General features: G+C 67.9%; 38 protein-coding genes and 4 pseudogenes. 25 read left to right on the top strand and 17 right to left on the bottom strand.

All coding sequences use genetic code 11. The features are described 5' to 3' along the window. A pseudogene (locus tag NBW77_RS12575) lies at positions 1-642 on the bottom strand (ketoacyl-synthetase C-terminal extension domain-containing protein); the annotation flags it as partial. On the opposite strand from NBW77_RS12575, the gene NBW77_RS12570 reads away from it, so the two are divergent. The 4 genes and pseudogenes from NBW77_RS12570 to NBW77_RS22830 form a co-directional block, all read left to right on the top strand. Next, positions 559-1050, top strand: coding sequence for a tetratricopeptide repeat protein (locus NBW77_RS12570; protein ID WP_131745874.1), 492 nt, complete (start codon positions 559-561; stop codon positions 1048-1050). The pseudogene NBW77_RS12575 and the gene NBW77_RS12570 sit on opposite strands and share 84 nt — an antisense overlap. Positions 1051-1415: 365 nt before the next feature. Beyond that, positions 1416-1619: pseudogene (locus NBW77_RS22840) on the top strand (phosphotriesterase family protein); the annotation flags it as partial. 22 nt (positions 1620-1641) lie between these two features. Then, a pseudogene (locus NBW77_RS22835) lies at positions 1642-2043 on the top strand (phosphotriesterase family protein); the annotation flags it as partial. Positions 2044-2062: 19 nt separating this feature from the next. After that, positions 2063-2167 (top strand): annotated as a pseudogene (locus tag NBW77_RS22830) (hypothetical protein); the annotation flags it as partial. 60 nt (positions 2168-2227) lie between these two features. Here the strand turns inward: NBW77_RS22830 and NBW77_RS12565 are convergent. Next, positions 2228-3574 (bottom strand): helicase-associated domain-containing protein, encoded by a 1347-nt coding sequence (locus NBW77_RS12565; RefSeq protein WP_242605666.1) that lies wholly within the window; start codon positions 3572-3574, stop codon positions 2228-2230. A gap of 161 nt (positions 3575-3735) precedes the next feature. Between NBW77_RS12565 and NBW77_RS12560 the strand changes: the two genes are divergently transcribed. From NBW77_RS12560 to NBW77_RS12545, 4 genes are read left to right on the top strand one after another with little or no spacing between them, the layout of a single operon-like run. Then, positions 3736-5310, top strand: coding sequence for a TIR domain-containing protein (locus NBW77_RS12560; RefSeq protein ID WP_250279739.1), 1575 nt, complete (start codon positions 3736-3738; stop codon positions 5308-5310). 28 nt (positions 5311-5338) lie between these two features. Next, positions 5339-9403 (top strand): WD40 domain-containing protein, encoded by a 4065-nt coding sequence (locus NBW77_RS12555; RefSeq protein ID WP_250279738.1) that lies wholly within the window; start codon positions 5339-5341, stop codon positions 9401-9403. Between the two features lie 53 nt (positions 9404-9456). Continuing rightward, on the top strand, positions 9457-9966 hold the full coding sequence (locus NBW77_RS12550; RefSeq protein ID WP_131745871.1) for a helix-turn-helix domain-containing protein: 510 nt from the start codon (positions 9457-9459) through the stop codon (positions 9964-9966). Beyond that, complete coding sequence (locus tag NBW77_RS12545) at positions 9963-10514, top strand: DUF6036 family nucleotidyltransferase (protein ID WP_131745870.1); 552 nt, start codon at positions 9963-9965, stop codon at positions 10512-10514. Before NBW77_RS12550 ends, NBW77_RS12545 begins: the two co-directional genes overlap by 4 nt. Before the next feature lie 46 nt (positions 10515-10560). Here NBW77_RS12545 and NBW77_RS12540 read toward each other — a convergent pair whose 3' ends face one another. Both NBW77_RS12540 and NBW77_RS12535 read right to left on the bottom strand, forming a co-directional pair. Further along, positions 10561-10986, bottom strand: coding sequence for a TIGR03668 family PPOX class F420-dependent oxidoreductase (locus NBW77_RS12540; RefSeq protein ID WP_131745869.1), 426 nt, complete (start codon positions 10984-10986; stop codon positions 10561-10563). Further along, entirely contained in the window at positions 10983-11441 is a 459-nt protein-coding gene (locus tag NBW77_RS12535; RefSeq protein WP_250279737.1) for a cytochrome P450, read from the bottom strand. The genes NBW77_RS12540 and NBW77_RS12535 overlap by 4 nt, the downstream gene beginning before the upstream one ends. Positions 11442-12118: 677 nt before the next feature. Here NBW77_RS12535 and NBW77_RS12530 point away from each other — a divergent pair. Continuing rightward, positions 12119-12493: a DUF6247 family protein gene (locus tag NBW77_RS12530; RefSeq protein WP_131745868.1), complete on the top strand. Its 375-nt coding sequence runs from the start codon at positions 12119-12121 to the stop codon at positions 12491-12493. Then, on the top strand, positions 12468-12689 hold the full coding sequence (locus tag NBW77_RS12525; protein WP_242605664.1) for a hypothetical protein: 222 nt from the start codon (positions 12468-12470) through the stop codon (positions 12687-12689). Before NBW77_RS12530 ends, NBW77_RS12525 begins: the two co-directional genes overlap by 26 nt. Before the next feature lie 79 nt (positions 12690-12768). On the opposite strand, the gene NBW77_RS12520 is transcribed toward NBW77_RS12525, so the two are convergent. From NBW77_RS12520 to clpS, 9 genes are all read right to left on the bottom strand, one after another. Next, positions 12769-13464, bottom strand: a complete 696-nt coding sequence (locus tag NBW77_RS12520; protein WP_131745866.1) for a histidine phosphatase family protein — start codon at positions 13462-13464, stop codon at positions 12769-12771. A gap of 561 nt (positions 13465-14025) precedes the next feature. Further along, positions 14026-14661, bottom strand: a complete 636-nt coding sequence (rdgB, locus tag NBW77_RS12515; RefSeq protein ID WP_131745865.1) for an RdgB/HAM1 family non-canonical purine NTP pyrophosphatase — start codon at positions 14659-14661, stop codon at positions 14026-14028. Beyond that, positions 14658-15416 (bottom strand): ribonuclease PH, encoded by a 759-nt coding sequence (gene rph / locus NBW77_RS12510; RefSeq protein ID WP_131745864.1) that lies wholly within the window; start codon positions 15414-15416, stop codon positions 14658-14660. The genes rdgB and rph overlap by 4 nt, the downstream gene beginning before the upstream one ends. 215 nt (positions 15417-15631) lie before the next feature. Continuing rightward, on the bottom strand, positions 15632-16378 hold the full coding sequence (locus tag NBW77_RS12505) for an MBL fold metallo-hydrolase (protein WP_131745863.1): 747 nt from the start codon (positions 16376-16378) through the stop codon (positions 15632-15634). A 984-nt stretch (positions 16379-17362) separates the two neighbouring features. Continuing rightward, positions 17363-18310, bottom strand: a complete 948-nt coding sequence (locus NBW77_RS12500) for a PLP-dependent cysteine synthase family protein (protein ID WP_131745862.1) — start codon at positions 18308-18310, stop codon at positions 17363-17365. Between the two features lie 24 nt (positions 18311-18334). Further along, positions 18335-18745: a MoaD/ThiS family protein gene (locus tag NBW77_RS12495; protein WP_131745861.1), complete on the bottom strand. Its 411-nt coding sequence runs from the start codon at positions 18743-18745 to the stop codon at positions 18335-18337. Between the two features lie 244 nt (positions 18746-18989). After that, positions 18990-19394, bottom strand: coding sequence for a M67 family metallopeptidase (locus tag NBW77_RS12490; RefSeq protein WP_131745860.1), 405 nt, complete (start codon positions 19392-19394; stop codon positions 18990-18992). Between the two features lie 139 nt (positions 19395-19533). Further along, the gene (locus NBW77_RS12485) at positions 19534-20070 is read right to left on the bottom strand and encodes a DUF2017 domain-containing protein (RefSeq protein WP_131745859.1); all 537 of its coding nucleotides are present in this window, start codon (positions 20068-20070) and stop codon (positions 19534-19536) included. A 160-nt stretch (positions 20071-20230) separates the two neighbouring features. Further along, positions 20231-20521, bottom strand: a complete 291-nt coding sequence (gene clpS / locus NBW77_RS12480) for an ATP-dependent Clp protease adapter ClpS (protein ID WP_165485896.1) — start codon at positions 20519-20521, stop codon at positions 20231-20233. A gap of 974 nt (positions 20522-21495) precedes the next feature. Here clpS and NBW77_RS12475 point away from each other — a divergent pair. The 8 genes from NBW77_RS12475 to NBW77_RS12440 all read left to right on the top strand — a co-directional run bounded on the left by NBW77_RS12475 (position 21496) and on the right by NBW77_RS12440 (position 30928). Then, entirely contained in the window at positions 21496-23958 is a 2463-nt protein-coding gene (locus tag NBW77_RS12475; protein WP_250279736.1) for a putative bifunctional diguanylate cyclase/phosphodiesterase, read from the top strand. A gap of 118 nt (positions 23959-24076) precedes the next feature. After that, complete coding sequence (locus tag NBW77_RS12470) at positions 24077-25606, top strand: nicotinate phosphoribosyltransferase (RefSeq protein ID WP_131745855.1); 1530 nt, start codon at positions 24077-24079, stop codon at positions 25604-25606. 128 nt (positions 25607-25734) lie between these two features. Continuing rightward, positions 25735-26421: an NUDIX hydrolase gene (locus tag NBW77_RS12465; RefSeq protein WP_242605669.1), complete on the top strand. Its 687-nt coding sequence runs from the start codon at positions 25735-25737 to the stop codon at positions 26419-26421. Positions 26422-26632: 211 nt separating this feature from the next. Then, entirely contained in the window at positions 26633-26827 is a 195-nt protein-coding gene (locus NBW77_RS12460; RefSeq protein ID WP_131745854.1) for a hypothetical protein, read from the top strand. 243 nt (positions 26828-27070) lie between these two features. Continuing rightward, positions 27071-28540, top strand: a complete 1470-nt coding sequence (locus NBW77_RS12455; RefSeq protein ID WP_250279735.1) for a helix-turn-helix domain-containing protein — start codon at positions 27071-27073, stop codon at positions 28538-28540. Positions 28541-28543: 3 nt separating this feature from the next. Then, positions 28544-29509, top strand: coding sequence for an NAD-dependent epimerase/dehydratase family protein (locus NBW77_RS12450; protein WP_250279734.1), 966 nt, complete (start codon positions 28544-28546; stop codon positions 29507-29509). 268 nt (positions 29510-29777) lie between these two features. Further along, entirely contained in the window at positions 29778-30074 is a 297-nt protein-coding gene (locus NBW77_RS12445; RefSeq protein WP_131745853.1) for a hypothetical protein, read from the top strand. A 305-nt stretch (positions 30075-30379) separates the two neighbouring features. Beyond that, complete coding sequence (locus NBW77_RS12440) at positions 30380-30928, top strand: hypothetical protein (protein ID WP_131745852.1); 549 nt, start codon at positions 30380-30382, stop codon at positions 30926-30928. Positions 30929-30964: 36 nt separating this feature from the next. On the opposite strand, the gene NBW77_RS12435 is transcribed toward NBW77_RS12440, so the two are convergent. Further along, a complete protein-coding gene (locus tag NBW77_RS12435; RefSeq protein WP_131745851.1) occupies positions 30965-31552 on the bottom strand; it encodes a zinc ribbon domain-containing protein in 588 nt (195 codons plus the stop codon). A gap of 28 nt (positions 31553-31580) precedes the next feature. Between NBW77_RS12435 and NBW77_RS12430 the strand changes: the two genes are divergently transcribed. The 4 genes from NBW77_RS12430 (at position 31581) to NBW77_RS12415 (ending at position 35422) form a co-directional block, all read left to right on the top strand. After that, complete coding sequence (locus NBW77_RS12430) at positions 31581-31712, top strand: Arc family DNA-binding protein (protein ID WP_131745850.1); 132 nt, start codon at positions 31581-31583, stop codon at positions 31710-31712. A gap of 82 nt (positions 31713-31794) precedes the next feature. Next, positions 31795-33978: an ABC transporter permease gene (locus NBW77_RS12425; protein ID WP_131745849.1), complete on the top strand. Its 2184-nt coding sequence runs from the start codon at positions 31795-31797 to the stop codon at positions 33976-33978. Then, positions 33975-34739: an ABC transporter ATP-binding protein gene (locus NBW77_RS12420; RefSeq protein ID WP_131745848.1), complete on the top strand. Its 765-nt coding sequence runs from the start codon at positions 33975-33977 to the stop codon at positions 34737-34739. The genes NBW77_RS12425 and NBW77_RS12420 overlap by 4 nt, the downstream gene beginning before the upstream one ends. Then, on the top strand, positions 34736-35422 hold the full coding sequence (locus NBW77_RS12415) for an ABC transporter ATP-binding protein (protein ID WP_131745847.1): 687 nt from the start codon (positions 34736-34738) through the stop codon (positions 35420-35422). The genes NBW77_RS12420 and NBW77_RS12415 overlap by 4 nt, the downstream gene beginning before the upstream one ends. Positions 35423-35508: 86 nt before the next feature. Here the strand turns inward: NBW77_RS12415 and NBW77_RS12410 are convergent, their stop codons facing one another. Continuing rightward, positions 35509-36849: an ABC transporter substrate-binding protein gene (locus NBW77_RS12410; RefSeq protein WP_250279740.1), complete on the bottom strand. Its 1341-nt coding sequence runs from the start codon at positions 36847-36849 to the stop codon at positions 35509-35511. A gap of 95 nt (positions 36850-36944) precedes the next feature. After that, positions 36945-37511, bottom strand: a complete 567-nt coding sequence (locus NBW77_RS12405; protein ID WP_207386878.1) for a hypothetical protein — start codon at positions 37509-37511, stop codon at positions 36945-36947. An 852-nt stretch (positions 37512-38363) separates the two neighbouring features. Between NBW77_RS12405 and NBW77_RS12400 the strand changes: the two genes are divergently transcribed. From NBW77_RS12400 to NBW77_RS12390, 3 genes are all read left to right on the top strand, one after another. Further along, complete coding sequence (locus NBW77_RS12400; RefSeq protein WP_250279733.1) at positions 38364-38897, top strand: hypothetical protein; 534 nt, start codon at positions 38364-38366, stop codon at positions 38895-38897. 195 nt (positions 38898-39092) lie between these two features. Then, positions 39093-40067: an agmatinase gene (gene speB / locus NBW77_RS12395; protein ID WP_242605667.1), complete on the top strand. Its 975-nt coding sequence runs from the start codon at positions 39093-39095 to the stop codon at positions 40065-40067. A gap of 140 nt (positions 40068-40207) precedes the next feature. After that, a complete protein-coding gene (locus tag NBW77_RS12390) occupies positions 40208-41557 on the top strand; it encodes a polyamine ABC transporter substrate-binding protein (RefSeq protein WP_131745844.1) in 1350 nt (449 codons plus the stop codon). 336 nt (positions 41558-41893) lie between these two features. Here the strand turns inward: NBW77_RS12390 and tnpC are convergent, their stop codons facing one another. After that, the gene (tnpC, locus tag NBW77_RS12385; protein WP_131745843.1) at positions 41894-43306 is read right to left on the bottom strand and encodes an IS66 family transposase; all 1413 of its coding nucleotides are present in this window, start codon (positions 43304-43306) and stop codon (positions 41894-41896) included. Positions 43307-43388 lie beyond the last annotated feature (82 nt).

Here is a 43388-nt window from a genome sequence, read left to right as displayed (position 1 = left end):
GACACCCAGCTCGGAATTGGAATCGGGTTCGGGTTCGACGGCGGGTGCCTCCTCGACGATCACATGCGCGTTGGTGCCGGAGACACCGAACGACGACACCCCGCCCGCCGCGCGTGACCGGTCTCCGGCCACGCCACCGGCTCGGTCAACAACCGCACATCCCCCGCCGACCAGTCCACGTGGGGAGTGGGCTCGGCCACGTGCAGGGTCCGCGGTAACACCCCGTGCTGCATCGCGAGCACCATCTTGATGACACCGCCCACGCCCGCGGATGACTGCGCGTGTCCGATGTTCGATTTGAGCGACCCCAACCACAACGACCGGTCTTCCCGCCAGTCCTGCCCGTAGACGGCAATCAGCGCCTGCGCCTCGATCGGATCACCGAGGGTGGTACCCGTACCGTGTGCCTCCACCGCGTCGATGGTCTCGGCCACCAGCCGGCCGTTGGCCAGCGCGTCGCGGATCACACGCTCCTGGGACGGGCCGTTCGGCGCGGTCAGTCCGTTGCTCGCGCCGTCGGAGTTCACCGCCGTACCCCGGCACCAGGCCCAACACCCGATGGCCGTGGTGACGGGCGTCCGCGAGCCGTTCCAGCAGCAGGACTCCCACGCCTTCGGAAAGGCCGAAGCCGTCGCAGTCGGCCGGGAGCTGGCACGGCTACGACCGGACGCCTTCCGCCCCGACCTCGCCATGTCCCTGAACAACCTGTCGAACCGCCTGGCCGACCTCGGCCGCCGCGAAGACGCCCTGGTCGCCATCGAAGAAGCCGTCACCGTCCGACGCGACCTCTTCGGCCAGTACCCCGCACCTTTCGTGGGGCCGTTTGTTCAGTCCTTGGCATTCACCGGCTACCTACTGCAAGGGCTCGGCTCGACACGTGCGGTCCTGGACGTGACGCTCGAAGCCTTTTCCCTCGCCAGCGAACACCAGCTCCAGGACGTCGCTGCGCTCGTCGTATCGCTCATCCGCGAGGAACGTCGAGCCGTCGGGAAGCCGTTCGACGACGTGTGGCGTGAGATCACTGGGACAGGCGTACCGGACGAGCTCTAACCGCTCGCGGTCCGCCGCGCAGCTGCCGGTCACAGAGCGTCGCGATTCGTGGAATGCGTCATGGAATGTGCGGGAAGTCGTGCCGCGTGGTTTGGGTGCTTTGCGAAGTTCGATCGGGGCTGTAAGCGTTGGTAGCGCGGCTAGATCGCCGATGCGGCTCTCTTAGGATCTGCCGCCTTCGGGCGTGGGGGTTCAAGTCCCCCCTCCCGCACCGATCATGTTATGGAAGCGTAGGTGGTTTCCAAGGTGATGATGATGGTTTCTACCTACGGATGCCGGTGAACCCCGCCGACCGTAGGTAGAAACCATCACTATGACACCGGAAACCACCTACGCAATCGGATGATGGGGCAGGGCAGAGCGGGATGACGCAGGTCGAGACCGTTCTAGGAAAGGTCGACACCACACAACTCGGCAGTGTCCTCATGCACGAACACGTGTTCGTGCTGACCGAGGAGATCCGGCAGAACTATCCCGCCCTCTGGAACGAGGAGGAACGCATCGCCGACGCTTTCGTCAAACTGCGGGAACTAGCCGACCGGGGTATCGACACCATCGTGGATCCCACGGTGATCGGCCCAGGGCCGCAATATCCCCCGCATCCAGCGGATCAACGAACAGGTGGACATCAATATCATTGTTGCCACCGGTGTGTACACCTACAACAGCGTCCCGATGACTTTCCAGTTCCGCGGGCCCGACACGCTGTTCAACGGCCTCGATCCCATGATTGATCTATTCGTGCGGGACATCACCGAGGGCATCGCCGGCACCTCCATGAAGGCCGCCTTCCTCAAGCGCGCCATCGACGCGATGGGTATGACCCCCGGGGTCGAAAGAATCATGATTGCGGTTGCCGGGACCCACCGGCGTACCGGCGTCCCCATCACCGTGCATACGAATCCGCACAACCAGTCGGGCCTGCTTGCACTGGACCTCCTCAAACGCGAGGGTGTGGACCTCACCAAGGTGGTGATGGGCCACTGCGGGAACACCGACGACCTCGCCATACCTGACGCAGCTGGCCGACGCGGGCTGCACCCTCGGCAGGGACCGTTTCGGCCTAGACCTCCTGTTGCCGTTGCAACAGCGCATCACCACGATCGTCGAGCTGGCCCGCAGCGGCCACGGCTCTCCCGGCATGCCGACGCTGACGCCGACGCCGCCCCCGAGCTGGTCACACTCCCGGGTCGACGGGGAGGACGTAGCCGAGTACTCGAAGAGCTTTCCGGAAGTCGGGCTCATGTTCGATCGGGACGGCGACATGGCGGTCGCCAACCGGCCGGCAGAAGCGGCGGATCCTGCGATCGCCCGCGATGAGTGCGGCAAGCGCCGGATCGGAGCATTCGACCAGACGTACCAGCCCGAGATTGCGTAACCGTTCGGCACGAGCGGTCACATCCGCGAAGAACGTGGTGACGGTGGATGGCAGTTCGTTCTGGGCGCGGTTTTCCAGGAACTGCCTGAGCTGCTCCGGCCGGCGGCCCGCGTCGATCGCGGCCAGGAGTTTCTCGACGCCGAGTGACCAGACCCGGTCGGAGCTTCGCTCCACAAATGCGTCCAGCAGAAGCTGGTCGGCCGGCCGAACCTCCTCGGTAATCACAATATCAAGGTTCGGAAGCACCTTGAGTACCCTGCCCGTGGAACTGTCGTCCACGGTGGCTTCGTAGTTCTGATTCAGGCCGAAAACATATGCGCCGAGAGCGTTCAACCGGACGGCCCGAAGACCGTCGTAGCGGCTGAGCCATTCAAGGTCGTCCGTGCCCCAGTTGTCGAAGTAGTCATCGCGGGCACCGGCGGGATCATCGTACTCTACATCGAACAGACCGAGCGTCCCGGCATATTCGAACAGTATGCAGAGGGTGTATCTGCCCTCGAGGATCGGCCATTCGCTGTAACCTTCGTAACCCAGGCTTCCGTACTGCGGATCGGCGATGTACAGCTTCCAGGGATCCCGGGCCACCGAGGGATGCAGGCCCTGGCGCTGCATCCTGGCGAAGAGTGCGTCAACGGAAATCCACTCGTCCCGCTTGCACCCGGCCAGAGCCTGCGCGACGGTCTGTCGCCGCGGCTTGGCCGCGGTCAGGGCTCGGGCCGACCGCTGACCCTTGATCTCTTCGATCCTGCTCATCTCGTCAATGACCGCGTGGCTGACCCAGCGCTGCCAGAGCTGGCGGATCGTGTCAGCCGCCGGCCTGGTCAGCGCGGTGCGGCCACGCGCTGTCAGCTGCAGGCGGCCACCGGCAAGCTCCGCCAGTGCGCCTGCCTGCAGGAGAAGCGGCCACGCGAAAGCCGCGATGGGTTCTTCGCGGTAGAAGTCTCCCTGTAGGAGAGCGGATGCGACAACGCCGACGGTCGCGGCACCGGGACGCTGTGTCTTTTCGCTGCACCGCAACTTGCCCGCGGCGCACAGCTGCAGAACGGCGAGCAGGTTGGCCTGCGCCTCGTGCTCGGTCAACCGCATGGTGACGTTGTCCTGCGCGCCGCCTTGCCCGCCATCCGCCGCGAGGCCGTTGGTCACCACGGCGTCATCTTCGTCAGCCGCTGCCGGCCCGTTCCTCATGGCTGACTAATGTAGAGCCGGCTCTCATCGTCGACCGAGCCACCTGACGTATAACAGGACGTCGTGAACCGCGCCGCGGCCTACCGACACGCTGCACATAGGGTCTGGCAGGCTGTGTGGGTATGGGGGCTGGGCAACGCGAGAACGCGGCGGACGGGTCCGCAGCGGACGGCTGGGATTTCTTCGTCTCCTATACCCAGGCGGATCTGGCCTGGGCGGAGTGGATCGCCTGGCAGCTGGAAGCCGCCGGTGACCGGGTACTGCTGCAGGCGTGGGACATGGTCGCCGGATCGCACTGGTCAGCGGTGATGCAGGACGGCGTCCAACACGCGGATCGCACGATCGCGGTTCTCTCGAACGCCTACCTGAGGTCGGTCTACGGCGCGGCCGAGTGGGAAGCGGCATGGCTGGATGATCCGCGTGGCACCGACCGGAAACTGATCCCCATCCGCGTCGAGGACTGCCCCCGCCCGGGCCTGCTCGGCGCGGTCGTGTCCTTCGACCTGTTCAACCTGGCAGCGGACGCGGCCCGTGCAGTGCTGTTGAAAAAACTCGAGGAAACGTTGAAGGGAAGGGCGAAACCCGTCGACGAACCGCCTTTCCCGAACGCTCAGGCTCCGGTCGCTCCTCGTTCGTCGCTGCCGCCGGACTTCCCCGGGGCTGGTGGGAACCAGGCGTCGGTGGGTCCGGTCGGTGCACGCACCGCGGTGGTCGTGCTCCACCTGTCGGACCTGCGTTTCAACACCACCGACCCAGGCAACGGCGCCGGCCTGCTCGACCGCATAGCCGAGCAGACCCGCCGTGCGGGGCTCACCCCCGACCTACTGGTGGTCACCGGCGATCTCACCGAGCACGGCCGGCCCAGCGAGTTCGACCAGGCCGCGACGTTCCTTTCAGATCTTGCCGATGGGCTTGGGCTGCCCCGGCAGCGGGTGGCGATCGTCCCCGGCGACCGGGACGTGAACCATTCCGCCTGCCAGGCATATTTCCTCACCTGCGAGGCAGAGGAGAGAAACCCGGTCGCGCCGTACTTTCCGAAATGGCGTCCTTTCCTGCGGATGCTGGGCGAATTCTACGGTGACAGCGCGATCGAGCACTCCTTTGTCGTGGGCCGGGAATGGTCCCTGTTCACGATGGACGATCTGAAGGTCGTCGTCGCGGGACTGAACTCGACCATGGCGGTCAGCCACCGCCCGCAGGACCGGTACGGGCTGCTCGGCGAGAACCAATGCGGCTGGTTCGCCGAGCGGCTGCGGGAGTATGCCCAGCGTGGCTGGCTGCGTATCGGCGCCATCCATCACAACCCGGCCCGGCCATCCAGGTGCGACGACAGCGCCAACCAGGATGAACTCCTGCGGGACGCGGACGGGTTCACCACGATAGTCGGCCCAGATGTGAACCTGCTGCTGCACGGCGGCAACCCGGCCGGTAACTCGAATGACGGGGTCACGACGCTGGGCGAGGTGGACGTGCCCGTCCTGGCCACCCGTGGGGCCTCCCAGCTGCTGCGGATCGACGCAGCCGGCCTGTCCCGCCATACACAGGCGTCGGGCGCCCCGCGCGGGTCGGCAGATGACGGGAACGAACCGGACGCGGGGATCATGCGGATTACGCGGATCAGCCGGTCCTGGCCCAACACGGGCGCGGCCCTGCCGGTGGCGCGATCCCCCCTTCCGACCCCCAGCCGGTCTGCCTGAGGACGACGACCACGATGCCGCGGAGCGGATGCCGTTCCGGCGACACCCCGACGACACGGGCGAGATCTTCGCGCGTCCGGACACCTTCCTCACCCGGGTGATCGAGGTGGCCCGGCTGCGGAACAAGGACGCGACCGTCACCCCCACCAATGGCACCGCCGGCACACCGACCTATCTGCGGGTGGCGGTGGCCCGGCCCGGCACGCTGGTGGAACAGCGACCGGTCGGGGTGTACGAACATGGCGCCGACCTGGCCGCGGTGGAGGAGTTCGCCGGGCGGGTGCACGCTCACTACGCCGCGGGTGACCAGCATCTGGTCTCCGACCTCGTCTACGGCGGGCCGCGGGCGGACGACGATCTGGCGCGGGCCGCACTGCGCCGCGGGGTGCGGCTGGTCAGTTTCGTCGAATACCAGGGCCTGCTGGACCTTCGCGGCTACCTGGCCCGGCAGACGGCCCGCCTGGAGGCGGACCCGCTGTACCCGCCGGCCCTATATGTGCCGCAGCGCCTGACCCGGTTGGACCAGCCGGCCGCACCGCCGACCGAGGACGCGCTCGGCGAGGTCGCGAGCTGGCTGGCCGTGGACGGGCCACGGTATCGTCCTGCTGCTCGCCGATTTCGGCCGTGGGAAGACGTTCCTGCTGCACGAGCTGGCCCGCCAGCTGCCGTCCCGGCTGCCGCACCTGATCCCGATGCTCGTCGAGCTTCGCGCACTGGAAAGGCGCACAGTGTGGACGAGCTCGTCGCCGCGCATTTCATGGCCACCGGCGAGGAAACCTTCGACCGGGCGAAGTTCGGCTACCTGCTGCGGTCCGGCCGGGTGGTGCTGCTGTTCGACGGTTTCGACGAGTTGGCGTTGCGGGTCAGCTACGAACGGGCCGCCGATCATCTGCACACGCTGCTGTCCGCCGTGGACGGCAACGCCAAGATCGTGGTGAGTAGCCGCAGCCAGCATTTCCTGAACGACGACCAGGTCCGTACCGCCCTCGGCCGGAACGTGGAGCGGGTGGCCGCGAGCAGACTCGCCCAGCTGGAGGACTTCACCGACGGCCAGATCCACGCGTTTCTCGTCAACCTGTTCGACCGCCGGCCCACCACCGTCGGTGACGGCGACCAGCCGCGGGCAGCCTGCAAGCGGGCATGGGTAACCGCCGAACGGGCCGCCGCGGCCCGGCTGGCCCTCATCCGTGACATCCGTGATCTTCTCGGGCTGGCCCGGAACCCTCGCATGCTGGGTTTCATCGCCGAACTGGACGAGGAACGGCTCCGCGACGTCCAGGCCCGCGAGGGCAGCATCGGTTCCGCCGACCTGTACAAGGAACTGCTGTCCAAGTGGCTGGACTTCGAGGAGAACCGCACCCAGCCGGCCGGCGCCGCGCCCACCCTGACCGCCGCCCAGCGCTGGGCGGCAGTCACCGCCCTGGCGCTACGGCTGTGGGGCAGCACCGAACGACTGATCAGCCTCAGCGAACTGACCGCGACCACCAGCTCGACTCTGACCACTCTTGCCGACCACGGGCTTGACGAGGACCAGGCCGCGCACCTGGTCGGCTCCGGCAGCCTTCTCGTCCGCGCCGACGACGGCGGCTTCACGTTCATCCACTCCTCGGTCACCGAGTTCCTGGTCGCCCAGCACGCGGCCGGGCAGCTCACCGGACCCCCGTCCGTCGACACATCCGGCTACGTATCCGGCGAGACGGGCACGGACCCGGCCCGGCCGGGAGCGTTGGAAAACCGGGCGATGTCGCCGCTCATGGTCGACTTCTTCTGCACCCTCGCCGGCAACGATGTCGCTATCAGATGGGCGCGGATAGTTACCGCCGGCACGGACACGTCCCAGGCCGCCCAGACCAACGCCCTGGCGATCGCCCGTCATCTCGGCGCCGAGCTCATCGTCGCCGCCCGCCTCGCCGGGGCGAACCTGGCTGGTCAGGACCTGTCGGGACGCAGCCTGGTGCGCGCCGACCTCACCGGAGCCGATCTCACCGACACCCGCATCACAGACACGGACCTCACCGGCGCGGACCTCACCGGCGCCCGGCTCGACCGTGCCGTCCTGACCGACACCCGGCTCACCGGCGCGGACCTGACCGCCGCCCGGCTCATCGACACCAGGCTGATCGGCTGCGACCTGACGGGCGCGGCCCTCGACGGCGGCGACTGGCGCCGCGCCACATTGATCAACTGCCTTGTCGACCCGGACACCCGCGGCGGCCCGGAACTCGCCGAAGCGTCGGTCATCGGCCGTGACCGGGCGGTTCTCACCTTCGCGCTGGCCGCGGGACCGGTCAGGAGCGTCGCCTTCAGCCCGACCGACAGCGACCTTCTCGCCTACAGTTCCGGCAACGCGGTCATCCTCGCCGACCGGCCGAGCGGGCAGGCCCGCCGTGTCCTGACCGGCCACACCGGGCAGGTATGGTCGCTGGCGTTCTCCCCCGACGGCACCCGCATCGCCACCGGCAGCGACGACGGCACCGTCCGCATCTGGGACACCACCACCGGCACCGGACAGGCGTTTCTGGCCGGCCAGACCGGGAAAGTGCGGTCGGTGGCCTTCTCCCTGGACGGCACCCACCTCGCCACCAGCAGCGACAACGGTGCCGTCCGCATCTGGGACACCACCACCGGCACCGGACAGGCACTCCTCGCTCGCCACTCCGGGTGGGTCTGGCAGGTGGCCTACACCCCCGACGGCACCCACCTCGTCACCATCGGAACCGACGGCGCCCGCGTCTGGGACACCACCACCGGAACCGAACAGGCGCTCCGCACCGGCCATGACGGACCCGTGCAGTCGCTGGCCTACTCCCCCGACGGCACCCACCTCGCCACCGGCAGCGATGACGGCACCGTCCACATCTGGGACGCCGCCACCGGCACCAGGCAGGCGCTCCGCGCCGGCCATGACGGACCCGTGCAGTCGCTGGCCTACTCCCCCGACGGCACCCATCTCGCCACCGCCGGAACCGACGGCACCGTCCACATCTGGGACACCACCACCGGAACCGAACAGGCGCTCCGCACCGTGCACAACGACCGGGTCCGGTCGGTGGCGTTCTCTCCCGACGGCACCCGGATCATCGCCGCCGGGAGAGCGGTACGGATCTGGAACACCACCATCGGCACCGGACGGCACCAGCTCACCGGCCATACCAACCGGGTACGGTCCGCAGCCTTCTCCCCTGACGGTACCCGCCTCGCCACCGCAAGCGACGACGCCACGGTCATACTCTGGGACGCCGCAAGCGGAGAACAGCGGACTCGCCTGACCGAGCACAGCGGGCCGGCGCTGGCGGTGGCGTTCTCCCCCGACGGCACCCGCGTCGCCAGCGGGGACAACGGCGGCAGGGTACGACTCTGGGCGGTGGCGGGAATGGCCCAGGCCCGCCTCACCGACCACAACGGGCCGGTGTGGTCGCTGGCGTTCTCCCCCGACGGCGCCCGGCTCGCCAGTGCCAGCGGCGACTCGACAGTACGGATCTGGCCGCTGCGCGGGATGAGACGTCGTCCCCAGACACTCCGCGGCCACAAGGGACCGGTGCTGTCGGTGGCCTTCTCCCCGGACGGCACCCGCATCGCCACCGGCGGCAACGACGGCACGGTACGGCTCTGGAACGCCGACGGAACCGAAGATAATCTCCCCTTCCGTCGCGGCACCCGCCACGGCGGGCCGGTGTGGTCGGTGGCCTTCTCCCCGGACGGCACCCGCATCGCCAGCGGCGGTGACGACGGCACACTTCAGGTCTGGGCGGTGGGCGGCGACGGACACACCCGGCGCACCGGTCACAGCGGGCCGGTGCGGTCGGTGGCCTTCTCCCCCGACAGCACCCGCGTCGCCACCGTCGGTGACGACGGCACGATCCGGCTCTGGAACGCGGCGGGCGGCGGGTGGCTCGCCGTGCTCGTGGCCCTGCCGGAGGACGGCTGGGCGGCGTTTCTGCCCGACGGCCGTTACAAGCTGCACGGCAACCCGGCCGGCCGCTTCTGGTGGGCCGTCAAACTGTGCCGGTTCGAACCGGGCGAGCTCGACCCCCACGTCCCGGGCATCCACCGCATCCCGGACGACGAGCCGCTCCCACTGACCCCAGGCTAGGTAACCGAGCAGAGCTCTTGTGTTTTTTGGGTTTATTACGGATCATGTGATTCATGACCGTTGACGCCACCGGTCCGGACCGGCTCACGACCGGCCAGGCAGCCGCGCTGCTGGGAACCTCCCGCCAGCACGTGGTCGACCTGTGCCGGCAAGGGCTGCTGCCCTTCGAGACGGTCGGCACCCACCGCAGACTCCACCGCAAGGATGTCGACGCGTTCGCCGGCCGGGCACTCACCCGTGAGGCCGCTCGGGCGCTGTGGCTGCATCACGCGGTGGCAGGTCGGCTGGTGCTGGACCCCGGAGGGACGATGACCAGGGCGCGGTCCAATCTCGACCGGCTACGGCAGGTTCATCCGACCGGGATGACCGCCCGGTGGCTCACGCAGTGGCAGGATGTGCTCGACGCGGGGGTCGATACGGTCCTGGACGTGTTGACATCCCGGTCTCAACAGGCCGTCGAACTCAGGCAGAACTCGCCGTTCGCGGGTGTACTTCCCGAGCGGGACCGGCTGGCCGCACTAGCGGCTTTCCGCGCATGGTGGCGGAAGGACCACGTCGCGTGAAACGCGAGCAGCTCGAACACGTCCTGCGGGCGGCGTCGACGATCGCGCAGGATCCGGAGATCCTCGTCATAGGAAGCCAGTCGGTCCTGGCCGCGATTTCCGAGGACCGGCTACCAGTAGAGGCGACAGCCTCGATGGAAGTCGACATCGCGTTCTTCGACGATGTCGACGACGCCAAAGCCGACCTGGTTGACGGCGCGATCGGCGAGCTTTCACCGTTCCACGAGACATTCGGCTACTACGCACAGGGGGTCAGCGTCTCGACGGCCGTCTTACCCAAGGGATGGCGGGATCGGGTCATCGTCATCGAGACGGCAAGCACCGCGCCTGGACGAGGTTACTGTCTCGATCCACATGACTGTGTAGTGTCCAAGCTGATCGCCGGACGACCGAAGGACTTCGCATTCGCCGACGCGCTCGTACAGGAACGACTCGTCGACCCGGCAATTCTGTTCGACCGGGTCGAAACAACCGATGCCCACCCGGCCGTTGTTCAACGGATCCGGGCGTGGGCAGCCGGGCACATGAACCAGAAACCCACCGAATGACACCAAGAAATCACGATCTCGCCATCCGGCAAACAACTGTCGGCATTTACTGTCCGTCGCTGTAGGACCAGCCGGACCAGCGATGGACGTCCACCAGGATGACCGGACCGCCGGGGGGACTTTCCCGGTACCGGGCATATTTTGCCACCAGCCGGTCAATCGCCTCCCGCCAGGTCGGACCACCCTCGACAATATGGGCGATGCCGTCGGCACGGGCCCACCACAGCGTATTCCAGTCCTCGGCATAATGGTCGACAATCAGGCTCACCCGTGGATCAGCGGTAATGTTCGTCAGCCGTTTCAGGGCCGTCGACCGTTTGGGTTTATGATCGACGGCGGTAACAATCACGTCGTCATGCGACGCAAACGTCACGGGCACCAGGTGCGGCCGGCCGTCCGCGTCCACCGTGGCCAGCCGGGCGACCCTCGCCGCGGCAAACCGACCGCGCGCCTCACCCGCGTCCAGGTTCATCCCGGCACCGTACTGGAGCGGGACCGGTACTGGAGCGGGACCGGTACTGGAGCGGGACCGGTACTGGAGCGGGACCGGTACTGGAGCGGGACCGCTTCCGTCCCTGGATGCCCGAGGTGAGCCCGGTCAGGAAAGGTTGAACGGAAGGACGTCATCCCTCGGTGGATGAGGCTGGGGAGGTAGGTGAGGGTGTCGGTGGCCGAGGTCAGTGCGGGGGCCCGCTGGAGAAGCGTACGGATCGCCGTTTCCGCCTCCATCCGGGCCAGGGGCGCTCCCAGGCAGTAGTGCGGACCGAGACTGAAACCAACACCTTGCTCACCAGCCCTCGCAGCCGAGTGTGGTCCGGCGGCTCCATCCAGAGGAATGATCCCGGCAGTTCCACCTCGCTGTTCGGATGGAGCAGCTCGGACTCCTCGGTATGGCTCCAGGCCGGATTCGGCAGTATGGCGTCGCATTCGGTGTAGCGGGGTACCGAGCGGGTACCAGGCGGTCCCGGAACGAACGGACCGGCGTCACGCAGCACTTCGTAGCTTCGGTACGGGTCGTGCCGCCACCCGGGAGCAAAGGCGTCGATGACGGCTTGTTGTACCCCGGTGATGTCCTGCACGGCGGCGTTCTGCACGGCGGTGGAGGTGGTGTGCCGAGTGCCGGCGAGGCCCACTTGCAACTCCGTTCGGTGAGAAGAGCTGGTGGTGCCTGGTACTGGCCGCGAGGATCGTCCCGTCGTTTGCACGCCGGGACCCGCGAAGGACACGTGTCATATTTGTTCGCGGGAACACCCGATGTCAAGATTTTTCGATCGCATTCAATCGCTTTATTGGAAACGTTGATTGAGCGTCCGGCCTGATTGCCAACAAGATCGCGCCCGCAATCCCTTGGCTGATGCATAATCACCGGTTAGCACTGCCGTAACCTGTAGACCTGGATATCTTCACCCTGAAATGATGTATTCATGATATGGCGTGACCTCCGCGAAGGAGCATGGAGTAGCAATGCCCGGCTTCGCGCCGTCTCCAACTGGTCACGACTGAGCGTCACCGTCCATCCGTATCGTCAGTACGGACAGCCGTCGGGCCACGGCGTCGGCATGCCCCGACTGCGATGTCGGCGAGCAGGCCGCGACAATGGAGCCATGGCTGACGCGGACGTGACGACCCCGCTGTACGGGGTGCGGATCCGGGTGGACAAGACGGGGCCGGCTGTCCACGCCGCCCTGGATGCGGAACGCCGGGCCGAGTTCGAGGCGGAGTTTCGAGCGGCCCTGGCCCACGCCGACGACCGTTTCGATCTGGACGCGGTCCAGGACGTGGTCGAACGGTGGTGGCCGATGGCGGTACTGTGCGCGAATCCGGAGATCCAGGAAGGGATCGACGCGGACCGGCGTCGGGCAGCGGCTGGCGACCACACGGTGTTCGGTCGCACGACCAGCTACCCGCACACGCACCCGGAGGACACCGATGGCCCGGTACACGGTGCGATGGGTGACCTACGCCGAAGAACAGCGTGACGTCCTGCCGGGCGTAGCCCGCCGAGAGCTGCATCTCCTGCTCGACGTCCTGACCGCCGACCCACAGCGGCACGGAACATACAGCAAACGCGAAGACCAGTGGTCGGCGTCGATGAGCCCGTTCGGCGTGATGCTCTACACGGTCGAGGAACGGTGGCTCACCATCACCGTCCTGCGGGTCCTCTGGCTCGAATGACCTCCTCCGTCCGGATGACGGCGCTCCGGTCGCGGGGGCCGAGCCTGGCGTGACGGTGCGACCGGGCGGGCGTTCGGCCCTACCGGTAGGTCACCAGGTCGCTCTCGCCGCCTTCGAGGTGAGCATGTTCGTTGATCGATACCAGACTGATGCCACCCCGACCGGCGACGACCTTCGTCACGCTGGCGTTGACCATCACCCGGTTCAGCGCCTGGAACCCGGTTGGCGGCAGCCCGAGCAGGGACGCGCACACGGCCGTGATCGGGCCGGCCGACGTGAACACCAGCGCGGTACGACCGCTGCCCATACCGGCCAGCACATGCTCCAGACCCGCGCGGACGCGGGCTGCGAACACCGGCCAGGTCTCCGCGCATCCGCTGGCGTCCCCCGCCTCGATCCAGCTCGTCAGAGCAGCGTCCAGCAGTGCCTGGAACACACGCGGAGTCGGCTGGAGCAGGGTGCCTTCCGGTGCGGGTGGGGCATGGCAGGCGATGACGTCCTCGGTGTTGTACTCGTTCCAGCGCTCGTCGCATTCGGGTGCCCGCCCGGTTCCCGTCGCACGCGTGGCACCGGCCGCCCATCCGGCCAGGGCATCGGTGGCGGTCTCCCGATGGCGCCGCATCGCCCCGGTGCACACTTTGTCGAAGACCACGCCACGCTGGCGCAGCATCACCCCGATGAGCCGGGACTGTCGGTGCCCACGGTCGGACAACCGGTCGTAGTCCGGCTTACCGAAGGATGCCTGGCCGTGGCGGACCAGGTACACAGCAGCCATCGACGCCGTCCCTACGCCCCGGCGCCAGGGGCGTCGCCGCGGCCGCGCTCGGGATGACGCACCGCGACTTCTTCCCCGGCAGACACAATCTCTGAGCCTAGTCAGCGATCCTCGCTCCGTGCCGTGTGGCGAGTCGTGGGTCACACGGGAACGGCCACCGCGTTCTGGCGCGGACAGTGCGCGCCCCGGTCGGTTCGGCCACCACCCAGAGTGATCGAGGACGCGACTGGGGTGTCACGAGTCGGGGACGGATGGGAACGACCCGGACACCTCAGTCGCGTCCTTAACCTACCTTGCCGATAGCAAATAGTCACTGATCGACTACAGGTCGTTCTAGCTTACACGGCGATTGGCATCCATGTACCCGGTTTGATGTGGTCCATAGCCAGGCCTTTTGCCGGATTTCGGCACTGCCCGCCGAGCGTCGGTGGCCCACTCACGGAAAGTATCCAGATACTCGGCCCGCAGGCCTCCCACCGAACACTTCGGGCACATCCGAACACATCCTGAAACATCAGGATGTAAGAGCCCCCGATAAGCGGATACGGCCAGAAGACGCGGTCAGGCTGCTCCCGGCCCGCGCAGGACGCCCGCGAGCTCCCCGAAAGCCCGCCCCCGATGGCTGATCGCGTCCTTCTCCGCGGCCGTGAGCTCGGCGCTGGTCCGGTCGTATCCGTCCGGCAGGAACAGCGGGTCGTAGCCGAAGCCACCATCCCCGCGAGGTGCCCGCACCAGCCGCCCGCGCATCTCCCCGTGCACGACCCATTCAGTGCCGTCCGGCGTCACCACGGCGGCGGCGCAGACAAAGGCCGCACCACGGCGCTCGTCGGGCACGTCGGCCAGCTGGGCGAGCATGAGGGTGTTGTTGGCGACGTCCCGCTCCACCCGAGAGGCCTGCGGACGCGCTCCGGACCATCGCGCCGAAAGTACCCCGGGCATGCCGTTCAGCGCGTCGACAGTCAGACCCGAATCGTCCGCCACCGCGGGCAGACCGGTCACCGCCACCGCATCCCGCGCCTTGATCAGGGCGTTCTCGGCGAAGGTGGCCCCGGTCTCGGGTACATCCGGGCCCGGTGGCAACGACACGAGATCAACGGCGAGTCCCGCGGCCGCGAGGATCCGACGCAACTCGACAAGCTTGGCCTCGTTACGGCTCGCCAGCACCAGCCAGAGCGGCGCACCAGCACCGAAGATCATCGGGAGGACGAGCGGGACGCCTGGCGCGGCCCGCCCGAGGGAACCGGACGCGGCCCGCCGAGCGCCGCCCCCTGGATGTCGGTGAGCTGCGCGCACCCGCGGACGGCCAGATCGAGCAGCTGGTCCAGCATGGCCCGGTCGAACGGCACGCCCTCGGCCGTTCCCTGTACCTCGACGAAGTCACCGTCACCGGTACAGACCACGTTCATGTCGGTGTCGGCACCCGCGTCCTCCTCGTAGGCCAGATCCAGCACCGCCTGGCCGCCGACCACCCCGACGCTCACCGCGGCCACGCTGCGGATCATCGCGCCCGGACGGCCCAGCCAGGCACATGCATCCGACAACGCCACGCAGGCGCCGGTGATCGAGGCTGTCCGGGTACCACCGTCGGCCACGAGAACATCACAGTCGATCGCGATCGTGTTCTCACCGAGGATCTTCAGATCGACACAGGTGCGGAGGCTGCGGCCGATCAACCGGGAGATCTCGTGGGTGCGGCCACCGATCCGACCGCGTACGGACTCGCGGTCGTTGCGGGTGTTCGTCGCCCGCGGCAGCATCGCGTACTCGGCGGTCACCCAGCCGAGCCCGCTGCCCTTGCGCCAGCGCGGGACACCTTCGGTGACCGAGGCTGCGCACAACACCCGGGTTCGCCCGAACTCGATCAGAGCCGAACCCTCCGCATGGTCCTGCCAGCCACGGGAAATCACTACTGGGCGGAGTTCACCGGATGTCCTGCCGTCGGAACGCGTCACGACGTCGGACCCTACCGGTCGGCGTCACCGTCACGGACCACTGCCCACCGCACCAGGCCGGCCCCGCAGCCCGCAGCCCGCAGCCCGCAGCCCGCAGCCCGCAGCCCGCAGCAACACGGTCGGCCCGGGACGGCCGCGCCCGACAGAACACTGTCCGGCGACGTTCGTCCCAGGCCGACCGGCGGAACTCGGCCTGCCCAGCCCCGGAAACGCCCTTACAGCTCGTAGACAGCCCCTGTTTCGGCGACGGTCAACGGACCGTCAAAGGCACCTGCCGCCTCCTCGTGACTGCGTTCCGTATTACCCCAGGGCACGAGATGGGTGAGCACCAGACGGCCCACCCCGGCCTTGGCGGCGTGCTCACCTGCCTCACGCCCCGACAGGTGAATGCCAGGCGGGTTGTCCGGGACATCCATGAAAGCGGCCTCGCACAGGAACAGATCCGAATCCCGAGCAAGCTGAACCAGCTCGTCGCAGGCGCTGGTGTCACCGGAGTAGGTCAGGGAACGCCCATCCGCGGTCAACCGCATACCGAAGGCCTCGACCGGGTGCGCGACCCTTTCCAGATCGATCTGGAAAGGACCCACGTTCAACCGTCCAGGACTGATCGTCTGGAAGTCGTAGATATCAGCCAGGGAGTCCTCGGGCCAGCGCTCGAACGCGGCACACAGACGTTCCTGGGTGTTGATGGGCCCGTAGACGGGAAGTTTCGGAGGCATGCCTTCCGGGTGGTACCGCCGGGCGTAGGCGCTCACCACGAGATCGAGGCAGTGGTCACCGTGCAGGTGGGAGACGAGGACGGCGTCCACGTCCCGCAGGTCGCAGTGCCGCTGCAACTCGCCCATAGAGCCGTTCCCGGCGTCCAGCACGAGCCGGAAGCCGTCCGATTCGACCAGGTAGGACGAACACGCCGATCGGGGCCCGGGATAGGTACCCGAACAACCCAGGATGGTGAGTTTCATCGGGCTACCGCCAATGCTGTCAGCGATGATGCTGTCGACGACGACGCCGGCAGCGACGAGGACCTTGATGGCACGGACGCGTCCGCCCCACCTGCCGAAACGGCTGAGACTGCTGAGACGGCCGTGGTTGTGGGCCGGCGCCCGCCAAGACGGCGAAACACATCCGGATCACCGTCCGTCGGAAACCCGCGGACCGGTGGAAGCAGATCCAGATCACGGAACAGGTCGTGCCGGGTGAACGGCCCGCGGCCATCCCCCACGGTTCTTTCTACTCTTTCTGCGCTACTCACCAATGTGACGCCCTCTCCCCTGAAAAAGCCGATGACGCCGGCCAACGAAAGATGCCGGTTACGACCCGCTGTCAATGTGTCCACATCGGCTTTCTGAAATGGCGCCAGATACACCCCGGGTAATTCAAGCAGCTGGCGGCCACCGGTGTTGTCACGTTGGACGTAACGGATGAAGGCAGGGCGGATATGGCCGGTTTGCCGAGCCTCCGGCCCGACAGAAAAGGCTTCATCGCAGACGTCATCCGAGACGGCCGCAACCATACCGGCCGCACCGACCCGGTCGTTTCGGGTCACCGGCACGGCCCAACGGGTAACCAGAGGGATCGCCTCGGTGGTCACCGAAGTGCCAGGGTGCTCCCAGGTACCCCGCGGGCCGATCTCGACCGGGGCGCCGACGGGAGTGCGCTGCGTGTCACCGCTGTGGCAGAGGGATTCACGCGGAAGCTGATCGCGGATCTCGCACTCGGCGATAGGACCGCCGGCTCCGCTGTCGAATACCCCCGTGGGCACGCCGCTCATGAGCGATCAGACTAAGCCCGAAATCCGGTTCCCATCCTGTGGCAGTGGTCACGAAACCGGTGTCGAATTTTGGACACCCCCCGGCTACGTAGGCATCCCGGACCGCGCCAGGGAAATCGTGACCATCGCCACAGGGTCGATGAACGGCCTAAAGCCCCGAATGGATCCCTTCGGCTCACGCCCAGAGCTGGCCCTCCAGCGCCGCCTCGGCCTCTTCCAGGGTCCCCGCGTAGGCGCCGGTGGACAGGTACTTCCACCCGCCGTCACAGACGATGAGGGCGATGTCAGCCCGCTGTCCGGCACGGACGCACTTGTCAGCCTCGATCAAAGCCGCATGCAGGATACAGCCGGTGGAGATCCCGGCAAAGATCCCCTCCTCCTCGACCAACTGCCGGGTCCGCCGAAGCGACTCCTTCGGCCCGACCGAGATACGGGTGGTGAGCACGCTCCCGTCATAGAGCTCGGGGATGAATCCTTCGTCGATGTTGCGCAGGCCGTACACGATCTCGCCGTATCGGGGCTCCGCGGCGACGATCCGGATACCCGCAACCCGCTCGCCCAGGTAACGCCCCGTACCCATCAGCGTTCCGGTGGTACCCAGCCCGGCGACGAAGTGGGTGATGGACGGCAGATCCTCGAGGATCTCCGGCCCGGTTGTTTCGTAGTGCGCCTGTGCATTCGCCGGGTTACCGTACTGATAGAGCATCACCCACTCGGGGTGTTCGGTAGCCAACCGTTTGGCCACCGCCACAGCCTCGTTGGAGCCGCCGGCCGCGGGCGAGAACACTATCTCGGCCCCCCACATGGTGAGCAGCTGCCGCCGTTCGGTGGAGGTGTTCTCCGGCATCACACAGATCAGCCGATAGCCACGCTGCCGGCAGACCATGGCCAGCGAGATGCCGGTGTTCCCCGACGTCGGTTCGAGGACGGTCGCGCCCGCGGTCAGGACGCCTCGTTTCTCCCCGTCGGCAATCATCCACAGAGCGGCGCGGTCCTTGATCGAGCCGGTGGGGTTGTCCTGTTCCAGCTTGGCCCACAGCCGGACGTCCGGCGACGGGGAAAGTCTCGGCAGGCCCACCATCGGGGTACGGCCGACCGAGTCCATCAGGGAGTCGAAACGCATGAGCTCTTCTGACCTGTCTGCCTGTCAGTGACGGGTGGGCTCGGCGAGAATCCCCTGTGCCCCGCAGCGGCACGCCTCCGCCGGCATGATGGCGGAGCCGCCGGCGACGGCGGGCAGGATAGTACCCACGCCCAAAGTCGCCGGCATGATGGCGGAGCCGCCGGCGACGGCGGGCAGGATAGTGACATTGTCACCGTCGGTGAGCTTTGCGTCGAGACCGCCCAGGAAGCGCACGTCCTCGTCGTTGACGTAGATGTTCACGAAACGGTGCAGTTCACCGCCGCTTTCGCCGGAGACGAGCCGGCCTCGCAGGCCGGGGAAGCGGCTGTCGATGTCGATGAACAGCGCGCCGAGCGTCTCGCCTGCGCCTTCGACGATCTTGGATCCGCCCGTGTAGCTGCGCAGGATCGTCGGTACGCGGACCTGGACTGCCATGGTGCTCCTCTCGGTGTTACCCGGTGTCGTTCTTCACCGCCGCCGGCGGTCAAGCTCCTCATCATCATCTCTGCTGCCACAGCGTGTTCGATACCACCGCGAATCCGATACCACCACGAATCCAATACCACCGAGCCCACCGGCCCCGTCGGACCCACACGGGAAGATCCGCCGTACGGGGACGTCCCGGGCACCGGCAGACGGGCTCGAGCGCACCGGACCTCCCGTCCAACGCCACGAGCGGTCAGACGATTTCCACCGGCTCCTCGGTCACCGCCGCGTCGACGATGCGGTAGGACCGGAACTCGGTCCGCTCGGGGTCACGGGTCGAGACCAGGACATAGTGGGCATCGGGGTACGCGGCATACGAGACGTCCGTCCGGGACGGGAACGCCTCGGTGGCGGTATGCGAATGGTAGATCACCACCGGCTCCTCGTCTCGGTCGTCCATCTCGTTCCAGACCTTGAGTTGCTCCATGGAATCGAACTCGTAGAAGGTCGGTGACCGCGCGGAGTTCTCCATGGCCACGAACCGCTCCGGACGATCCGACCCGACCGGCCCCGCGACAATGCCGCACGCCTCGTCGGGGTGGTCTCGCCGGGCGTGGGCGACGATGGCGTCGTACACCGTTCGATCGATGCGCAGCACCGGCCCACCGTACGACGAGCGGCATCCGCCACGGGTGCGATCAGGACGAGATGGCGGGCAAGCGCCGGGTCAGGCGATGTTGGCCGGGCGTGCCGCGGCAGGGCAGATGTTGCCTGATGCGGCGCAAGGCCCGACGGCGTCACAGCAGGGCATGGACGAGCTGGTCCTGCAGATCCCCGAGGAACAGGTACACCTCGATCACGGGTCGGCGTGGATCATCGCTGTCGATCTCGTACAGGGCGTCGGCGGTGGCGTCGTCGGTGATGTCCAGCCGGGTGCCGAGCACCAGTCGCAGATCGTTGAGGGTGATCAGCCAGTCCTGGGCGGCGGGGTCGTCGAGTAACGCCCGGCCGCCGGTTGCGGGCACGGTCGCGAGGACGCGGCGCGCGGCGGCGCGCTTGCCCTCACGGATGTCATCGGAGGTACGTCGGCGGTAGTCGGCCGCGGCGTCGGGATCGTCCGGGTAGGCGTCCGGCAGGAGCCTTGCCACCGCCGGGTCGTCCGGCGGTGGCGGCGCGACGGCGCGCAGGCCGACGATCGCCTCCAGGGGGTCGTCCACCGGCGGCGGTTCCAGGAGCAGTTCGATCTGGCCGATCAGCTCGACCAGCAACGTCGCCTCCAGCGGGCCGAGGACTACCTCGATACCGTCCGTGGTGCGACTGAAGCCGTTGGACACGCTCTCCCGCCCGAGGTCAGCAAGGATTGATCGGAATTGTCTGGTGCCGGCTCAGGGTACGTCCGACGAGTCCACCGACCGGACGCCGGTGGGGGCCTTGTGGCGGACCACCCGGACCTGACATCCCGACATCCACCCAAGCCATGATCGACCGGATGCGCTAGTCCTGCGCGACCGTAGCCCACAGACCATAAGCATGTAGACGCGTAGCGTCACGCTCCATCGCCTCCCTGGTACCGGAGGAGACCGTTGCCCGCCCCTTGTGGTGCACATCGAGCATGAGGGCCTCGGCCTTTTTCCGGCTGAAACCGAACAATTTTTGAAAGACATAAGTCACATATGACATCAGGTTGACGGGGTCGTTCCACACGATCGTGACCCAGAGCCGGTCGTCTTCGGTGGTCTCGTCAACATCCGAGATGTCTTCGGGCGCGACAGTGGTGAGTGACACGACCTCCATTGTGGCGTGTCGGCGGGCCGACTTCCCCCCGGGGCAACCCTCCTGACGGATTTCGGGTGCCGGACCGGGCGCGGATGCCGTCCCCGACCGGCGTGACCTCGCGGCACTGCCCCCGGTCGACCCGTCGGCCCGTCGGCCCGTAACCGAAAGGTAACCAAACCGCGGCGGGGCAGGCGCGAATCCGCCGGCATCCGGCCCCCCGAGACCTCACCTTGCGCGGAGCGACGACCGCCTCCGGCCACCACCGGTTGCATCGAGACGGCCCCGACGTCGCCAAAAGCCTGGCTGCGAGCACGACAGATACACCCATATAGTAACAGCAGGTAACCGAAATGGTGTATTTAGTTGTATTCAGTCCCGATTTGGCTACCTTGTTGGTCACGGTTCGTTGCAGCAACGCCGAAAAAAACATTGGCCGCAGAAACGGAACCGGCATCCGACAACCCAGGTTTCGCTCACGGAAAGCGACAAGGACGGACCGGCGTCCGTACCGCGACCAAGCCCCACCGCAGCCGCCACGAACCCTCGCATGCCTGTTCCAGCCACCCGTGTGAACGCATTCCAGGAATCCATCGGACGACCCACCCCCGAGAGGAGATGCCGCCGTGAATACAGGCGTCAGCTGGGGCTGAAAGCACCTCGACACCCACCGGAAACCACCTGCCGTCAGCGCCCCCTACAAGCCACCCACCACAAGGCTCCGCGTACAAGAAAGGACCACCACCGTGAACGCAGGCGTCAGCTGGGGCTGAATGCCCCCGGTCGTCCGGCATTCGAGCCGGCCCCCAGGGACGGGCGACGCCGGTAAATGCCGGTATCAGCTCGCCTCGGCCCCATCAGGTAGTACATGATCAGGGCGTAGTGACGGATGTCCGTAGTGTGAAGGCCGGAGGCACCGGGGTGCGCCGAGCAGCGGCGCGGCCCCGGTGGCCCGGGCGGAGCCAGCAGGTAGGACGGGAGCCCACATGGCCGTCGGCGCACGCGCACGGTTCATGCCGTCCTGGTACCACCTGCTCCTCATCGTGGTCATAGCCGCCGCGTCGACCATTACCGCGATCTGTATGACCCAGGTCCTGCACGCGCCACAACCCGTCGGGTGGTGGCGGCCGGCACTCGGCGTCGTCTGCCTGGGGGTCGGACCGATCCCCCTGCTACGCGTCCGTTCCGGGCACCATACCGGCGACTACGACCTCAGCGAGGCCGGTGTCGTCGTCGGGCTGGCCCTGTTGCCCGCTCCCCAGCTCGTTGTGATCAGCGCGGTCGTAGTCCCGACCGTGCACGCCATCCTGCGTAGGCCACCCGTGAAGGTGCTGTTCAACGGAGCCAGCGCCACCATCGGCACGGCTGTCGCGGCAGGCGTCCTGTGGATGCAGGGCGGACGTGCCGGGCATCTCCAGGGCGCCGCTGTCGCGCTGGCTGCCCCCGCCGGACTCGCGGTCTGCCTGTGGACGAGCCTGTCGGTGTCAATGGTCATCTCCGCGGCCCGGGGAATGTCCCTGCGCCGGACGCTGCGCGAGACCATGGGTATCAGTACCGTGATCGCGGCAGGTGGCATCGCGGTCGGCTGCGGAACCGTCGCGCTCGCCTACGCGAGCCCGGTCACCCTGGTGGTGCTCCCACCAGTACTCGCCGGTCTTGTGATGGTCTACCGGATGCACGTCGACTCGGCCCAGCAGCGGGACCACTGGCGCCGGCTCAACGCCGCGGCCAAGGATCTCGCCATTCTGGACGGACCGACCATCGAGGCCAGGGCCGTCCAGGTCGCCTATGAGATCTTCCGGCCCGACGGTGTCGAATTGGCCATCGGCCCTGTTGGGCCGGTCGACCCGGTGTCGCTCACCGGGCGTCACCGGCGGGTAGACGATGTCGCGACCATCCTGACCGGACCCGCCGGGCAGGTCGGGGTGCTGAGTCTGCACTTCACCCGGCCGGCGATCTGGAATGACCACGAACACGCAGTCCTCGCCGCCTTCGCGAACCTGGTCGCGCTCGCGGTCACCAATGCCAGCACCTACGCGGAAGCCCATGAGCAGGCGTTCCACGACGCACTGACCGAACTCGGCAACCGGCGGATGCTCCAGCAACGCACCGCGGAGGCGATCGCCACCGCCGCCACCGCCACGGGCACGACCACCGCCACGGGCACCGCCGCCGGATCCCGGTTCGCGCTGCTACTTGTCGATCTGGACCGGTTCAGGGACATCAACGACACCCTGGGGCACGATGCCGGCGACCGCCTCCTACGCAGGGTCGCCGACCGGCTGCGGCGCAGCGTCCGCGCGGGCGACCTGGTCGTTCGGGTCGGCGGCGACGAGTTCGCCGTGCTACTGACCGGCATCCGATCCGTCGAAGCCGCCGAAACCGTTGCGTCGGCGCTCGCCAGGGCGCTCGCACGCCCGGTGAGTTTCGAGGGCATGCTGCTGTCGGTGGAGGCCTCCGTCGGCATTGCCTGCTTCCCCGAGGACGGCGAGACCGTCGACGAACTCCTGCGCCGGGCGGATGTCGCCATGTACCAGGCAAAAAGACGGCATCTCGGTTATCGCCGTTACCGGGCTGACGAGGATTCCTCCACGCTCGACCACATGGCGTTGGTAGCAGATCTTCACCGTGCACTCGCCGACGGCGACATAACTCTGCGCTACCAGCCGCAGATCGACCTCGCCACTGGCCGCGTCGTCGCCGTGGAGGCACTCGCGCGCTGGGACCACCCGATTCTCGGTCCGCTCACACCCACAACATTCATCGGTGCCGTGGAACAGTCCGGACTCGTCGGCGACTTCACCCGGACCGTCCTGCGGGAGGCATTGTCCGCGGCTGGCCGGTGGCATGCGGACGGCGCCACGATCGGTGTTTCCGTGAACCTGTTCGCGCGTAATCTCCTGGAAACCGACCTGGCCACCGAAATCGCGCAGCTGCTGCTCGCCACCGGGGTACCGGCGTCAGCACTGACCCTGGAGATCACAGAAAGGGCGGTGGCCACGGAATCAGCGGCCATCGGACGCTGTATGGCCGCTCTGCGTGACCTCGGGGCGCACCTTGCCGTGGACGACTTCGGTACCGGCTATTGCGCGCTCAACGTGCTCCGGCAGTTCGACCTGCACGAGGTGAAGGTCGACCGGTCGTTCGTCCGCAATCTCGTCGACGACCGGGCCAGCTCCGCGATCGCGCGAGCGACGATCACCCTGGCCCACGATCTCGGACTGCGGGTGGTGGCCGAGGGCGTCGAGAACATCGAGACGTTGAACGCCCTGGCCGTTCTCGGCTGCGATCTCGCCCAGGGAACGTTCATCAGTCCGCCGCTTCCGGCCAGGGAGATCACGGCACTGCTGCCCGACGCGGGCCGTCTCCCGACCCCGCGGTCAGCCGATGTGGTGCCCCTGCGGGCAGCATCCCGGCGAGCGCACCCGCATCGCCGCGTCCGTCCATAACCACCCGTGACCAGCCGGATCGTACAGGTCGCACAGTTTCGGACCGTACGCGACCATTCGGTACACCTCGACGGGGACTACGAGCGTTTTTCCGCCAACGTCCCTAACCTAGGTCGAGATGGCCACATCCACCTCACCGTCCATCCGGCCGCCCGCGCCGGCATCGACGGCATCGACGGCCCTGCTCACCGACCACTACGAGCTGACCATGCTTCAAGCCGCGTTACGCTCCGGTACCGCATCATGCCAAGTGGTCTTCGAGGTGTTCGCCCGGACGCTGCCGGCCGGGCGCCGGTTCGGCGTGGTCGCCGGGATCGGACGCCTGCTGGATGCGCTCGCCGCGTTCCGCTTCGAAACGGCCGAACTCGCCTTTCTGCGCGAGGCCGGCATCATCGACGACGCGACCACCGACTACCTGGCCGGGTACCGGTTCAGCGGGGACATCCACGGCTTCGCCGAGGGCGAGCCCTTCATGCCCAACACCCCGGTTCTGGTCGTCGAAGGGACCTTCGCCGAGTGCGTCCTGCTGGAGACGCTGGTGCTGTCCGTGCTCAACCATGACAGCGCGATCGCCGGCGCGGGTGCACGGATGGTCGCCGCGGCGGCCGGCCGGCCGTGCATCGACATGGGGTCACGCCGCGCCCACGAGCAGGCGGCGGTGGCCGCGGCACGGACCGCCTACCTGGTCGGGTTCACTTCCACCTCGAGCCTGGAAGCAGGCCGGCGGTGGGGCATCCCCACGACCGGGACGGCCGCGCACGCGTTCACCCTGCTGTACCCGTCCGAACGTGCCGCGTTCGCGGCCCAGGTCGCCACCCTCGGGGTGGACACCACCCTGCTCGTCGACACCTACGACGTGCCCGCGGCGATCGCGACCGCGGTCGAGGTGGCGGGTCCGCGGCTCGGTGCCGTCCGCCTCGACAGCGGCGATCTCGCGGTGACGGCCCGGGCCGTGCGTGCGCAGCTGGACTCACTCGGCGCAACCGACACCCGCATCATCGCGACCGGCGATCTGGACGAGCACCTCATCTCCAGGCTCGCGCAAGTGCCGATCGACGGCTACGGCGTCGGCACGAAGCTCGTCACCGGGTCGGGGGCTCCCACGGCCGGGTTCGTCTACAAACTCGTGGAGGTGGACTCCAGGCCGGTCGCCAAGGCCTCGGTGGGCAAGAGCACGAAGGGCGGGCGCAAGCAGGTGACGCGCCACCATGACCGCAACGGGGTCGCGGTCGCGGACGTGGTCACGATCCACACCTCCGGTTCCGCCACCGGCGTCAGCCCCGTCCATGTCGACGCCCCCGGCACCCCTTCCACCGACGTCATCAGCGCCGATCACGCAGCCGATCACGCAGCCGGTACCGGCCTGCATCCGGCCGGCCGGGGCGAATCCTGCCTGGACCGCCCGCTGCTCGTGCCACTGGTACGCGGCGGAAGGGTCCTGAACGCGAACCCGGCCGGCGCCGAAAGCCTGCTCGCGGCTCGGTCACACCATGAAGCCGCACTGGCGAGCCTGCCGACCCACGCCCGTTCCGTCGCCTATGGCGGGCCGTGCCTGCCGGTCATCACCGCCGGGCAGCCGTCGGGGCAGTCGTCTGCGCCGTCCACCGCTCTGGTTCGCGGGACGGGAGCCCAGACTGGAACATCGTGACACCCGGCGCATCGGACAACGCCCCACAGGTGACATCCCAGGCTGCGGCCGGGACGTCTGAGAGCGTGACGCGGCAGACAACGGCAGGACGGACAACGGCCCAGGGCGCGACGGAGGCGTTCGGGCCTCTGTCGATCTCGGTGAGCGTGGATGTCGTCCTGCTGACGTTGCGTGCCGGCCAACTCTGCGTTCTGGTCGCGCAACGTGCCTCCCCGCCGTTCCAGGACGACTGGGCTCTACCAGGTGGCCTTGTCCGCGTGGATGAGGACCTCGACACCTCGGCCCGCCGGCAACTGACCGAGGAGACAGGGCTCGCCGCCTCCGGCCATCTCGAGCAACTGCGCACCTACGGACGACCGGACCGCGATCCACGGGCCCGGGTCGTAGCCGTGGCCTACCTCGCGCTGCTACCGAACCTGCCTCCCCCACCGGAAACGAACCGTGACGGGCCAACCGCACGTTGGTGGCCGGTGGAGGATCTGGGATCGGCCGACGGCCCGATCCTCGCCTTCGACCATCCGACGATCGTCGCCGACGGAGTCGAACGGGCCCGCAGCAAGCTGGAGTACACCCCGCTCGCCGCCGCCTTCTGCGAAGAGCCGTTCACCCTGGCCGAGCTGCGCCGGGTGTACGAGGCGGCCTGGGGAGCCCCTCTCGATCCTCCCAACTTCCGCCGCAAGGTCCTGTCCACGCCCGGTTTCGTGGTGTCGGTGGGCGCCCGCGCGGCGCCGCGGGGCGGGGGACGGCCGGCCGAGCTGTACCGACGGGGCTCCGCAACAGCCCTGCATCCGCCGTTGTTGCGCCGGTCGGTGTGATCGGGTCGGATGCGCACGTCCAGGACCTCCAGGACCCGGAAACCCTGAAAAAGTGACCAAGCTCACGTGTCGACCGCACGGGCCATTACGTTAGGTTATGCGCTATCTGACATAGCGATTTTGAAGAGCTGCGCGATCGCGCCGAACCCGTGGTCCACAACCGAGCCCCGCCGCATCGTCCCGGATATCCCCGCATGGGATCGTTGTCGGCGTGGATCCCAGCAATGCAGGAGTTTTTCTTGTCGTTGTCGGCGGAGCCTTGTTCGGGCTCCTGGTACTGGGCGGTCGCGCCGGACGAAGCCTCGCCCGTGAGGTCTGGAGCCGCATCGGCCTCCTTCGCTGGATAGCCCTGCTGATCGTCGTCGTGGTCTTTCTCGATCTCGCCGACGGCGCCGTGAACAGATGATCCGTACCGCACCCGCGATCTCGAAAGTCCCGCCGCCCCGCACCCGCGTCGGATCATTACCCCGACAGCCCGTGACCACGGCTTTTCCAACGGCCCACAAGGCTGGCGGAACGTGTTGTCCGCTTCGCTTGGCGCAACTTTCCGACTTTACCCGAAGCAACCCTTTTGTGGCTATGAGCTATCAGATGCCCGACTAGTTATGCTTACATCCAGTAACCCCGAAGCTGGACGAAGGGACCGTGGGTGACTGGTCAACCATGGCTGTGGACGCCACCACACCAGACATCGCGGCCCGCCGGGATGGGGCTGCTACTCCGCTCCTATCGGCAGACCTACGGCCTCACGCAACAGCAGCTCGCCGAACGGCTCGGCTTCGACCAGTCCTACGTCTCTAAGGTCGAAAGCGGCCGGCGCGCGATCCACGACATCTCCACCCTGCGCCACATCGCCCGGCGGCTGTCGCTGTCACCCGAGGACGTGGGGCTGGCCGCGGGCTCCCTGACGGAAGCCCGCCGGGATACTGCTCCCGTGAGCCCGATCGCCGAGCGGGTCGCGGCCAGCCAGCGCACCTGGCGGCTCACCCGCGACCATCTCAACCACCATCGGATCAGCCTGGCCCGGGCGGCCGCCCGGCTGTATCCCGAGACCTACCGCCTCGGCAACGGCCTACTGACCCGGCCGGGCTGGCTGTGGGACGCGCCCGTCGACATCGCCGACATCGGCCTCGAATGGTCAGCGGATGTCATCCCGCCGGCCGTCTCGGGCGCGGGCACCGACACCGAACACGTCCGCCCGCTGGCCGGCGACGGTTCACCGTTCGGGACGTACACCAGGGCCATGCGCGATCTCGACCGACCCACCCTCTTCGAGAACCGGCTGAGTTTCCGACTCCTCGAGACCACCCGCGCCGCGGACAACGGCCGGCCGCGGCTGGCCTTCGGTCACACCACCTACTTCGACACCCTGGACGTGTGTGAGTCGGTCGCTCACGAAACGGCCGCGGCCATGCTCGGCGGCGGGCTGTCCTGGCCCGCGCTGCCCTTCCGGCACCGCATCGGTGACCCGTTCGACCTGGGACGCCGGGTGGCGCTGCCATCCATCAACACGCTGACCATCCGCCACGACAGAACGTCCGCCAGCTTCATGCTTCACCGGCGCAGCGCGGGCTCCGTCGCCACCGCGGGTGGCGTGTACCACGTCCTGCCGGCCGGCGTGTTCCAGCCGTCGGGGATCTCCCCCGGCCACCACGAGACCGACTTCGACCTCTGGCGCAACATCATGCGAGAGTTGAGCGAGGAGCTTCTCGGCAACGCCGAACACGATGGCAGCGGTTCATCCCTGATCGACTACGACGACAGTGAGCCCTTCCGGTCCCTGGAGAACGCCCGACGGGCCGGGCGGGTGCGCGTGTGGTGTTTCGGTATGGGTGTCGACGCCCTGACGCTCTTCGGCGAGATCCTGACAGTTGTGGTCGTGGACGCCGACGTGTTCGACTCGCTGTTCAGCGAGATGGTGCCGGTGAACGCCGAAGGATCCGTGGTGACCACCGGCCCGCACCGCAGGGCGTCGGAGGGCATCCCGTTCACCCAGGCGGCCGTCCGCCGGCTGATCGAACACGAGCCGCTCGCACCCTCGGCCTCAGCCTGTCTGGAGCTCGCATGGCGCCACCGCGGAACGCTGCTTCCGGGGCTGCGTATGCGGGCCGTCTCCTGAACCGTGCGTGTTCTCGTAACCGGCGCAGCCGGATTCGTGGGTGGGGTCGTCACCGACACCCTTGCCATAGCGGGCCACCAGGTGACCGCGCTCATCCGCAGTGAGGAGTCGAGCCCACGGCTCATGCCCGGCGTCGAGGCGGTCATCGCCGACCTGCTGGACGTCCGCGAACTCGCGGCGGCCCGGATCGACCGCGGGTTCGACGCGGTCTGCCACCTCGCCGCCCTGACCCGGGTACGTGAATCCCAGCGTGACCCGCTGCGGTACTTCTCGGTGAACGTGACAGGCACGGTCAACCTGCTGAACATGCTCGAACGTGGTACCGAGGTCAGTGGGGTCGCGCCGGTCGTCGTCCTGGGGTCGAGCTGCGCGGTGTACGGCGTGCCGGAACGCCAACCCATCCCGGAGACCCAGCCGCCGGCACCGACCCACGCCTATGGCGCGTCCAAGCTCGCGGCCGAGCAGGCTGTCACCCACCAGGCGGCGACCGGCCGGATCGGCGCGGTGGTGCTGCGCTCCTTCAACGTCGCGGGCGCCGCGGGCGTGCACTCGGACAACGACCAGAGCCGGATCATCCCCGCGGCGCTGGCGGTGGCATCCGGCGTCTGCGAAGTCTTCGGCGTCAACGGTGACGGCGCGGTGATCCGTGAGTACGTGCACGTGGCCGACATCGCCGACGCCTACCTCGCGGCACTAACCGCCGTCCGGCCCGGTCGCAGCGAGATCTTCAACGTCGGTACGGGTGTCGGGGTCAGCGTCGCCGACGTCCTCGCCGCGGTGGAACGGGTCACCGGCCGCACGGTGCGGCGCGTGCGTCGGCCGCCTGCGGTCGAACCGCCCATGCTCGTCGCCGACAGTAGCCGGATCCGGGCGGAGCTGGGATGGCACTCCACCCGATCAACGATCGACCGCATTGTCGCCGATGCGTGGGACTGCGCGACCGCACGCGCGTCCGCCGTCCCCAGATAGTCGTCCCGGAAGTCGTCCCGGACAGTTGCCGAGCGGCAATTAGGGCGTTCGGGAGTCCTCCGACCCCTTGGAGGGGCACCATGGACCCCAGGACGGTGGCCACGAAGGGCCCGTCCGATGCCGCAGCGTCGATGGCACAGTTTTTCGATCGCGTATGACCGTCGTGACTACCTGGCATCGACTATGACCTCCCGTCCTTGGACGGGATGACCGGTTCTCGTCGAACCTTGTACATGTCGGAACCACTGCCGTCCTGGAGGAGGCGCCCGTGGGCCGTCCTTATCACGTCTATGACCATGACGGGGAGTACCTCGGGTCATTCGCGACGTGGGACGCCGCGCACGACTGGGCTCATCTACAGGCAGCGCTGGGTGGAGTGCTGGCACCGTTGGAGATCGAGGACCGGCGCAACCACGTCGGGCGACGGCTGTGGGCGGAACGCTGCGAGTTCGTGCTCTGGCAGCAGTCCAGACAGGAACACGACATGGAGGACATCGGCGGATGCGTCGCCGGAGGTCCCTCGATCCTCGCTTCCGTCCCACCCCGGCAGCGACGACCCACCTGAACCGCTCGCCGGCCGATCCGTCGGCCGGACCGCCGGCCGGCCGGTCGACAACTCGCCAGCAGCATCTTCGCCACGGCAACGCAGCCACGATATGATTTCGATCATTTACGTTGCAATGAACAAATCTGGCGACCCGAACGACCATCCATCATGAAAAACCCTAGGCGAAGCCAACGCAGCACGCATCCATGTCGAGCACTAATCTGACCTACGCTGATCGGGGTAGGTCAGCTGTGCCGGAACCGACGCGTGTCGGACAACCAGCTGTTGCCACAGCCGCAGCGCATTCTGGGGGAGAGACAAGGGTGGACAGACAGCCTGCAGGCGGACAACGCCCTCGGCCGACGTCTCGGGTAGTCGTCGACGTGGTTCGCGCGGTGCGCGGCTGGGTGGTCGCGGTCGCGGGTGGAGTACTTCTGCTCGGCTGCTATCTGGGTGTCTCCGCGGAGACCGATCCCGGACGCCAGCTCCCCTACTTCGCCTCCGGGGGGCTCGGCGGTCTGGCGCTGGTCCTGCTCGGCAGCGCGCTGCTGGTGGCCGACCAGATCGACGCGACATCGAGGGCGCAGAGCCACAGCGACCATCAGCTTGACGAACTACATGCACTGATCTTCACCGCCGCAGGCTCCGGCGCCGCGTTTGGTGCAGCCACCGACGCGACGGGCCTCACGGCCAGGACCGACACGGACATCTCCGACGACGGCGGCCTGTTCGCGGTGCCCGCCGGTCGGACCTACCACCGCCGTACCTGCGGAATGATTGTCGGCAAACCCGCGCAGCCCGTGGATCCGGACCAGATCGCTGCCCGCGGCCTGACAGCCTGCACGATCTGCGAACCAAAAATTGCCGCTTGACGTCCTCCCCCGCTTGAAGTCGGGGGATTCCAACTCCTACACACCCGTCGAAGGAGGTGCGCAGTGTTGAGGTTCGCGGTTCACGGGCTGCCCCAACGGGCAGCCTCCCCGCGCAGTCACCGCACGTCCTGCGGCGATGTTCAATGCTGCGTTGATGTCCGCGTTGGCCGTATGCCCGCAGGAGACGCACCGGAAGACCGGTACCCGGCGGGTCCATCGGAACCGCACCCAACCCACCTTGGGGACCCGTACCTCGGACCAGCGACGGTTGATCTGCCGGACGTCGCCGGGTTTCACCGCCACGATCCGGAACCCCTCGTGCTGGCCGCGTTTGCGGACGGTCGGTTTCCGGTGGGTGCCGCGGAAGAAGTTCGCCATCGCGGTGGAGAAGTCCCGCAGGACCTGCTGCGCGACGATGACGCTTCCCGCGGCGAGCCAGTCGAAGGCGCGCCGTGCTTCGGTCAGCTGCCGGTTCCACTCGCCATATCCGGGGGCGGGGCCGCGTCTCGGCGTCCACCACGACTGCTGTTCGACCGCCAGGTCCCAGACGTACCGGGCGTGCCCGCAGTGCACGAGGAGGGCTTCCTCCTGGCGCGCGTCGGGGTGCAGCCGGTACCTGGACATGGCTACATTCTAGCATCACCATGTAGCCGTGAAGAATCTGAACGTCCGGCTCCCGGACGACCTGCACGCCCGTCTCGTCGAGGCCGCGAAAGAAGACACCCGCTCACTGAACAGCGAGATCATCCACCTGTTGCGGGAGGCGCTGGAGCGCCGATCCTGACGGATCGGCTTCCCCTGCCCCGCTTCGCGGGGGGCCGGATTCCTCCCCGGCCTGAAGGCCGGGGCATCCTCCAGGATCTCCGGTGACGAGCCTCAACCTCGCGATCGCCGGCATCTCCATCGGGGCGATTGCCGCGCTCTCCGGCATCGGCCTGCTCGTGACATATCGAACCAACGGCGTCCTCAACATCGCCCAGGGCGGGATCGCCGCTCTGATCGCCTACGTCTTCCGCGAAATGGTCGTCGAGTGGAAACTACCGATCTGGATCTCCGCGGTACTGTCCCTCGCCGTGATCTCACCGGTGATCGGCCTCATACTCGAACGGTTCGTCTTCCGTCCGCTGGCCCGTCGGCGTGCGTCCGCGGCCGAATCGCTGGTGGCGAGCCTCGGAGTCCTTGTACTCACCGTCGGGATGACAGCCGGGATCTGGGGCCTGGGTTCTCGCGGTGACGCGCCCAGCCTGTTTCCCGCGCGGGCGGTGGGGCTACCCGGAAACACCCGCATCGGCGTTGACGCGCTCGCCGAACTCGCCCTGGTCGTTGCCGTGTGCGTGGCGCTGAGCCTGATCACTACTCGGACCCGCTTCGGCAGACAGGTCCGGGCTGTCGTGGACGACCGCCAGCTCGCCGAACTCTCGGCCGTTCCCGCCGACCGGGTCGCCGCCGCGGGCTGGGCCGTGGGTACGACGCTCGCCGGTTTCACCGGCATCCTGCTCGCGCCACGCCTACAGCTCACGCCGTACGGACTCACGCTACTGGTGCTGGAGACGTTCGCGGTGGTCGTCGCCGCGCGGCTGTCCAGCATGCCGGTGGCGGTTCTGACCGCGCTCGCGATCGGAATCGCGCAGAGCGAGCTCAGCCAGTTCCACGTGACCGGACAGTTCTCAGCCCTGTACCTGGCCGTGCAGTCCAACCTTTTCGTGGCCGCGCTGCTCATCGGGCTGCTCGTGGTCCCGGGCCTGCGGGAGCTCGGCGGGGACGCAGGTTCCACCGGCCGGTTCTCCACCCGTGGCGCACCGCCGTCCGACCCGGGCAGCCTCGCCGACCAACGCCGCGACATCCTCGGGAAGTTCGGGGGCGCCGCCCTGCTGCTCGCTCCCCTGAGCTTCGCCCCCGCCGACCTGCGCAACGCTTTCACCGTGCCAGCCCTCGCCCTGATCTTCCTGTCGCTGGTGATCGTCACCGGTTACAGTGGGCAGGTATCTCTCGGCGTCGCCGGTTACGCCGGGCTCGGGGCGTTGCTGTCCGCGAAACTCGCCGCCGGTGCCCTGTTCGGGCTGCCCGCACTGCCAGGCCTCGCCGCACTGCTGCTCGGCGCCCTGCTGGTCGCTCCGGTAGGCCTGCTGACCGGTTACCCCGCCATCCGGCGACGTGGACTCACCCTTGCGCTCACCACGTTCGCGGTGGGAGCGGCCGTGTCCCGCTTCGTCTTCCAACAACAGACGTTCGTTTCCGGACTCCACGTCATCCCGCTGTCGATCGCCGGTCACATGCTGTCGGACCGCTGGTTCTACGCCGTCGAACTGGCCTGTCTGGGTCTCGGCCTGCTCGTCGTCCGCAACCTTCACGAAGGGCGGCTCGGCCGAGCGCTGTTGGCCGTGCGCGACCACACCGAGGGGGCGGCCGCGGTCGGCGTCGATGTCCGTAACCTCAAGCTGCTGTCCTTCACCGTCTCCTCCGTGCTGGCCGGTCTCGGTGGCGCTCTGCTGACGCTCGGATCCACGTCATTCGACGCCGAGCAGTTCTCACCGCTGAACAGCCTCCTGTGGTTCACCGCCGTGGTCGTCTTCGGTGCGGACAGCGCTGCCGGCGCCGTCGTCGCGGCCGCCTTCATCGTCACCATCGACACCCTCGCACCAGCTGGTTCAGCCACCCTGGCCGTCGGCATCCTCGCGCTGATACTCGGCTGGCTGCCCGGCGGTCTCACCTCGGCTGCCCGCCAGGGCGTGATAATGCTGGGCCGGCTGTTCACCGATGCCGATACCGGCTGGCCGCAGCCCGCATCAGCGGGCATCGCCCAGGCAGCCGAGGCGCCGTCGACCCGGCGCCGTTCGGTCCCGCAGGCTCTGTCCATGCCGACGAGTTCCGGCACTCCAGCGACATACAGGCGAACGGTAGGTGATGGCATGTCCACGCTGACGCCGTTCGGACAGACCCTGATCGTCTGGATACGGGAAGCCGCCCGTACGACCGGTCCACGCACAACCGGTCGGAACCCGACCGGTCGGAACCCGACCAGCTCACAAGCAGCCGGGAGGATGCAGTGAGCCGCGCCGAACTGACCGGCTACGGCCTGGTACGCCGCTACGGCGGGCTTACCGCGGTGGACAACGTCAACATCACCGTCGCGCCCGGCAAGATCACCGGCCTGATCGGGCCGAACGGAGCCGGCAAGTCGACACTGTTCAGCCTGCTCACCGGCGTCGAACAGCCCGAGCGCGGCAAGGTTTTCCTCGGTAGACGCAACATCACCCGAATGCGCCCGGACGTCCGGGCCCGCCGCGGGCTGGTCCAGACCTTCCAGGTACCGTCACTGTTCTCCAGTATGACCGTCGCGGACAACCTGTTGGTTGGTGCCGAGAACAGGCACCGCGACTACGCGGGCGGGTTACTGGGCCTCGCACCGCACGGTAACGTCAAGGCCCGTCAGATCGTGACCCGGACGCTGAACTCCCTCGGGCTTGAAGGCTTTGCCGACGAGACCGCCGGGACGCTGCCGACCGGCGCGCTGCGTCTGGTCGAACTCGCGCGCGCGCTGTGTGCCCGTCCTGACGTCCTGCTGCTCGACGAACCCGCCAGCGGACTCGACGGGCAGGAGACCGAACGGCTGTCCGTGCTGCTGCGCCAGGTCGCGGCCGAGGGGGTCGGCGTCCTGCTGGTCGACCACGACGTCGAACTGGTCTTCTCCGTCACCGACCAGGTGTATGCGATGGTCGGCGGGCGCGTCGTCGCCGAAGGCACGCCGTCCGTCGTCCGCGATGACCCGACCGTCCGGTCCGTCTATCTCGCGCAGGGACCACTCGCATGAGCGCCGAACTGATACTCACCAATGCACGCGCCGGCTACCGGACCATCGAGGTCCTGCACGGTCTCGACCTCATCATCCCGACCGGGAAGGTGACCGCGCTGCTCGGAGTCAACGGCGCGGGCAAGAGCACCACGCTACGCGTGCTCGCCGGCCTGTTACCACTGCGCTCCGGGTCGTTGACCTGGCAGAGTAAGACGATCACTACGATGTCCACGTTGGATCGCGCCCGCCGGGGTCTCATGCTCGTCCCGGACGAACGGGCGGTGTTCGCCACCCTCACCGTCCGCGAGAACCTGCAGATCATCGCAGAGGCGACGGGGCATCACGACATCACGCCGGCGCTGGAGGCGTTTCCCCGCCTGCGTGAGCGGCTCACCCAACGGGCCGGGACACTCTCCGGCGGTGAGCGGCGCATGCTGGCTCTCGCACGGGCCCTGCTCGCGCGGCCCAGGGTACTTCTGGTCGACGAGCTCTCACTCGGGTTGTCCCCGAAGGTGGCCGGCGAACTGTTCGCCTGGCTGGGCACGGTCGCCGACGGCGGGACGACGGTGGTTCTTGCCGACCAGTACACCGAGGAGGCCCTGGGCCTCGCGGACATCGTCTACGTCCTGCACCGCGGCGAATGCTCGTTCGTCGGTGATCCCGCCGAACTCAAGCCGACAGTGTCCGCGGAGCCTGTCTGACTGCTGGGTCCGTGGCCTGACTGCTGGGTCCGTGGCCATGGCCGGCGGTTACCCACCGGCCGTGGCCATCTCACGCTCCTGCTCCGCTACTCCGCCTGGTAGGGCAGGTTGGTCGTGGTGAAGCAGTTGCTGTCCATGTCCTTACCCTGGGTCACCCAGCCGCCTTTTCCGCCATTGGCCGAGTCCTGCCACTTGGCGACTTCGATGCAGTTCGTGTCGGTCGCCGGGGGGGTGGGAAACTTCGTGAAGTTCCGCGGAGTGAGGAGTCCGTCACCGTTGTAGTCCTGCGGGCGGTTCATGAACTTCTCGACGCAGACACGGGTCAGGTCGGCGCCGCAGGACTTCATCGCGTCGGCGAGCCACTGGGCGGACGCATAGCCTTCCATCGTCCACATGTTCAGCTGACCCTCACGCGCGGGCTGGTATTTGGCCATCGCGTCCCGGAATTCGGCCACCACCGGGTAGTTCGTGTCGTTGTAGTTCCGGGTCCAGCTGATCGCATATGTGGCGTTGCGGCAGCCGGGGGTGTCCGCGAACGTCTTGCCGAAGGTGTCCGTCCACCCCTGGGTGGTGGTCAGCTTCGCCTTGACCGTCAGGCCCTGGGTCTGCATGGACTTGCACAGCGACAGGTTGCCGTTGTCCTCCATCGCGTCGAAGACCACGTCGACCCCGCGGGCCTTCATGTCGAGCACGGCCGCGTCGAAGTTCGGCAGCCCGAGGTTGATTTCCTTCTCGACGACCGTGTACCCCTCCTGGCGCAGACCGTCGGCAACCGACTTCGCATAACGCTGGGAGGGAGCGACGTTGTAGTACACGACACCCGCGGTCCTGGTGTTCAGGTTCTCTTTGAGCCACCGATAGTTCTCGGTGCCGGCGTAGAGTTTGCCGTCATAGCCTGGCCGCTTGCCGTCACGCGGATAGTAGCCGGCGTAGAGCGAGTACAGATGCGGATACTGGTCATAGGCATTGTTGATCGGCTGGCCGCCTATGTCCGGAACACCCTTGGAGTTCAGGTACGGCGCCCCGTCGTAGTTGAAGGCCGCCACCCCTGCCAGCGCGAATACCTTCTCGTCGTCAACGAGCTTGCGCACGCATGCCGTATTGTCGGGACCGCTGCCATGGTCGTCGCACTGGACGACGATGACCTTACGGCCGTTCACCCCACCGGCGGCGTTGAGCGCGTCGAAGTACGCCTTCGCCCCGTACACGGAACCGGAGAACGTCGTCGGCCCCAGCGGGCTGGTCAGACCGACGATCACACCAACCTTGATCGCGTTCGAGGTCACACCGGTGTCGGACGCGGGGTTCGCACCACCACCCGAGGACTGACCACCGGGCGGTGGGCTCGTGCTGCCCGCCCTGCTTCCACAGGCAGTGAGCACGAGCGCGCACACTGCGGCTGTAACGACGAGCGACTTCGCTCGTATGGACATGCTCTCCCCCGGGATTGTTGATTGCCCCACACGCTATTGCGCTTGCTGGAATCCTGCGCGTCATGATGCCGGCTCCGGCGGCCGCCCGGTCAGCCGCCGGGGCGCACCCGGAGCCGTCGCCACCACCGACGGCGCGCCACCGACGGGGTGGGGCGGGCCGGGGCTCGTACCTGGCCGTTCTCGGCTGTCTCGCCGTCCTCGACGGCAGCCCCGTCCTCGCCCTCCCCCGATGCGCCGTCCAACACGTCGTCAGTCACGACAGAAGGTTCAGGCACGCCCGCTGTTTCGAGGGTCCCCTCGGTCACCTCAGGAGTCTCCCTGGCTGCGACAGTCGGAGCCTGAGCCACCTCGGGCGTCCGGACGGCCGGTGGCGTTTCGACAGTGACCGTGGGCACGTCGGCAGCAACCACAGGCACATCAACACCAACCTCGGGCACGTCGGCACCAATCGATGACACCTCGGTAACGGCCTTTGGCGTTTCGGCAACGGCCGCAGACGTTTCGGTGTCCGGCGCGAGCGTTTCGGCAACGGCCGCGGCCGGCCCGACCGCGGAGACCTCAACAGTCGGCTCCGTCGGTGCCGCGCGCACGCTCTTCCTGCGGTTCGCGACCTTCCGCGCGGGCTTCACCTCCGGCGTCGAACCGGCCTCCGGCACCGGCGCATCCCGCGGCTGCGGGTCGGGACCCACAGGCTTGGCGGACGCTCGTCCGGGCCGTCGTGCCGACGGACGCGCGGGCGGCTGTACGGACGGTTCGGCCGCGGATGGGCCGGCAGACGTCCTGGTGGATGTCCGGGAACGTCTGGGTTCAGGTTCGGGTTCGGGTTCAGGAGTAACCACGGCATCCGACGGGGTGTCGGACGCGGCACCGGACGCTTCCCGCTGGGCCGGAACCGACTGCGCGTCCGGGTCAGTCGTAGTCCCGGTACCCAGGACAGGCCCGTTGTTCTCCCGAGCCTCCCGCTGCGCAGGCAGGGACTCGTGCGGCGTCTGAGTGCCGGCGTCGGCCGATGGCTGGGCCGGTTCCGGGGACTGGTCCAGCGCTGGGGACTGGTCCCGCGTCGGCCTCGGGTAGGCATCGTGCTGGGGCAACAGGCGGTTGACGATGCGCCCTTTCGGACCAGGCCCACGGTGGAGTCGCCCGTTGTCCGACAGACGCCGGCAGACCTGGTTCACGGTCTGACGACGCAGCTCAAGTGCTTCCGCCAGCTGCCCGTCGTCCAAGCCGCCAGGAACCTTTGCCAGCCGCTCAAGAATGCGGTCCGCGACAGTAGCCACAAACCCGGACGCTATACGCCATCGAAAATGGGGTGACAAGCGGGGTGGGTCGACTCCGGCGCGCGTCGTCCTAACGTGGTGAGTCCGGCGCTCCCCGCGAGCGACGATGCCGGGATGGTGTCGACTCGGTGGTCTTGCGGCGTCCGGACGTTACCTCCGGGCAATCCCGGGAAGGGTCATGAACGACGCGAATTGTCCGCGCACCCCTGATCCGACCAGCAGGAGGCAGCGATGACGCAGCCGATCCCGGACGCCGACGTCGACAGCGTCGACGTCGGTTACGTCAACGCCTACGGCAGCCCACTTGAGCAGTCCGAGAGCCTCGACAGTGACGATCTCGGCTCGACGGACCGCGGATTCGACCCCCTCGACGACGGCTGGGATCCCCCGGACCGGCTGAGCCCCGGTGAACGCTTCGGCACGACCGCCGCCGAGGCTCGTGCGGGTGAGTCGCTGGACTCGCTGCTCGCCCAGGAGCAGCCTGAGCCGGATCCGTATGACGAGGCGGCCCGACTGGAGTCCGGCGCGGTCCTGGAATCCGACGTCTACGCCCCAGCGGGTGGGGCCGATGGACAGCCCGCGGATCCGGACGACGGTGGGGACAGCCCACCAACCCTGCTTACCGACGACGAAGGCGTACGAAAAGTGACAACAGGTGAACTCATCGCGCATGGACCCGCCGGCGGTCGTAGCCGTGGCCACGAACCCGGGCCACACTACGGCGCGCCCGAGGAGGAGGCGATGCGCATCAGCGACGGCGAGTAAGGGGGACCACCAGGCCCAATCAGGCTGTACCAATAGCGTTATCTCACGTCAGGCGTCATGTCAGGTGGGACGAGGAGGACCGGTGACAGCTCCGGACAACGGCCGGTGACGGGTTCGGTCGGGCCGCATACCGGGTCACATACCGGATCACCCGCCGAGGAACCACCCGACGACGAGGCGCCCGGCTACGAAGGCCTGGCGACCTTCTGCCACCGGCCATGGATACCGGACCTCGCAGACCTCGCGGCCCGCGGCCCCGACGTCGCGGTGATCGGCGCGCCGTTCGACATCGCGACCACCCACCGGCCGGGCGCCCGGTTCGGCCCGCGTGCACTGCGCGCCCTCGCCTACGAACCGGGCACCTACCATCTCGACCTTGGCATCGAGATCTTCGACTGGCTGGACGTGGTGGACGCCGGGGACGCCCGCTGCCCGAGCGGCCAGACCGAGGCGTCACACCGCAACATCCGCACGAAAGTCGGCGGTATCGCGGGGCTCGGGATCGTCCCGGTGGTCATCGGCGGTGACCATTCGATCACCTGGCCGGCTGCGTCCGGGGTCGCCGAGGCGGTCGGTTGGGGCGAGCTCGGACTGCTCCACTTCGACGCGCACGCCGACACCGCGGACATCATCGACGGCAACCTCGCCTCGCACGGGACGCCGATGCGCCGGTTGATCGAGTCCGGGGCGGTACGGGGGCGCAACTTCGTCCAGGTCGGACTGCGCGGCTACTGGCCACCACCGGACGTGTTTGCCTGGATGCGCAAGCAGGACATGCGCTGGCACCTCATGCACGAGGTGTGGGAACGCGGATCGCGCGCGGTTGTCACCGACGCGATCGCCCAAGCGGTGGACGGGTGCCGGGCACTGTACCTGTCGGTGGACATCGACGTGCTCGATCCCGGGTTCGCGCCTGGTACCGGCACGCCCGAACCGGGTGGGATGTCACCGGCGGACCTGCTGCGGGCCGTTCGCCAGATCGCGTTGGACACCCCGCTGGTCGCCGCGGACATCGTCGAGGTCGCGCCGCCGTACGACCACGCCGAGAACACGGTCAACAACGCCCACCGGGTCGCGATGGAGGTGTTCGCCGCTCTCGCCCACCGCCGGCGCGCCGCCGCCGGTGGCGTTCCCGACCTGCCCGGACGCGACCCGCACGCCACCCGCTGACCGGCGAGCCGCGCATCGAGCGACAGGGCTACGCCTGGTGGGCACGGCGCCTGACGGGCACCCGGTGTCGGGTCCGGCGCCCACCATTGGGAATATAAGGGACATCAGCCTCCACGGAACCATAAAGGACGGCGGTGGCGATGTCGACCAGGAAAAAGGCTGTCGAACGGGAAGCACTCCCCACCTCCGACGCCGTGCCGTCCCACCGGGCCGCGCCAGCGCCCGCGGGTGCGCCCGCGGGTGCGCCCACCGGCGCGCCGTCACCCCGGCGACGGGCCAGTCGGCGGTCGGTCCTGCGAGGGTCGCTGGGTGCGGCCACGCTGCCGGGACTGTCGGCGTTGATCGCAGCCTGCACGGGCTCGCATCCGGACGGGACCGGGGCACGACCGGTCCGCAGCCCGAACCCGGACGAGCCGGCGCTGTGGCCCGTCAAACCGGACAACCCGCCCATCGCGGCCAACCTGAAGCCGGAACGGGGTCAGCCACTAAAGATCTTCAACTGGGCCGACTACATCGATCCGCAGGCACTGGCATCGTTCAAGGACTCCGTCGGCGTGGCCGTCGAGGTGACGACGTACAGCAACAACAGCGACGCACTGGAAACAATCTCTTCGGGCAAGGTCGACTACGACATCTACCTGCCGAGCTATGACCAGATCGGGAGACTGATCCGCGGCGGTCACCTGCGTCCGCTGAACCACAGTTACATCCCGAACATCACCAACGTGTGGCCGGACTTCCAGAACCCGTTCTACGACCAGCAGTGGCGTTACACCGTGCCGTACACCGTCTACAACACAGGCATCGCCTGGCGCTCCGACATGATCAGTGAGGATATCGGTGTCCGGGCCAACCCGTTCGACGTCTTCTGGGACAGCCGGTACCGGGAAAAGATCTCCGTGATCAACGACTACCGCGCCGTGATGGGGATGGTCCTGCTGCGCAACGGCCTCGGCCTGAACACGACGACGCAGTCCGACCTCGACCTCGTCCGGACCCAGCTTGCGGATATGGTCAACAAAACCCGACCCAAGGCGACGATCACGAACTACCGGGACCTGCCCGGCGGGCACTTCCCCATCGTCCAGGCGTGGTCCGGCGACGTCGTCAACGCCCGCAACTACCTGTCCAGGGGCACCGACCCCGCGGTCCTGCGCTACTGGTCGCCGAGCGACGACCGCCACCAGGCGGACAACGACATGATGGTGATCCTGCGGACCGGACGGAACCCGGTCGCCGCGCACCTGTTCCTCAACCACATGCTTGACTCCAACGTGGCGCTGAGCAATTTCGCAGCGATCGGATACCAGCCCCCGCAGAACCACATCACCCCCGCTGGGCTCGTCAAACAGGGATTCCTGCCACCGAACCTGGCCGACGCGGCCGTCGAACCGGCGTACTTCGCGACCGGCCGGCGCACCCTCGAGCTCGACAGCGACACCGACAAACACTGGAAAACGGTGTGGGACGAGTTCCGCACCAACACCTGACCCGCCCCGCGGTACCCGGCCCGGCCGCGGCGACCGGCTCACCGACGCCCTCGCCACCCTGCGTTCTCTGCGCCCCGTCGCGACCTGACGGTCACCCCCGCCAGCACCCCGCGCACCCGTCGCACCACCCCACCGAGACCCCACGACCATCCCGCAGCCTGGAAAGGACCCCGGCCCGCTCACCCGGAACGCATCCGGGCCCTCGGCATGCCCGAAGCCGGCCGGGAAGCCCTCCCCACCGATGTCGATCACAAAATTGGCCGACAAACGATCACCACTGCGCTACTGGCGGATGTAGGTCAGACGTAACTGGTCAGGTGCCGTTTTGATCTTGGGTTAGGTGGTTGCGGGCATCCAGGGGTGGCCCTCGGCGAGTTGAACGAGGGCGGGGAACTGGGGGATGCCGTGTTTGGTGGCGGTGGACAGGTAGCTGCGGATCGCGCAGAACTGGCGGGCGCCGGTGAGGGTGCGTAGGCAGCCGGATACTTTCTGCCATAGTTTGATCATGCGGATGTCGCGTTCGGACCCGTTGTTGTCCGCGGGGATCCGCAGGTCCCGGGTGAAACGCAGGTAGTCGGCCTCGCGGTCGACGAGCCTGCAGGCCAGGGCGTGGCGGGCAGCCATGAGTGTCGTGCCGCGGGGGGAGGTCTGGGTGATCCCGATGTGGGCGGCGTGGCGCAGGAGCCGGGTATGGGCCGCCAGTGCCTTCGGGTCGACCGGCGTGCCGGTAGTGGCGGCGTCGACGGTGAGCCGGTGCAGGGCGACGAGAGCGTCGGCGGCCTGGGTGGCCCAGCACCAGGCACCGGCCGGGGCGGCGTCGCCCACGGCCTGCAGCTCACGCAGCACGTGGGCGACACACAGCTGGTGGGTGGCGGTGGTGTAGGTGTCATACGGCGCCCAGGCGTCATGGACCACGACCCCGGTGAAGCCGGTCAGCACCCCGAGAGCGTCGATCCCGGCGGTTCCACGCTTCGGATGGCAGTCGATGAGGGTGTACTTCCCGGTGCGGGCGCAGTGCACCCAGTGCAGTTTCCCGGCGACGCGCAGCCCGGTCTCGTCCGCGCCGATCACCTCGGCGCCCGCCAGGTTCTCACGGACAGCGGTCAGGAAACCGGTCAGGTCGGCGGCGGCGCGGGCGGCCATCGCCGCGACGGTGCCCGCGGACAGGGGTATCCCGACCAGCTCGGCGAGTGCGGTCGCGGTGCGGTCCTTCGACAGGAACTGGCCCGCGTACAGGTAGACCGCCGCCGCGGTCACCCGCGGCCCATACTGCACCGGAGCGTCCACCCCGTCCGGTGCGGTCGCCTTCGTCCGTGTCCCGCAGCCGCATTCGCGCTCGAGGAGCTGATGCTCGACCACGTGCGGGCGTAGCTCGGGCAGGTCGAACACCTGCCGGCGTTCGGTCCGGGTCACCGGCCGGCCCGACAGCGACGTCCCGCAGCCGGTACACGGCCCCGGTTCATGCGCCAGGCGCACATCAGGATCGGCGACCATGCGTAGCGTCGATCCGGGATGGCCGTCCTGCCCACCAGGGCGCCGACCGGTCTTCGTCCGCAGCGACCTCGGGGGTGGCTTGGCAAGCCCGTCCGAACTCGGTGGCTTCGACGAGTTCCGCGACGTCCTGGCGACCTGGGCCTCCAACTCGGCGATCCGTTCCAACGCCCGCGCGAGATCCGCCCGCAAGCTCACCACCAGCGCCGCGAGCTCGTCATACGACGGCACCGACGGCACGGGCGGAACATCGGACACACCCGGACCCTACGGTCCGATCAACCACACCGCGTCAACACTTTCGGGCTGGCGAGCCATCGAACAGCCCCAGCCTGCCGTG

The organism is Frankia sp. Cppng1_Ct_nod (assembly GCF_920656135.1).
Taxonomy (GTDB): Bacteria; Actinomycetota; Actinomycetes; order Frankiales; family Frankiaceae; genus Protofrankia; species Protofrankia meridionalis.
The sequence above is the reverse complement of the archived record's forward strand: the minus strand, read 5'-3'. Positions and strand labels throughout refer to the sequence as shown.

What these genes read in the sequence shown, in the direction of transcription:
- NBW77_RS12570 (WP_131745874.1), top strand. Translation starts at nt 559, where the DNA reads ATGGCCGTGGTGACGGGCGTCCGCGAGCCGTTCCAGCAGCAGGACTCC.
- NBW77_RS12560 (WP_250279739.1), top strand. Translation starts at nt 3,736, where the DNA reads ATGGGGGCTGGGCAACGCGAGAACGCGGCGGACGGGTCCGCAGCGGAC.
- NBW77_RS12555 (WP_250279738.1), top strand. Translation starts at nt 5,339, where the DNA reads ATGCCGTTCCGGCGACACCCCGACGACACGGGCGAGATCTTCGCGCGT.
- NBW77_RS12550 (WP_131745871.1), top strand. Translation starts at nt 9,457, where the DNA reads ATGACCGTTGACGCCACCGGTCCGGACCGGCTCACGACCGGCCAGGCA.
- NBW77_RS12540 (WP_131745869.1), bottom strand. Translation starts at nt 10,986, where the DNA reads ATGAACCTGGACGCGGGTGAGGCGCGCGGTCGGTTTGCCGCGGCGAGG.
- NBW77_RS12535 (WP_250279737.1), bottom strand. Translation starts at nt 11,441, where the DNA reads ATGCGACGCCATACTGCCGAATCCGGCCTGGAGCCATACCGAGGAGTC.
- NBW77_RS12530 (WP_131745868.1), top strand. Translation starts at nt 12,119, where the DNA reads ATGGCTGACGCGGACGTGACGACCCCGCTGTACGGGGTGCGGATCCGG.
- NBW77_RS12520 (WP_131745866.1), bottom strand. Translation starts at nt 13,464, where the DNA reads ATGGCTGCTGTGTACCTGGTCCGCCACGGCCAGGCATCCTTCGGTAAG.
- rdgB (WP_131745865.1), bottom strand. Translation starts at nt 14,661, where the DNA reads ATGATCTTCGGTGCTGGTGCGCCGCTCTGGCTGGTGCTGGCGAGCCGT.
- NBW77_RS12505 (WP_131745863.1), bottom strand. Translation starts at nt 16,378, where the DNA reads ATGAAACTCACCATCCTGGGTTGTTCGGGTACCTATCCCGGGCCCCGA.
- NBW77_RS12500 (WP_131745862.1), bottom strand. Translation starts at nt 18,310, where the DNA reads ATGCGTTTCGACTCCCTGATGGACTCGGTCGGCCGTACCCCGATGGTG.
- NBW77_RS12495 (WP_131745861.1), bottom strand. Translation starts at nt 18,745, where the DNA reads ATGGCAGTCCAGGTCCGCGTACCGACGATCCTGCGCAGCTACACGGGC.
- NBW77_RS12475 (WP_250279736.1), top strand. Translation starts at nt 21,496, where the DNA reads ATGGCCGTCGGCGCACGCGCACGGTTCATGCCGTCCTGGTACCACCTG.
- NBW77_RS12470 (WP_131745855.1), top strand. Translation starts at nt 24,077, where the DNA reads ATGGCCACATCCACCTCACCGTCCATCCGGCCGCCCGCGCCGGCATCG.
- NBW77_RS12435 (WP_131745851.1), bottom strand. Translation starts at nt 31,552, where the DNA reads ATGTCCAGGTACCGGCTGCACCCCGACGCGCGCCAGGAGGAAGCCCTC.
- NBW77_RS12415 (WP_131745847.1), top strand. Translation starts at nt 34,736, where the DNA reads ATGAGCGCCGAACTGATACTCACCAATGCACGCGCCGGCTACCGGACC.
- NBW77_RS12400 (WP_250279733.1), top strand. Translation starts at nt 38,364, where the DNA reads ATGACGCAGCCGATCCCGGACGCCGACGTCGACAGCGTCGACGTCGGT.
- NBW77_RS12390 (WP_131745844.1), top strand. Translation starts at nt 40,208, where the DNA reads ATGTCGACCAGGAAAAAGGCTGTCGAACGGGAAGCACTCCCCACCTCC.